The sequence below is a fragment of the Bacillus sp. 1A genome (genome assembly GCF_052682215.1).
Genome location: NZ_JBQYLZ010000001.1, coordinates 346,030 through 403,700, shown reverse-complemented (window position 1 = coordinate 403,700; position 57,671 = coordinate 346,030). Strand labels below are relative to the sequence as shown.

The following is a 57,671-nucleotide window of genomic DNA, read 5'->3' as shown; positions in this document are numbered from 1 at the left end:
GTTATTTCATTGTTAGTCGGAATTGCAGCAGGTACATTTGCAGCCCTATATCATGGGAAAGTAATTGATTATAGTGTGAGCTTACTTGCGATTCTCGGTATTTCTATTCCAAGTTTTATTTTAGCACCACTATTTATACAAGTATTTGCTATACAATTTGAACTTTTACCAGTAGCGTCTTGGGGCACATTTGAACATACGGTATTACCGTCATTCGCATTAGCATTAGGGCCAATCGCGGTTATTACAAGATTTGTTCGCTCTAATATGATTGAAGTTTTGCAGAGTGATTATATTAAGCTAGCGAGAGCGAAAGGCATACCAATTAAGAAAATCATTATAAGACATGCTCTTCGAAATGCGATTGTTCCAGTACTTACATTTGTTGGACCGTTAATGGCTGGACTTTTAACAGGGACTTTCGTTATTGAAAAAATATTTTCCATTCCTGGTCTAGGAAAATATTTTGTAGATAGTATTTTTAACCGGGATTATCCGGTCATTATGGGAACAACGATTTTCTATAGTGCATTATTAATTTCTTGTATTTTCATTACAGATATTATTCACCGTATTGTTGATCCGCGTATTCGTTCTATTATGTAAGGAGGGGGGCATTTAAATGGGAGCTTATGAAATCAATAAACAGTTATTAACGAATGAGGAGAAAAAAGAATTAACGATAAATAAAGATCAGCAAACGATTAGTCGAAAGAAGGAAGTGTTTCGCAAGTTTATATCAAACCCTATAGCAGTTTTAGGGGCAGTGACGTTATTACTAATTATTATTTTCTCACTGGTTGGCGAAAGTTTAACGGCATTTACTGCGAGTGAACAAGTAAAAGAAGCAACAAACTTACCACCTAGTAGTGAGCATTGGTTCGGAACAGATGATTTAGGAAGGGACATATGGGCGCGCACCTGGGCTGGAGGGAAAATTTCACTAACAGTTGGATTAGTGGCAGCGGCTCTTGATATAGGAATAGGTGTACTAATCGGGGGCTTTAGTGGATATGTGAGAGGACGCAGTCGCCTTGGAACGTTAATTGATGAGTGGATTGTACGAGGGATTGAAGTGTTATACGGTATCCCATATTTATTAATTGTTATTTTATTATTAATCGCTATGAAACCAGGGCTTTTTACAATTATTATTGCCCTTGCATTAACAGGATGGATTGGTATGGCACGTCTCGTTAGGGCACAAGTCTTATCTTTAAAGCAAAGAGAATTTGTTATTGCAGCAGAGCGATTAGGTACATCGCATATGAAGATTATATATGGGCATTTAATTCCGAACTTAACAGGTATTATTATCGTAAATTTATCATTTACAATTCCAGCAGCTATTTTCTCAGAATCATTTTTAAGCTTTATCGGACTTGGGGTACAATCACCAGCGGCAAGCTGGGGCACGATGACGAACGATGCACTTGGGACGTTACTAAGCGGAGAATGGTGGCAACTTTTCTTCCCATCGCTGATGATTGCTCTCATCATGTTCGCATTTAATGCAATTGGTGATGGTTTGCAAGATGCAATTGATCCAAAAATCGTCAAACGGAATCGAAAGGAGAAAAGACATGGGACAGCTCTTATCTTTAGAAAACGTAACATTGGCCGTTGAAAAAGAGAATAGTAAGCAAGCAATTGTGAAGCATGTTTCCTTTTCTATTAGCGAAGGTGAAATCGTTGCACTTGTAGGAGAAAGTGGTTCAGGAAAAAGTGTTACAGCACAATCTATTGTCGGATTAAATCAAGAATCTATTCACATCGATGACGGAAGCATCTCTTTCCAATCTCAAGGATTAACGAATTTACAAGAATCAGAATGGAATCAAATTCGAGGGAAAGACATTTCGTTTATCTTTCAAGACCCTCTGTCCTCTTTAAATCCGACGATGAAAGTAGGAAGGCAAATTACAGAGGTGATTTTGCAACATGAGAAAAAGTCGAAAAGAGAAGCAAAAGAAATTGCGATTAATTTATTAACGGATTTAGGGATACATGAAGCAGAGAAACGTTTTGAACAGTACCCACATCAATTAAGCGGAGGTATGAGACAACGTATTTGTTTAGCAATTGCGTTTGCTTGTCATCCAAAGCTCGTTATTGCAGATGAGCCTACAACTGCATTAGATGTAACGATTCAAAAGCAAATTATGGGGTTATTAAAAGAGCGAAAAGAAAAACAAAATACGAGTATTTTATTAATTACACACGATTTGGCACTTGTACGTGAAGTAGCAGATCGAGTAGTTGTGATGTACGGGGGACGTGTTGTTGAAAAAGGGACGATACAAGAAGTGATAGGTTCACCTAAGCACCCATATACGAAAAGTTTATTGCAAGCGATTCCGGATATGGATGATTCCGAAAAGGTACTTAGGGCTATTGAGGGAACAACACCATCAATTGAAACGCTAAATAGCTTTGGCTGTCCTTTTGTCAATCGTTGCCCGGTAGCAATCAAAGAATGTATTCATCGTTTTCCAGAGAGAACAACATATTCTGGGGAGCATAGCTCACATTGCTGGCAGCATGTTCTTGAGCATAACGAAGCAAAATCAAAAGAGAAGGTGAATGCTTCATGACGACAGATTTAATTACTGTAAAGCAAGTAACGAAAACGTATGGAAGTAAAAAGAAAGAAATCATAGCGCTAAAAGATATAACACTTTCTATTCCGAAAGGAACAACGCTTGGAATTATTGGAGAAAGTGGTTCTGGAAAGACAACACTTGGTAAGCTCATAGCTGGGATTGAGAAACCAACGTCTGGTCAAATTGATTATAACGGTCAAGTTGTTCACAAGTTGAAGTCAGCTCATAAGCGAGATTTCTTGCAGAAAGTACAATTCATTTTTCAAGATTCAACAGCTGCATTAAATCCGCGCTGGAAAGTACGCGATAGCGTAACAGAAGGATATATTTCATTCGGTTTAGGTGATAAAGAATTGAAAGATAAGGTGGCAGGTGATGCGCTAGAACGTGTTGGATTAGATAGGCGATATATTGATCGATACCCACACGAATTTAGCGGAGGACAACGTCAACGGATCGCTATTGCAAGGGCGTTATTATGTGAGCCAGAAGTATTAATCCTGGATGAACCAATTTCTGCATTAGATGTTTCACTTCAAATCCAAATTGTGCACTTGTTGCAAAAGATTCAAAAGGAACAAGGCTATACATATTTATTTATCGCACATGATTTACCGATGGTTCACTACTTATGTGAAAAAGTGGCTGTCTTATATAAAGGAGAACTTGTTGAATTTGGAAATACGGATGAAGTGTTCCGTAATCCTCAACATTCTTATACAAAAACATTATTAGCATCAACACCAAAAATTTTAGGTTAAAGGGGAATGTAAGATGAAGAAGTTTTTATTATTTGTCATTATGACCGTATTAGCAATTACTTCTGTCGCTTGTGGCAAGAAAGATACTTCAAAAGCAAGTACTAGTAAAGGAGACCGTTTTGTAACGAATCTTGGTAGTGATCCTTATACGCTAGATTCAGCAATTTCAACGGATAATAACTCTAATTATGTAATTGAGCACTTATTTGCAACTTTGTACAGACAGACAACTGACGGGAAGTTTGAAAAGGATTTAGTAGAGAAAGAGGAAGCTGGAGCGGATGGAAAAGAGTATACATTCTATTTGAAAAAAGGATTAAAATGGTCTGATGGCTCCTCGTTAACAGCAAAAGATTTTGAATTTGCTTGGAAGAGAATATTAAATCCTAAAACGGGTTCTATGAATGCAACAGAACTATATTTCATTAAAGGTGGAGAAGCATTTAATACAGGGAAAGGTGCAGAAGATGCAGTAGGAATTCAAGCGGTAGATGATGTAACTTTAAAGCTACAATTTGAACATCCGGTAACATCTATTAAACGAACATTATCCCAGTCGTTATATATTCCACTTAATAAAAAATCTATTGATGAAAAAGGTAAACTAAAAGTAGATCCAAAAGAATTAATTACAAATGGTCCTTTCACATTGAAAGAATGGAAGCATAATCAAGCAATTATTTTAGAAAAAAATAAAGAGTTTCATGATAAAAAAGTAGCATCAAAAGAAATTGAATTCCGTATTATCCCTGAAGGTAAAACAGCGTATCAATTATATAAATCTGGAGAATTAGATTTACTATCTCACATACCAACAGATTTAGTTGAAAAAGAACAAAATAATAAAGAGTTTAAAAAAATGCAAGACTACTCAACTCATATTTACTCGTTTAATTCAGAGAAGCCACCGTTTACAAACGCAAAAATTCGTAAAGCTTTTGCAATAGCTGTAGATCGTAAGTTTATCGTAGAGAAAATATTAAAGAATAATGCAAAAGAAGCATATGGTTTTGTACCAGAAGGAGCAAAAACAGAAAGTGGCCGCGACTTCCGTAAAGAGAAAGGTGATTATTTTAAATATGACCCTGCAGTAGCTAAGACGTTATTAGAAGAAGGAATGAAAGAAGAAGGATGGACTACTCTTCCAGAAGTGACAGTGAAATATTCAGATAAGAAGAAAATAGCTGAAACACTTCAAGAGATGTTTAAGAAAAATCTTGGTGTAGATGTAAAAATAGAAGGTAAAGAGTGGAAAAGTTATATTGATATGTATAAACAAAGTGACTTCCAAATTGCATATATGGGATGGGGAGGATCTACATTAGATCCAGCTGCACAATTAGAAATTTATGCAGGTGATGGACCAAGTAACTATGCAAAATGGTTTAATAAAGACTTCGATAATTTAATTAATCAAGCAAAATTAGAACAAGACGAAAATAAACGCTTTGACTTATTGCATCAAGCAGAAGATATTATGTTTACAGAATATCCTTTAATCCCACTTGTATTCCCAACAGATTCTTATTTACAAAAATCATCTGTATCTGGATTAGAATACTACGTAGGATCTCAACCGAGCTTACGATATGCTAAAAAATAAAATAAAGAAGTAGGCAACCGCCTACTTCTTTATTTTATTTCTCTTTTATATTCTTTTTTCGTTCCATCAGAGAAGACAACTTCTAAATCGAATTTTTGGTAGTCTTTATCAAGTTTGAACACGTTCACTACTTGATCGATTACTTCTTGATCAGGAGTATCTTTATTGAATTTTAATTCTTGTAGAAGTGGGCTTAATTTTGTAATAGCCTCGTCACCTGTAAACTTTGCATTTGATTTATGGTCTTCAAGTTTTGCTTCCATTTTCTTATCAGCTGCTACATTCTTATAATCAGCCTCGTAGTCTTTCTTCGTATCTTGATAGTCTGCATCTAAACTAAATTCATTGAAGTTAAGTTTTAAATCAGCAGGAGCTTCATTTTTTGCTTCTTCAGTAGTTTTCTTATTAGAAGTTGTATCTTCTTTTGCAGGAGCTTTACATCCTGTTAATACAGGTACTAGCATAAGAGCTAATAAAACTGATAGTAAAATTCTCATTATAATTTCCTCCTTATGTAAATTCGTTCTATACAAGTTTTTCCCAAAATCATGTAATTATGTATGTGCTGAAAATAAATTATTAACTTGTAGCCACAAAGTTTAATCCGCAATTTAAATCAAAAATGATTTGTATGTATATGGTAAATTAAGGTTGTGAGGAGGTACTAAAATGCATGAAGAATATAAAGAGATGATAAAAAAAGCAATTGAATATATAGAGGAGCATTTACATGAGGAGCTTACAACAGAAAGAGTGGCGTCTCACAGTGCAGTATCGATGTACCATTTTCATCGCATCTTTCAAAGATATGTTGGGATGAGTGTAACGGATTATATTCGAAAGAGAAGGTTAACTCATGCTGCGCAAGCCTTAGTGTCAACGGAGAGGGCTGTTATTGATATTGCAGTACAATACGGCTTTTCCTCACAAGAGGCATTTACGAGAGCTTTTAAAAGAATGTTTCAATTGCCACCGAAGAAATATCGAAAGTACTTCCAGTCATTTTATATAGAAAGAGAGGGTGTTTCAATGCAAAAAGGTATACCGAAAGGATGGATCTTAAGTGGAAGTCATCCTGCTGAATATGAGATGGGTTTAGACTATGAAGTTGCCCATCAAGGAAAAGTATCTGCATACATAAAGGCAAAAGAGAATGTTACACATGGAGGATTTTCAACATTAATGCAAATGTTCCGAGCGGATAAATATGTAGGTAAAAGATTACGTTTAACAGCATTTGTTAAGAGTGAGAACGTAAGAGATTGGGCGGGATTGTGGATGAGAGTAGACGGAAAAGATACAGAACCACTCGCTATGGATAACATGCAAAATCGCCCAATTAAAAATACGAATAACTGGCAATCGTACTCGGTTGTATTAGATATAAAAGAAGAAGCGCTTGGTATTGCATTTGGTGTTTTATTATCAGGAGAAGGTTGTGTGTGGCTAGATAGTATTCGATTTGATGAAGTGGATGAAAAAATTCCTTCAACAGATTTGGCTGAAAACTTTTATGAAACACTCCTAGAAGAGCCGGTAAATCTGCAATTTGAAGAGATAGAAAAGTAAGGAGAAAAGATATGTTCAAATATGCAAAACTAATAAGTATTAGTTTAGTAGTATCGTCTTGTATTATGGGAATTAACTATTTCATTAGCTATCTGTGGTCAGGGCATATACCTTCTTTGACGTGGAGAACATATTTGATGTTTATGTTTATATTTATGATGAGTTTTAGTTCGATGCAAAAAGAAGGGGATTATTGACAATTATAAAAAAAGTTATATAATCTAAATGTAAGTGATCACTTGCATAGGGAAGAGAGGGTTTTATGGCGCGCTCAAAGACAGCGGAAAAAATCATTGAAGCAGCAATTGAATTGGTGAAAGAAAAGGGATATACAGCAGCAACAACGAAAGAAATTGCAATGCGTGCTGGTGTTAATGAAGTAACGATATTCCGCAATTTTAAAAGTAAAAAGGGTGTTATTGAAGCCGCGGTTGCTGAATTTTCATATGTACCGCATTTAAAACGGTTTTTACAGGCAGAAATTGTGTGGGAATTAGAAACGGATTTAAAGAACTTAGCAAGGCATTATCATAATTTTTTAGATGGGGTAAAAGATATTATTGCTATTGGTATACGTGAGGCTGGAGAATTTCCTGAATTAGACGGGGAAATTGCTAAAATACCACAAGGACTAAAAGAAGAATTAAGTATCTATTTTGCAAAAATGCAGGAAAAAGGAAACATTATTGATACGAATATTGAAGCGCAAGTAATGAACTTTATCTGGATCAATTTTGGATATTTCTTATCTAAATTACGTTTTGCAGATCGCCTGACAGAAGTTGATGATGAGAAATTTATTGAAAATAATATTGTTTTATATGCTAGGGCATTAAGACCCTAGTATTTATTTAAAATAAAATGCAAGTATGTACTTGCTTGCTAAATGGGAGAGCGGGAAGATGGATACATTAAAACAGTTTTAAAAAAAACCAGGTACGTATGTAGGAATGGTCGTAGCGCTATCATTCCAACTTATTTTCTTTTGCGTGTGGTTAACGGCATATGATGGAGTGAATGAAAGAGCAGATCAAATGCGTATCGCTATTGTGAATGAAGATGGAAATATAGGTAGTAAAATAGCAGAAGGCTTACAGAGAAATTTACCATTTCAAGTGAAAGCAGAACGTTCTGTGGAAAAAGCAAACAAAGAAATGAATGACCATGTGTACGATATGATTATTAAAATTCCTGCTTCTTTTTCAAAAGATATAAATGAAACAGGAAAATCAAATTTAAACTTCCACATTAATCAAGCGAATGCCATGATGGCAAAGCAAATGATGGAAGGAGCTGCAAAACAAATTCGAGATAATGTAAATAAAGAGATAGCAAGTTATAAGAAACAAGCGATTGTCGGAAAGCTACAAGCTGTAGGACCTGAGAATGTAGAAGTGATAAAAGGGTTAACCGAAGATTCAATTGGTTTTACAGTTCATAAAGTAAATGATGCAAAAGGATTTTCAGTTAATATGGTACCGCTAATGATCGTATTAGCTTCATTTGTAGGAGCAATGATAATGAGTATGGAACTATCAAAAGTTGCAAAAGAAGTAAAGGGCGGTTGGAGTAATTTCTTATCAAGACAAATCATAAACGGTACAGTATCAATTTTACTTGCATGTATTACAATTGGTTTGATGAAAGGCTTCCAAATTGAGATGCACGAAACAGTAGGGAGTATATGGGTGTTTCAAGCAATAGTCTTCTTCGCATTTCTTTCATTAACACAAATGTTTCTAACTGTGTTTGGAAATGCAGGTATGATCTTTAATATAATTTCACTATCGCTACAACTTGTAAGTTCGGGTGTAATTGTACCGCATGAGATGCTTTCTAAAACATATGAAACAATCGGCGAATTATTTCCCGCAACATATGCAGCGAATGGCTATTATACAATAATATTTGGGGGAGTAAGTTTAGAGAAAAATATTATTTCATTATTAGTCATTATATTAGTTACACAATTGGTAGCAGTAATTACTGTATCTATAAAAGGAATAGTAAAGAGAAGAAGCTATGTAGTTAAAGAAGTATAAAATAAAAAAGGTATCCTGCGATTGGATACCTTTTTTATTTTATTATTTTGCAACTTCTGTCCACTTGTAGTTAAATTCACCGCCGAAGTCAGTTGTTACAAGTCCTTTAATGAAAGAGCGTTGTAAGTAAGAACGACCTTGTTGGTATAAAGGAGCGACAGCACCGTCTTGTAATAGAATTTTTTCAGCTTGCTTCATTGCTTCAAAGCGAGCCTTTTCATCGCCAGCTAAATCTGTTTTCACTTTATGAATGAGCGCATCATACTCTTTGTTAGAGTATTTATCGAAGTTATAAGCACTTTCTGTTGTAAATAAATCTAAGAATGTAATTGGGTCAGCGAAGTCAGGGCCCCAGCCATCAATACCGATTTCATAGTCACCACTTAATAGTAGTTTCAGCTGTTGTTTACGTGGTTGTGGTTTTAATGTCACTGTTAATCCATCTAGGTTCTTTTCTAGTTCACCTTTTAAATATTCACCAGTTTTTTTAGCTAAAGCATTATCACTTGTTAATAGTTCGATTGTTACTTTGTCAGTACCAAGTTCTTGTTTCGCTTTTTTCCAGTTTTCTTTCGCTGTTTTCACATCATCTTTGACTAGGTTTCCGTTTTCTTTACGGAAGTCGTTACCTTCTGGGCTCTTTGCGAATTTCGCAGGAACCATTCCTTCAGCTGGAATAGCACCGTTATTTAAAATTGTTTCTACGTATGCTTTTTTATTCATTGCTCCGTTAATAGCAAGGCGTGCATGTTGATTTTTTAATGTTTCATTTTTTTGATTGAGTCGTAAGAATTGAATGCCAACTTCAGCGCGGTCTTTGAAGTTTGGATCGCTCTTATATTTATCAACAAACTCCGCAGTTAAAGCAACGCGATCAATTTGTCCTGAATCGTATAAGTTAACTTCTGTAGATTTATCTTTAACGACATTGAAGTTGATTTCTTCTAATTTTACAGTTTTAGCATCCCAATAGTTAGGATTCTTCTTCAATTGGAAGCTTTGCTCATGTTTCCAGTTATCTAATGTGAAAGCACCGTTGTAAATTAAATGATTTGTTTCTAAACCGTATTTATCGCCTTGAGACTTTAAGTAATCTTCATTAATTGGTAAGAATGTTGAGAATGTCGTTAAGCTTAAGAAGTAGGGAACAGGACGGTCTAGTTGTACTTCTAAAGTTTTGTCATCAACAGCTTTAATACCTAATTGATCAACCGGTAATTGTTTTTGGTTTATTTGTTTCGCATTCTTTATATCGAAGAATAAGAATGCATATTCAGCTGCTGTATCAGGATTTACGGTACGTTGCCAAGCGAAGACGAAGTCCTTTGCTGTAACAGGAGTACCGTTTGACCATTTCGAATCACGCAGGTGGAATGTATATTTTGTTTTATCGGGACTAACGTCAACCGACTCAGCAACACCAGGAATTGGTTTATTATCTTCTCCCATTGCATATAATCCTTCAAAAACATTGCGCATTACGTTCATGGATTCCCCATCCGTTGCTTTTGCAACATCCATTGTTGGAATTTCTGAAGCGAATGATAAGTTAATTGCCTGTTTATCATTTGCTTTCGCTCCGTTTGCATGATCTTTATTTCCCCCGCAAGCAGTTAGTAATAGACTTGCCCCTAAAACAGATGCAACAACAGGTACAACTTTTTTATTCATTGTTCGTTCCTCCCTAAATGTGTTGTTCGTAACGTCATAATGTCCACGTTTTGAAGTGTATCTATAGAAGAAGAGAAAACCTATTATAAATATGTGCATGTAGGTAATCAGGTGTTCTATATGTATATACATGTTGAACTATAATCTATCGTTATATGTTTCAACGTAGTAGACGTTATATTTTGATGGTGAAATATTTCGTTTCTTTGATTATTTAGAATATTAACACTGGAAAGAACTATATGTCAATAATAAAATCGGAGTATTATTTTTTAAAAATAATATATTAAAAAAGCGGATTTTCTCCTATTGAGAAATCCGCTTTTAATACATTTTTCCAATAAAACAATTGGTATGGATAGGAACACTTCAATTCAGGTTGCCTTTTATTTTTTAATTTGTGCCCATTTGAAGTTTAATTGACCTGCAAAGTCTACTTGCACAATTCCTTTCACATAAGAACGTTCTAAATAAGATTCGCCTTTTTGGTAAAGAGGAGCGATAACAGAGTCTTTAAATAATATTTTCTCGGATGCTAGTAATGCTTCCCAGCGAGCCTTTTCATCACCGGCTAAAGTTGTTTTCACTTTTGTTATTGTTTCATCGAACTCCTTATTAGAGTAATGATCTAAGTTGTAAGGGTTATTCGTTGTAAATAGCTCAAGGAATGTAATTGGATCAGCAAAGTCAGGGCTCCAGCCGTCAATTCCAATTTCGTAGTCACCTTTTAATAAAAGTGAAACTTGTTGTTTACGTGGTTGCGGCTTTATATTTACTGTTAATCCATCTAAATTCTTTTCTAGTTGTCCTTTTAAGAACTCACCAGTTTTCTTATCAAGGTCAGCATCACTTGTTAATAATTCTAATGTTATCTTTTCAGAACCAAGCTCTTGTTTAGCTTTTTTCCATAATTCTTGAGCAGATTTTGTATCAACCTTTGTTAAATCGCCGTTTGCAGCACGGAAGTCTGTTCCGTCAGGTCCTTTTGCAAAGTTTTTCGGCACGAGACTAGAGGTTGGTGTAGAGCCGTCATTTAATAACGTATTTACAAAGGATTTTCGATCAATTGTTTGATCGATTGCTTGGCGTGCAGAAACGTTTTGAAGTACTTTGTTTTGTTGATTCATACGTAGAAACTGTACCCCTACGTTTGGCCGTTCTTTAAAGTTAGCATCCTTTTTATATTTATCAACGAAGTCAGATGTTAGTTTGATACGATCTAATTGTTTTGACTCGAATAAATTTACTTCTGTAGATTTTTCTTTTACGACGTTAAAATTGATTTCTTCCAGTTTGACAGTATCTTTATCCCAATAGGTAGGGTTTTTCTTAAATTTAAAGCTTTGCTCATGCTTCCAATCGCTTAGTGTAAAAGCTCCGTTGTACAAAATTGTATTGTCTTCTAACGCATACTTATCACCTTGTGCTTTAAAGAATTCCTCGTTAATTGGTAGAAATGTTGGGAAAGCTGTTAAGCTTATAAAGTACGGAACAGGACGTTCTAATTCCACCTCAAACGTATGGTCATCAATTGCTTTTACACCAAGTTGATCGGCTGGAAGTTCTTTGTTGTTAATTTTTGTTGCATTTTTAATATCAAAGAATAGAAATGCATATTCAGAGGCTGTTGCTGGATCAACAGCTCTTTGCCAAGCGAAGACAAAGTCTTTCGCTGTAACAGGAGTGCCGTTTGACCATTTTGAATCTCGTAAATGGAATGTGTATTTCGTTTTATCGCCACTTACTTCATGAGATTTTGCAACACCAGGGACAGGTTTGTTACCTTCACCAAGATTATACAAACCTTCAAATACGTTTCTCATTACTTGACCAGAATCAGTATCTGTAGCACGAGCTGTATCCATTGTTCGTATTTCAGTAGGTGAAGATAAGTTTAAAATCTGTTTACTAGGCGCCTCGTCTTTTGCATTTGCTCCGCTCGCTTCGTTTTTATAACTACCGCAACCAGTTAATAAAATACTTACTCCTACAACTGATGCAATACCGGGTACAAACTTCTTTTTCATTTGATTTTCCTCCTAAATAATTAAGTTTGGATGATGATGAGGGAAATGAAAAATAAAAAATCCCTCTTTTCGTATTGAGAAAGAGGGATTTTTACGTACAAGTTATGCACCCGTATATAAACGAAGTCCCTCATTCTATCTTTCAAGCACAAAGCTTGCAGGAAGTGGCACAGTATTCAAAATGAACCTGTTGCCGAGGTTTCAAAGGGCCAGTCCCTCCACCTCTCTTGATACAATGAGTAAACGAATAAACTTTATTAATTTTTGTGTTTCTTTGATAATTCAAAATCTTACACCTTGGATAATGAAGTGTCAACCAAATGAAATATAGTTTAAATTTTCAGTTTTCTTTAACAGGAAAAACCACTGCATATGGCAGTGGTTTTTCTATTAGAAGTTAAAGTTATCTGGATCTGGACCAACGCGACGATCTTCATTTAGAGCTTGAATTGCTTTCATGTCATCAGCACTTAATTCAAAATCGAATATATTTGCATTTTCAATAATGCGATGTTCTTTAATAGATTTAGGGATCGTTACAACTTCGTTTTGTAGATCCCAACGTAAAATAATTTGCGCAGTTGATTTATTATATTTTGTTGCAATGTCTTGTAATGTTGGGTTGTCTAGCAGTTGGCCTTGCATTAATGGTGACCAAGCTTCAAGTTGGATATTATGGTCTTTACAGAAAGCGTGTAATTCTTCTTGTGCTAAACGTGGATGGTATTCCACTTGGTTGACCATTGGCTTAATTTCAGCAATTTCAAATACGTCTTGTAAGTGGTGAATATGGAAATTACTCACACCGATAGCGCGAACACGGCCATCTTTATAAAGCTTTTCTAACGCTTTCCATGATTCAGTATATTTCCCTTTTACAGGCCAATGTACTAAATATAAATCTAAATATTCTAGACCTAATTTCTCTAATGTAGTCTCAAATGCTCGAAGTGTCGTTTCATACCCTTGATCGCTATTCCATACTTTTGATGTAATGAATAATTCTTCACGTGAAACACCTGATTCACGGATCGCTTGTCCAACGCCTTCTTCGTTTTGGTAAATTGCGGCAGTATCAATGCTGCGGTAGCCATTTTTAATTGCTGCTTTTACAGATTCAATTACTTCTGAACCATCTTCTACTTTAAAAACACCTAAACCGAACCAAGGCATTTTTACACCGTTATGTAATGTTGTATAGTCTTTTAAACTTGTTAAATTCATATTATTTCCCCCTAGCTTTTTTGTTTGTTGCTTCTACTGCTTTTTGAATTGCCTCTGAAAAATTATATTCATATAAAGCTTTGAGACCCTCAGCTGTGGAACCACCTGGTGTTGTTACTTGTTCGCGGAGGTTAGCTGGATCTTGCGTTTGTTCAAGCATAGAAGCAGAGCCAGAAATCATTTGAATGACAAGGTGTTTGGCAGTTGCTTCATCGACTCCATAACTTTTTGTTGCTTCAATTAAGCTTTCAGCAAAGTAATAAAGGAAAGCTGGTGCACTTCCAGTAACTGCAGTTAGCTGATGAACTTCCTCTTCAGTGCAAAGTTGCGAAGTACCAATGCCTCTTAAAAGCAGTTGCAGGGTTTCTTGATGCATCTCGTTTACTGATCGTCCCGTTGTATATAAGGAGATAGACTTGCCAATTTCAGCAGCTGTGTTTGGCATAATCCAAGCAACAGGTGTTCCCCCGGGAAGTCTTTCTTCTAAATAAGATGGGCCAATGCCAGCGGCTACCGTTACGACAAGTTGATTCGATAGTAACGGAGATAATTCTGCTAATAATTCTTCATGTGCAGAAGGTGGCATTGCTAAAACAATCGTATCAACAGATGTAACATGCTGCTTCCAATCTGTTGCAGTAGACACATTATATCGTGCTTGTAATTGTTCTAGCTTTTCTACGTTGCTTCGGTTAGAAACGATAATTTCTTCGATGTATTCTTTGCTTGTTTTAAGTAATCCGGAAAATATAGCTTCTGCCATACGACCAGCACCAATAAATAGAATTCGATGTTTAGTTAGCATATCCTTTATTCCTTTCTAGTGGAGATATGTTATAAAAAACGATACCATTTTTAAGAGAATTTTGTAAAAAGAAAAGACTTATCGTGAAAAGAATGGAATGGGAGGGAGGAGAGGTGATACAAATAAGGCTATAAAGATTATTATATTTAAAAAATAGTTGTAATAAAAAATCCCTGAAGCATAATTGCTTCAGGGATTAATAGATTATAAGTTTATGCTTTTGTCATACCTAACAATACAGCGCCGCCGATAATTAAAACACTACCTAGTGCAATAAAGATCAATTGACGTTTTGTTTTCTTTTCGCCTAAGAAGACAATCGCACCGAATGTTGAGATAACGATTCCAGTTTGAGATAATGGGAAGCTTGTTGCTACTCCGACACGTGGTAATGAAAGAAGTAAGAATAAGTTTCCAGTTCCCCATAGTAAACCAGATAAAGCATTACGGATTGCATATTTATTAAATGGCTTATGTTTAGATGTCAGTACAACCGCACCAACAAACATACCAACTGCTTGTGGTAAAATAGCAGACCAACCATCGATATTATACCAACGAATAATAATTACATATACAAGGTAGCCGAAAGTAGAAACAATTAAAGTAAGAAGTCCTTTTTTCAATTGTCCTGGTGGCTGTGCATTTTCTTTGTCATCTAGTGATGTGAATACAACACCAACTACAATTAATAGGATTGCAATCGTTCCCAGAACAATCGTCGTTGTAGTAGTCCACTCACGGAAAGCGATAACCCCAAAGATAGAAGTTGCAACAAGTTGCATACCAGTAGAAATCGTTACAGTAGTTGAAACACCTAGTTTTTCAACTGTTTTTAATTGGTTTACTTGTCCTAATGCCCAGAATAAACCTGAAATAAAACCAACAATCAAGACTGTCATTGTTAAAGCTGGTTGAGTAAATACATACATAATTGTTGCGAAGAATAGAGCACCGATTGTCATACCTACCGTTTGGCTATATGCACCACCGCCCATTTTTACGCTTACTAATAAGATGTTTCCCCATGCAATTGCAGGAAGAAGCGCTAATAAAATGTCCATTACAAGACTCCCTTCGGTTTTCTATACCAATATAATTACATATCGTTCTAACGATCGGTAATGCCCCACTAATAGAGTAGAAGATTACCGATTGCTAAAACAGGATGAAGAATTCACGATATAAATGCGTTTTCATTTCTTCATTTTTTGAAACACCTCCATATAATAACAGGAAATTGCCTATTTTAGAAAGTGAATTCAAATAAAATGTATATTTTAATAAAAGGTAAAATTCAGTTATTTCCCGCTAGTATATTTTATTTCCTAAGAAATAAAGAAGCAGCTTCGGCAGAAGCTGCTTTAAGAGTTAGTGATTCTTTTATTAATAAGCTGAATACATAGCAGAAATAGGAGTGACATACTAATAGTGATAACTACTAGTGTCCAAGCGAGTTGCATATTACTTGCATCAATCGCCATATAAATTGCAGTTGGGATTGTCTGTGTTTTACCAGGAATATTTCCGGCAAACATGAGCGTAGCACCAAATTCCCCTAGTGCACGAACAAAGCTTAAAATCATTCCGCTTAGTAAGGCGGGAAATGCAAGCGGAAGTGTGACGTGTAGAAAAACTTGATATTCACTTGCACCAAGATCACGAGCGCTTTCTTCAATTTGTACATTTGCGATAGAAAATCCTGTTTTTGCTGATTGGTACATAAGCGGAAATGCAACAACTGTAGAAGCGATGATCGCAGCAGTAGATGTGAACATAATAGACTGCTGAAACAATGATTCTATCCACATTCCAATGGGACTATTATTTCCGAAAATGATAATGAGAAAAAAACCAATTACAGTTGGTGGAAGTACCATTGGTAATAAGAAAATTGTTTCTAATATAACTTTATATCGCCATGAAGAGCGTGCTAAAGCCCGTCCGATTATCGTTCCTAAAATTGTAACGATGATGGTGGCGCATGCAGCTACTCGTAAAGATAGAAAGATTGGTGACAAAATAGCATCAAAGCTCATGGCAATTATGATAGGACTGTAAATCCATATTTCTTAAAGATAGATTGTGCATCTTTTGACTGCAAATACTCATAAAATGAAGTCGCCTCTTTCTTGTGCTTAGATTCTTTTATAACACCTAAAGGATAGTGAACTGGCTCATGAGAAGTCGCTGCTGCTGTCTCTCCAATCTTTACTTTGTTTGAAATAAGAGCATCTGTTTTGTATACAATGCCAGCATCGACATTACCTGTTTCTACATATGTTAACACTTGGCGAACATCTTTTGTAAATACGATTTTATTTTGAATATCATTCCATAGATTTTCATGTGTGAGAGAAGCCTTTGCATATTTTCCAGCAGGTACTGATTCAGGTGTACCAAGTGCGATTTTCTTAATTTTTTCATCTTTTAAATCTTGAATTTTTGTAAGAGAACTATCTTTTGGGACAACTAGAACGAGTTCATTTCCAAGAAGATTTTTCCCTTCTTTTTCATTAATGAATCCTTTTTTAACAAGAGCTTGGAATTTATCTTCGGCTGCTGAGAAGAATAAATCAGCAGGTGCACCTTGTTCAATTTGTTGTTGAAGTGCACCAGAAGCACCGAAGTTAAAAGAAAGCTTAATATTAGGTTCTGTTTCTTTATATTTTGTTTCAATTTCTTTTAGTGCATCTTGTAAGCTTGCAGCAGCTGATATAGTAAGTTCAACTGTTTTTCCTTCTTTAGCAGTTGATTTCTCTTTCTTATCTCCGCTTGTACATGCAACGCTAAATAAAAGAAGAAAAGAAAGTATAAGTGCTCCGATGGATCGTAATGTAAACTTGTTCATAAAAAAATCCCCTTTCGTTTTGATATATTCAATTATAACTAATTATAACTAATTATAACTAGTTATAATTGAATATAATTTGAACGATGTAGTTGTTTTTAAAATATAGGAGAAAAATTCTTTTCTTTGTTACAATGAAGGAAGAAAGTGAGGAATCGTCTATGGATCATCATTCCTACACAACGGAAGAAGTAGCGAAGCGATTAAAAGTATCAAAATTAACTGTATACGATCTAATTAAAAAAGGAGAACTGCCTTCTTATAGAATCGGTAGACAGATGCGCATTGATGCAACGGATTTAGAACAATATATAAAGCAAATGAAAACAGGGAGAATACAAGGTACGCCTGTAAAGAGCGAAGATAGTAGAGGCTTGGATACATGTATTATTAGCGGACAAGAACTAACGTTAGATATGTTGGCAAAACGTATAGAAAATCGCCTGATAGGTTCAAATATATTAAGGGCATATCAAGGTAGTTTAACGAGTTTAATAAAAATGTATCAAGGAGAAGGAAGTATCGTTAGTCTTCATTTGTTTGATGGAGAAACGGGTACATATAATGTTCCTTACGTAAAACGTATTTTAGTTGGACAACCGTGTACTATGATTAATTTATTAGCAAGGAACGTTGGGTTTTATGTGCAAAAGGAAAATCCGAAAAATATAAAAACATGGGATGATTTATCTCAATCATCTATACGATTTGTAAATCGAGAAAAAGGTTCAGGTATTAGGGTATTAGTGGATGAACAATTGCGAATTCAAAAGTTAAATAAAGAACGTATTAGTGGATATGAATGGGAAGAATCAAATCACCTTGGTGTTGCCACGCAAGTCGCAAATGGAAAAGCTGATGTAGGAGTAGGTTCAGAAAAGGTTTCACAGATTGTAAATGTAGACTTTATTCCAATCATGAAGGAACAGTATGATTTAGTGATTTTGAAGAATAAAGAAAATGAAGAGCTGATTGATGTCGTGAAAGATATTTTGCAATCGGAAGAATTTCATAATGAATTAAAAGCGATTGGCGGATACGATATGACGAAAACAGGTCAAATTATATATGAAACAAACTAAAAAGCTGCTTGTCTATAAGACAAGCAGCTTTTTCTATATATAAAGGGGTTTGGGGAAACAAAGTATTAAACAAGACTTTGAGCAAGTGTATAAATGAAGGCCGTAAGAAGAGTAGCTCCACTTGCAAGTCCGATAAAGTCTGATTTGTTGAAAGTAATGTTGTTCATTATAATCTCTCCTTATTTGTTTAATGTAGTTGCAACAGCTTTTGCATCGACAAGTGCGGATAGCACCATGCCCATTGTATTTAAAAATTTGTTTGATTTCATTTTGTTCATCATGCGTATCCGCTCCTTTTCGAATTGTTGTTGCCCTGCTTTATGTCTTAATTATAGGAAATATGATCGCCTGCAACTATCGAATTAGCTTACGGAAGGCTTACACTTTTGTAAGAAAAAAAGACATTCGCGTAAGAATGTCTTTTAAAGCATATTGATATGATGATGCTCTTCAATTGTTTTTAAAAAGCTACGCATTGAATTCGTCATATAGCTATCTTTACGGCGTATGAAAACCGTTGAAATACTACCATATTTTTCAGGGATTGCATGACAATGTACTTTACCAGCTTTAGAAAGATGGTGGACAGCAGACTGTGGTACGAGTGTAATTCCAAGGCCGAGTGCAACACTGTTTAATATTGTCTCTAATATATTAAATTCCATAATTCTTTTTGGGAGCAAACCTTCATCTTTAAGCCATCGTTCTAGTTTCGAACGGTATCCACATCCTTGATTAAAAACGAGTAGGGGCGTTGTTGTAAATTCTTCTATATAAAAAGCTTTATTTTGTGTTACAAGCATTAATTTCTCTTTACTAACATCGTATTGTTCGATTAGTGGATGTTTAATAGGACCTGATATAAAGGCACCATCTAATTGATGATTAAGTACTTCCCTAATCAATTCTTCTGTTAGACCTGCTTGTAATGATAAATCGACATTCGGATAGCTTTTATAGTAAGAAGATAAAATAGTAGGTAATGTACTTACTGTTTCGACTGTACCGATTTTTAATATACCGGAGGGTGTTTCACTATCTAAAAATACTTGTTTTAGCTCATCAACATCTTGCAAAATTTTATTAACATAAACGAGCATTTTTCTTCCTTCAGCTGTTAAAGTCATGCCTCGTTTATGACGATAAAAGAGCGGTGTTTTCAGTTCATTTTCTAGTTGTTTAATACGCGCGGTGACATTTGATTGTACATAGTTTAATTCCTTTGCTGCGCTACTTACACTGCCTTGTTCGGCAACGCTTTGGAAGATTTGTAAGTCTCTTAATTCCATTTTATGCTCCTCCTTGATGTTAACTATCATTATAAGTGATAGTTAACATCATTTTGAATCATTTTACGTGATATATTTTTTCTTTTACAATTCTCTTTGTGCAAATAGAAAGAAGTGGGGGATTGTGGTGAAAAAAGGTCAAATGATAATAGGGGCTTTAGCGTGTTTAATTGCAAGTATGTCGTGGGGAGCAATGTTTCCGGTTGCTGATCATGCGCTAGAATACATAGATCCATTTTATTTTTCGCTTATTCGCTATGGAGCGGTGGCAATCGTACTGATTGTATTGTTGTTAGCGAAAGAAGGAAAGCAGGCATTTCGTTTAGAGGGAAGAGGAAAGTTACTCGTCTTTTTCGGAACGATGGCGTTTACTGTATATAATGTACTTATATTTTTAGGTCAAATGTTAATGGGAAAATCAGGCGTGATGGTAGCCTCCATTATGGAAGCACTTATGCCGATGATTTCTATTTGTATTCTATGGGGCTATAAGCATGTAAAACCGAAAAAGTATATGATAACGAGTATGATTATCGCTTTTGTAGGAGCTATATTCGTTATTACGAAAGGTGATATGAGTTTCTTTTTAACATTGAAAGATAACGTGTTTTCGCTGGCCTTTATATTTGTTGGGGTTGTAGGATGGGTGATTTATACGATGGGTGGTCAAACGTGTAGCGATTGGTCAACATTACGTTATTCTACGTTGACTTGTGTATTCGGTACGACTGTCACAGGGATTATAACTGTAATCATTACATCGTTTGGATACGTATCGGTTCCGAGTATGGGAACGATTTCTATCGTGAAATATGATTTATTGTTTATGATGACATTACCAGGTATCGTAGCGTTACTTGCTTGGAACTATGGTGTGAAAATTTTATCGTCCATTAATGGGATTTTATTTATTAATTTTGTACCGATTACGACTTTAGTTATTATGATGATGCAAGGATATCGAATAACGATTTTTGATATTATAGGGACTTTACTTGTTATTGCAGCACTTATTCGCAATAACGTTTGTCAGAGAAAAGAAGAAAATATAAACAAGCGAATTTTACAAGAAGAGCAATTACGTCAAGCTGTTTAATAGGCAATTGGAGGATTTCACATGTTAGAAAGTTTATTGTTTTTCTTCGCCGTCGGAGTTGCTTGTGAGCTTGCAGCAATTAACCGAAATGGTCGTAAGAAGATAAAACAACAAGCTGAAATGATACAGCTTTTAAAAGAGTTAAAAGAAAGAAAAATGTAAAAAGACGACCGGGCATAGTGAAGTGACCCCTGTCAAGTAGACAGTCTTTAAAAAGCACAATTAAGCAACCTGAGTTCTATATTTATATGGACTCAGGTTATTTAATTTCTTTTGAAATCTTTGATAATTATAAAAGTACATATATTTGCGCACGGCAACTTTCACCTCATCAGCCTTACGGAAAGAGTATAAATGGAAACACTCTGACTTGAAATGACTAAAGAAGTTTTCTATACAAGCATTGTCCCAACAATTTCCCTTTCGTGACATGCTTGCCTTCATTTGATATTTTTTTAGTAATTGGTTATATTGTCGAGATGTATATTGAAACCCTTGATCACTGTGTAAAAGAATTCCTTTTGCATTTCGTTTTTTTCTTGCCTTTTTCAGGGTATCTAACACAAGCTTCAAGTCGTTTCTACGGCTGATTTCATAGGCGACAATTTCATGATTGTATAGATCTTTAATCGCGGATAAATATAGTCTCTGTCCATTGAAAATTAAGTAAGTAATGTCTGTTACCCATTTCTCATTCGGTTTGGAAGCTTGAAAATCTCTGTTTAGATGGTTATCTGAAATCACATAGGCTTCTTTCTTTCCGTAATAAGGACGTTTTCTCCTAATAACGGATCTGATACCTAATTCCTTCATAAGTCTCTGTACTCGTTTATGATTAATATGAAGATTATAGGTGATTTTCAACCAAACTTGTATTCTTCTGTAGCCATAAATTCCTTTCAGTTTTTTATAGCACGTTACAATCTTTTTCTTGATTTCAGCATCCTCCAATTGTTTTTCAGAAGGTGCTGAATACCGCTTTACCCATTTGTAATATCCACCTCTGGTTACACCAGCAATCTCGCATAACATGATAACCGTGTGCCCTGTGTTTATCATCTCATGGATAATTTCAAATTTTTTCGTTTTGGATACAGCTTCCATTCCTCCTTTTACATCTTTAAGAGCTTTTTTAGCATTTCATTTTCCGCTTCTAATCGTTTTATCTTTGCTTCTGGATCTTCTGGCTTCGTTCTTGGTCTGCCTAAACCGGATCCTTTCGCTTTACCACGTTTTTCTTCTAGCCCTTTGATTCCTTCGGCTTCAAAGTATTTCACCCAACGCCTTACGACCGAGTGATCAATTCCTAATTCCTTGGCAACAGTTTTATAGCCCATTCCTTCTTTTATATATAAATCTACTGCTTTCTTCTTGAATTCCATATCATAAGTTACTCGAATTTTACCCATAGAAAAATCCCCTCCATAGTAAACAGATTAATGTGCTTTCTTTTTTCTGTCTACTATAAGGGGATCATATCATAGACGGTCGTCTTTTTCTATATAAAGGGGAAAGGGGACACAAAGTTATACAAGCGTAGCAGCGTAAATAAAAGCAGTAAGAAGAAGAGAGCTGCTAGCTAATCCTAAAAAATCTAATTTGTTAAAAGTGATGTTATTCATCATGAATTCTCCTTACTTGTTTAATGTAGAAGCAACAGCTTTTGCGTCGATTAGAGCGGAAAATACCATGCCCATTGTGTTTAAGAAATTGTTTGATTTCATTTTGTTCATCATATGAATCCGCTCCTTTTCGAATAGTTGTTGTTTCTTTCTGACTTAATTGTATGAAATATTTGGGGAAGTAACTATCGAATTAGCTTACAAGAAAATTACACTTTTGTAAGAATTGAAATTTAACAATTAATACTTATTTTTATTACCAACTCCTAAAACTTAGTGTTATAATCATTGTAAGAGAATGACTATAATTCGGATGTTCAGAAAGGAACGAAACAAATGTATAAACCAATTACATTTTTGTTAAAATATATATTTAAAACAGCTGGGAAAGTAGAAGTGCAAGGAAGAGAAAAGTTACCAGAAGGCGGCCCATATGTTGTTGCGTGTACACATACAAGTTTTATGGATGTATTAATGTTAGCTACAGGGATGTACCCGACCCAAATTCATTACATGGCAAAAAAAGAGTTATTTGAAGGGAAGTTCAAAAATTGGTTCTTTAAAAATGTGAATGCATTCCCTGTAGATCGTGCGAATCCAGGACCGAGTACACTCAAAATTCCGTCACGCCTATTAAAAGAAGGGAAAGTAGTAGGGATTTTTCCGAGTGGGACACGATCAACAGAAGACGTTTCATTAAAAGCTGGGGCTGTTACGATTGCATTGCGTTCTAATGTCCCGTTAGTACCGGCAGCTTATGTTGGTCCATCAAGTGTAAAAGAATTAATAAAAGGGAAAAAGGCACAATTAATTTTTGGAGATCCAATTCAAATTGATGCGGAAGAACAAATAGATCGAAAGACAGCTATGAAAATGATGACAGATCAATTAAATGAGAAGTTTGATGAGCTAAAGGAAACTTTGCAATCAAATCAAAAGTAAGAAAAGACGACCGGGCATAGACGGTCGTCTTTTCTATTACTATTTATAATAAAGGGGAAAGGGGACACAAAAGTTATACAAGCGTAGCGGCGTAAATAAAAGCAGTAAGAAGAAGAGAGCCACTAGCTAGTCCTAAAAAATCTAATTTGTTAAAAGTGATGTTATTCATCATACATTCTCCTTACTTGTTTAATGTAGAAGCAACAGCTTTAGCATTGATTAGAGCGGAAAATACCATGCCCATTGTATTTAAAAAATTGTTTGATTTCATTTTGTTCATCATATGAATCCGCTCCTTTTCGAATAATTGTTGCCCTGTTTCTGACTTAATTGTATGAAAAAAAGCAGAGAGTAACTATCGAATTAGCTTACAGGAAAATTACACTTTTGTAAGAAAAACGAATGAAGGCGTAATGATGAGAAAGTTTGACATATGTTCATGGAATTCATTAAGTTAAAAGTAGAGGTGAGTGTATGGCTAATATTAAAGATATTGCAAAGATGGCGGGAGTTTCAGTTACGACTGTTTCGAGAGTATTGAATGATCATCCATATGTAAGTGAAGAAAAAAGGAAAGCGGTTATGGAGATAGTTGAGAAGTTGAATTACTCACAAAACGCAAATGCCGTTCATTTATCAAAAGGGAAAACGAATATTGTTGGTGTGATTTTACCGTATATTAATCATCCATGTTTTGATGCGATGGTGGGCGGGATGATGGAGGTGGCGTTAGCTCATAATTACAGAGTGCTACTTTGCCAAACGAATTATAATAAAAAAGAAGAAATGAAAAGTTTACATATGTTAAAAACAAAACAATTGGATGGCCTTATTATTTGTTCTCGTGCGAATGATTGGGAAACGATAGAGCCGTATGCTTCCTATGGGACAATCGTTGCTTGTGAAGATAATGATATTTCAAATATCTCAAGTGTATATACGAACCATTCGGCAGCTTTTCAATTAGGAATGGATTATTTGATTGAGAAAAGTTATAAAAAAATTGGTTATTGTACGGGAAGGAAATTAGGTCCGAGTAGTCAAAAACGTTTTGATGTTTATAAACAGCAATTGCAATCTATAGATGAAGAAGTGAATGAAGAATGGATTTTTACAGAATGTTTTACATTAGAAGATGGTGTGAAAGTGGCTCATAAATTAAAGGGGATGCAGCATCTTCCCGAAGCATTAATAGTAGCAGGAGATGAAGTTGCGATTGGGGTTATGACAGAAGCTGAAAAATTAGGTATTCAAGTTCCTGAGGATTTAGCGATTATTGGCTTTGATAATCAACCTATTTCGCAAGTGTTACAACTTACAACCATTGATCAAAATTTAAAGGAAATAGGTAAAAAGGCCTTTGAAATGTTTTACAGGCAAATACGTGATGAAAGTTCTAAACAAGAAAAGGTGGAAATTCCATATGAACTTGTGGAACGCTCTACCGTTTAGTTTTAATCCGTTATGTGTAAGTTGCATAACGGATTATTTTTTTGAAATATCTTTGACAGGAAACGCGTTTCATACTTTATAAAGGAGTTACACCGGTCTGTAATAATCCATGGATTCTTTTCAAGAATAGTATTTGGAGGGTAACTAACTGTTACGATTTATTTAACCAATTATAACGAAAGTTAATTAAATATATCAGTAAGCCCTGCTAGTCAAGTGATTGGCTAGTAGTGAGGGTTAACTGCGGGCAATCCCTAAAGCTGATTGAACTACAACGTGTCTAGAAATGGTGAGCGTGAATGTTGCGAAAGCAGAAAAAATCAATCAGATGGTGCATGGTTAAATCCTAAACACTAGAGCAATGGGTCTTCCGCCTCGAATCATCTAAGTCAAAATGGATAAGATGAACGTTCAACGACTATCTCGTATAACTGACGAGAGTACACCACAAGCCTATGGTGGTGGAAAAATCCTCTATCTCTAAAGAGATAAACATATAGTCTGCGCTCATGTGAAAACATGAGAAGTTCATAAGAGAACTGGCTAAGGAATTGCGCCCTTAGTTGAACAAGATACATTTAATTAAATCTATCAAACTTCATTGAAAATACCGAACGTACGTGCTATCTTTGGTTCAATGGGGTGAGAATAATAATGAAATTTTCACGAGTTAGTCAAGTATCAGAATTAACAGGTTTGCATCCGAGTAGTCTCAGGAGAATGCTGGTGGAACACGCTACGATTCAGAAGAACAAATCTTTCATTAAAGGAGTTACATTCTGATGATATTAGCGAAGAAAGTCAGACTGATTCCAACGCCTGAACAAGAACAAGTGCTTAGAAACCATGCCGGTGCTGCAAGATTCGCTTATAACTATTGTAAAAGAATGAGTGATAGATATTATAAGCTATTTGGAAAATCTGTTTCACAGTTAGCTTTACAGAAACGATTTACAAAGATCAAGAAGCGAAAGAAATATGAGTGGTTAAAAGACATCAACGCACAAGTTCCCAAACAGGCTTCAAAAGATTTTGATACGGCGAGGAAACATTCGTTCAAAAAGTACAAAAATGGTTATCACACTTCTTATAAATCCAAAAAAGATTTAATCCAAGGATTTTATGCCAATTATGAAAGACTGATTATAGGAAAGAAAGTAGTTCATATTCAGTCCATTGGAGAAGTGAAAACAAGCCAACAACTACCAAGAAACAAAAAAACCATCCAATCCAAGAGTTACATTTGATGGTCGTCACTGGTGGATGAGTGTAGGGTTCCAAGAAGACTTTGAATCACAAGAACTAACCGATGAGTCGATTGGTGTGGATGTTGGTTTAAAAGAGCTGTTTGTAGCTTCTAATGGTATGAAAGAACGAAATATAAACAAAGATGCTAAGGTTAAAAAACTTTTGAAAAGGAAAAAGTCAGCGCAAAGAGATATGTCTAGGAGATTAAAAAAGGTGTAAAAATTCAATCTGCCGGATATGAAAAAGCTAAAACTGAGCACCTGCGGTTATCTAGGAAAATTACGAATATCCGAAATAACCATATCCATCAAGCAACAGCTAAATTGGTGAAAACCAAACCAATGAGGATTGTTGTGGAAGACTTATCTATCTCAAACCTGTTAAAAAACAAAAAACTATCGAAAGCATTTTCATTTCAAAAATTAAACTTCTTCTTTCAATGTTTATCATACAAGTGTGAGAAGTACGGCATTGCGTATGTAAAAGCTGATAAATGGTTCGCCTCAAGTAAGATTTGCTCATGTTGCGGAGTTAAATACGACCATTCAGTTCAATCAGAAGGACAGTGGAGTTTAAAAATACGTGAGTGGCGTTGTGTTGCATGCAATAGCCATCATGATAGGGATGTAAATGCGTCGATAAATTTATCAAGATGGGTAAAATAAATGCTTGATAATAGGAGGTAACGATACTGCCTCGTGTGGAGTGTTATACCCCTCGTCCCTTCGGGGTTGCGAGAACACTTTGAAGCACTAACTTGTGTAAATTTGATTGAATTATATAGATTTAGTTAAGTTTATCGTATCGGATATGCATGAATGAGCTTTTATTGAGCGTAAAAAAGTATATAGAAGATGATGAAAAGATTTTGGCTTTTGTCGTAGGGATATTTGAGAAGGATAATTTTACGCTATCGTATCAACAAGGGATTTTTGCTGCTACTACTAGACGTCTTCTCTTTTATGGGAAATTTCCATACTATCCTGCAACATTTAAAGATTATTCATATTTGCATATAGATAGCATAGATTTTCGTCCGCATTTCGAATGTACTTGTAATCATGAAACCATTCGAGCTAAGTATATTCAGAAGGGGAATGTGGAGCGATTTGTCCGTACAGTTAGAGCGAATATGAATAATTAATCACCCCTTTGTTTAAACATAATATCCCGATCTTTAAGAGTAAAAATGCGCAATAAAAACAACTTCTAAACCTCTAGGAGATAGTGATACAATGTCAAATGGGGGGAGGTATGAACTATGGTTAATCAACGTATAAAGGAAATAACACTAATTACAATTGGTTCATTATTATTCGCAATTGGTATTAATTACTTTGCAATTCCAAACCGTTTATCAGAGGGTGGAATTATTGGTTTAACGGTTGTTACGTACTATTTATTTGATTGGTCGCCGGGGATTGTAAACTTTGCTATAAATGCAATTTTACTAGCTATTGGTTATAAATTTTTTGATAAGAAAACGATGGTTTATACAATTTTAGGGATTGTAGAAACATCCTTGTTTTTATATGTTACGGAACATATTGAGTATCATGTAAATAGTGATACGTTATTAGCGGCTCTATTCGCTGGCTTATTTGTCGGTGTCGGATTAGGCTGTATGTTCAAAGCTGGAGGTACATCAGGAGGATCGGCAATTTTAGCTCGGTTAGCCAATCAATATTTAGGGTGGAGCGTTGGTAAAGGCGTACTTATTATTGATATTGTGGTAATTGCTGGTTCTGTATTTATAATAGGGCAAGAAAAAGCAATGTACACACTTGTTGCAGTATTCATCGGAGCAAAAGTGATTGATTTCATTGTAGAAGGAATGGATACAAAAACAGCTGTTACAATCATTTCAAATCAACCGGATTTAATCCGTGAAACTATTACGAAAAACATGACACGCGGTGTCACTGTATTAGAAGGACGCGGCGGATATACTGGTAAAAATAAAGAAGTGTTATATGTTGTTATAAATAAACAAGAGCTTGTTAAGTTAAAGCAGGTTATTAGTCGAGTAGATGAAGATGCTTTCGTTGTTATTCATGATGTACGTGATGTACTTGGCGGTGGCTTTAAAGCGAGCTAAAAGGTGAACGAGTAAATTCGTTCACCTTTTTTAATTCTTACAAAAATGTAAGTGTAATGTAATGAGATTCAATAGTAGATTTTATTCCTTCTTTTTAAAATGGATGTATATATATCATGCAGAGGAGGAAGATTGATTATGAAGAAAAAAATGATCGCTACTATAATAGCGATGATAGTGATAGTAGTAATGTTACTTCCTACGAAACTTGGACCAGTTATCGATAAATATAATCCACTTTATAAGACGAAAGAATACTATACGGTCGTGAATACAATTGGTCAGCATATTGGTGATGAGTGGTATGAATATGAATTTATTGCATTTGACGAACGTGGAAGAGAACAAAAAATAAAGAAGACTGTTAAGCATATGTTAAAGAGAGATGAAGCGTTAAAGGTGTATGCAAAAGGACGCTACGGAGAGGCGATTGAAGAAATTGAAGCTGTAAATATTCCTATTAATGCGAAGAGTAAACTTTTAACGATGAGATAGCAGATTATACCCCCACCTATTTTTTGTCGAAAATAAAAATACTAGGTAGGGGTATTTTAAGGTTCATAAAAGAACCTTAGTCTATATGGACTAAGGCTCTTTTTATTATATAAAGGGGAAGGGGGGTACATAGTAGTAGCATGAGTGAAAGGTATAAGAAGAGTAGCTACTAGCAATGTAATTTGGTTATGTGAGTGTTCTTCTTATTTGGCTTGCTTTCTAACTTTATTGTACGAGATGTAGGTAAGAGAAACTATCGAATTACATTACACATAGCTTACAAACATGTAAGTCTTCTGTAATGTAATTCGATGGTTAAAAGATAGTTAATTTCATATAGTGTAATTAGAAAGTCTCACTGTATTACTTTCTGTTTGTAATATTAATGAAGAATGAAAAACCAACTACTTTTTAATAGCCCTCATCTGTATTTAGATGAGGCTCTTTTTATAAACCTTACAACATTGTAAGGTTTACGTAAGTTAATTCGATAGTAAATTTGTCATATTTTTTGCATAATAGATACAAATAGATAAAATAATTAGGGATATAGTAAGAAGGGAGAAAACTGGGATGCGTAAAGAAGAAGTAGTGAAGTTTCCAATTAAAGATTTCTGTAGCTACTTTACTGTTGCCGTAGTATGTATTGGATTATTTGATATCATAACAAACTTAATTGTTAAATAATATAGATGATAAAACAAGAAGGGAGATCCTTTCTTGTTTTTTTTATGGGGGAATAAAGATGAAATGGATTGATAGTCATATACATGTTGACCAATATAAGGATGAAGAAAAAAGTAGATTACTTAAAGATGTGGAACATAGTAAAGAGATACAGGGGCTTATCGCGGTATCTATGAATTATCAATCATGTAAAGAAACTTTATCTTTAGCAAAGCGATATCCTTTTGTACATCCAGCGATAGGTTTTCATCCGGAGCAACCGATTCATAAAGAAGAATGTGAGCAAATTTATAAATTAATTGAAGAGCATGTAGAAGACATAGTTGCGATTGGTGAAGTAGGCTTACCGTATTATTTAAGAAAAGAAGATAAGCGTATTACTATCAATTCATATATATCAGTGTTACAACGATTTGTTGAACTAGCTAGTAAATATGATTTACCCATTATATTGCATGCAGTGTATGAAGATGCTGATATTGTATGTGATTTACTAGAGAAATATAAAGTTTCACGTGCACACTTTCATTGGTTTAAAGGAAGTGAAACAACAATGAAACGGATGATGAGGAACGGTTATTATATTTCTATCACACCAGATGTTTTACATAAGGACAAAATTAGAAAAATTGTTTCGTATTATCCACTTGAATATATGATGGTAGAAACAGATGGACCGTGGGAATTTCATGAGGATGTTATGACGCATCCGAGAATGATTCGAGAGGTATTAAAGGAAATTAGTGTTATAAAAAACGTATCTGTTGATAAGGTTGCGAAAACGATATATGAAAATACGATTCAATTTTACCCCGCATTAACGAGCAGTAAGACTCCCACCTCAAAATTCGACTAATGCGGAGGAGTTAGGTGGGAGATCAACTGCCCGTAAAAGCCCGATTGGTTCAACTAATAATCAGTGGGGGATGGACAAAACCCCCACTGATTAAAGTTTCACTTTATTTGAAAGGATAGGAGAGTTACTCTTATCCTTTTTATTATGGATATTTTTTCTAATATTTTCTATAATTTATGATGTGTTTAATTTGATGAAGGAAGTAGGGGAGAAAATGGGGAAAGCATATAAAAAAATAGCTATTACAATTATGGTTGGTGCACTTTCACTTGCAGCGTTTGGTTGTGAAACAGAAAAAAAGACTATAAATTCAAACGCAACACAAGAAAATAAAGAAGTACAAATTGATCCAGTAGTTGAAAAACAGATGAAAGAAAATGAGAAAGACGGGAATTTGGTTGGAAACATCTCTAACCAAGGGAAGATGGCAGAGAGTAAAGGTTGGATTTACTATTCTGTAGATGGTGATAAAAATACAGGAGGCATTTATCGTACGAAAGATCAATTTCAGACTTCGGAACGTGTAGTGGAAGGTGTAAATGCTTCTTACATAAATATAAAAAACAAAGCTTTATATTTTATTCATACGGATGAAGATAAGAATGCGGGATTATCTTCTTTAATGAAGTATGATATATCTAATAAAAAGTTAGATACGTTAAAAGCAGATACAAATTATGTTTATATAAAAGATCAAACTTTATTTTATCCGAAAAAATATTCTGAGCATGGTGGTTTTGATATTGTAGGGATTGTAAAAATGGATTTAAAAACGGGACAGGAAGAAGAAGCGGCATTTAAAAATTCTGGTTGGTCTCGAACGATAGATGATAGTATTCTACATTGGAATAAAAATCGTGGAACACAAGTGACAAAAGATAATAAAACTTGGTCAAAAGAAAATTATGCAACAATATCTAGTGCTACGTATAATAATGAAGAATTATATGCTGTTGTCGACTTTTCGTTACCTTTTGAAACAAATGAAGCTGAGCATGGCATATATGAAATAGACGTTCAACAAAATAATGAAAAGTTATTGGTAAAGGATGCCTTGCAGATGAATGTGAAAGGGGATACTTTTTATTATATAAAAAAGGATGGAGTATATAAGAAGAAAATGAATGGTGGAAATGAAAAGTTAATTTATAATAAAGCGGTTGAACCAACTAAATCTTATTTATATTTTGTAGCAGGAGATATGTATCTTTATACGGTTAATGGAACAATTTTAAATCTAGATACAAAGAAATCAAATGAAGAAAAAGATAAGAAATTAGCAGATGATGTTATGTTACAGAAAGTATGGAATGCACAGAAGGAACTTACTAATGTTCAAATGGCTGCACTAACAGGAAACCCGAAACGAGTAGGGGATTTTTCATACGGGGAATTAGTGAACCCTATTTATAATAAGAAAGATAATTTAGAGACTACGCTATCTACGTACTTCTCAAAATCATTTATAGCAGAGTATATGAAGAGTAAGTATATTAAAGAGTTAAATGGAAAAATGCACTATGCTATTGGAGACCCAGGATCAAAAGCAGCAACTAAATTCACAAAAATTATTTCTGCCGAGTTAAAGGATGGGAAAATAAAAGCGCAGGTAGAAACGTATAATGATTATGATAATATAACGGAAAAAGTAGAAGTTGAATTGATTTATGAGAATAATCAATGGGTTATTAATAACATGCCACGTTTTGGTTTAAGCTAAAAAAACCACCAAGCATTTTGCTTGGTGGTTTTGTATTAGGATTCTAATTTTTTCGCACGTCTTAATAATAAGAGAAAGACAATGACGAAGAAACCAAGTATAAGGAAGAATCCATATTGTTTTACATAATCCATTACGTCACTTGCGCTTTTTGGCTTTTCAACGTGAATGCCATCTTTATTAGTAGTGATATGAATATCTTTCATTTTCACTTCATTTGTTTCTTTTTGTAAATCAATCCATTCTATATTTGGGATGCTTTCTAGATCCTTTAGTACTTCTTTTAATGGTTTCACACCTAAGTAAGGATGATAGAAGGCACCAATAACTCCATCGGATAATTTAGCAACAGATACAGCACGTTCTTTCATCTTTGCAATAGCATGTGGCTTATCTTCTTCAATAAAGCCAACTGTTTCAGGCATTAATTTCATCCCGTGTAAAAATGATGGGGTACTTGTATAGAATGGTGAGTGCATGGATTTCCAAGTTGTATCACTTAACTGCAGTTGTCCTACATAAGTTGAAAAGTACCTTGATAATATTTCATATCCTTTTTGAGACATCGTGTAATGAGGTGCTTCAAATGCGACAGGATATAGTTTGGCATCTACAAGTTCTTGAATACCTTTTTCAATATGATCAGTCGTATACTTTTCTTCAAACTCTTCCCCTTTTTTTACATATGCATTATATGCTTCGATATTAGGGAAATCATCTTTTGTTTTTGGTTTTTCATGCTTCGGTTGACGAATTGGTTGATCTGTTTTTACGTCCCAAAATTCAAAACCTTCCCCAGTTTCACTATCATAAAATTGATGCGTATAACCATGCATAATAATTGCTGCACCATCATCTTGCATAGAGCGTAAAAGATCGACTAGTTCGGGTTTATCTTTTAAATGCAGTGTTTTACCTGTATCAGGATCTTTATATACAGGAATAACAGTGATCATGTAAGGAATCTTTTTCTCTTTTAGTAATTCAGCAATTTCTTTTAATTGATTTATATCTGCGGCCGGATGAACGTCCTCAAGACGCAAATAAGTCTCTACTTTATTTGTCGTTGGCTTTTGTCCAAAGTAAGAAAATAACATTTCACCAACGTAATGAGACATCCAGTCAAAGAGGTGTGGCGTTGCGACGTAATAAGATGTTTCATGCTGAACGATTAGTGGGTTCTTGCTATTTGAACTTACAGTGTTAGCAAGAACAGTGCCATTTGTATCAAAAGATTGAATCAATCGTTCCTCTTCTAAAGTGTTTTTAAGCTTATGGCTTGGATATTCGATTTTATTAACTCGTATATCATCAGCCTTTAGGGTAATGAAAGAAAAGCGATTAGATAATTGTTCAACATTTTGTCCTAAAACTAATACTGGACCTGAGAAATTTTCTAGAAGTTGCTTCGTTTCAATAGGAAACTCTTCTTTTTGTTCACCGATATAAACAATATGTGTATAAGAAGATGAATTAGTAATTTCATTAGCCTTTTTTAAACTTTTCGTAGTTATATCGTTTGTAAAATGTCCTAATTGAGTATTAAGGATTTGAATATTATTTGTAATTTTATCGTCTTTTGTACTGTATAAAACAAGTACTTTTGGTTTTGGTGATGTTTGTGCAGAGGTGTGGATAGGAATAAGTAGTAAAATGCTGAACAAGAGTATTATGCACTTTTTCATTTGGTCTGCTCCTATTCTATATGTAGAGTTCAATTTACAATTATATACAAGAAATACGTTGTAGTCTATGAAAGTTACATTTTTGCACGTATTTACCAGCTGTTTTTTCACAAAATCGGTCTAAAGCATGATGATAATATATATAGTTATTTGCTATGATAAAAGGGTAAGAGAATGATAGAATGTGGGTAATTGTAAAGGGAAGAAGGCTGAAAGGGGACAAATTTCAGCGGAGAAAGAGGTAGTGGTAGTGAAGAAATTCTTTGTAGGATTTTTAGTTGTTCTTGGGGTGTACTTATATTTCCAAGGAAAGTCTGAAGGAATGGGCAAATTAGTGAATGAGACAAGCTATGTTGACTCAGAAGAAGCAAAACAAATGAAACAAATTATTATAGAGGAAGCAAAGAAAGTCAATCTTCCAGAATGGATACCTCTTACAATTGCTGAACATGAAAGCCGGTTAAATCCAAGAAGTGTTGGAGATAACGGAACTTCATTCGGATTGTTTCAATTGCACCGTGGCGGTGGCCTTGCACCAGAGCATTTAACTGATGAAGAGTTGAAAGATCCGCGCACAAATGCGCAAATTGCAATGCCGCATTTAATGAAAGGATATAAGCGCGGGGTGCAAAAAGGTTTGACGGATTTTGCATTACTAAAATATGTAGCAAATACATCTGGATGGCCAGGTAATCTGGGTCCAGAGTGGACGGATAATAACATGAAGTATAACATCGGATTAGAAGATGTGTACTATCGAAATAAAGGTGTAATCAAAGAGTAGGTTTTCTATACCTACTCTGTTTTTTTATGAATAATTGCATCTTTTTCGCTCGTGAAGTACTGCGCGAGTTGTATTTTCACGTCTTCTAGTTTTGTGGAAACTTGTGGTATTTTATATCCTACATACAATGGTGAAACGACGAACCTAGGAACAACTTTACAAATGATTTTTCCGTTTAAGTAATAGAAGAATAAGTTATAACTACTACATCCTTTATGGAAATCTGTCAGTATGTAACGTACAGTTTGCTGAATATAATTTGCTAGTTCATCTATGCATCCAATATCTGCAATGATGATATTAAATTCAGTAAAACCGATAATAGGACGATCTGAAATATTGAGTTCAATGCGTTCGTTTTTTTGTACAATGACTCCTCGGAAGTTGTCCTGTTCTACGTTACCGAGATAGTCTACATATTTCATTCCGATAATCTGCATGTGTGCATGATGCAAACTCCCGCCTGAGAATGGACCGTGATTTTTGTATAAAATCACAGATGTGAATTCTTCATTCTTCTGTAAGTCTAACCAATGTTTAATGGAGAAACGAATTAGCAATCTCATATGTTCTTCTGTATATGTCGCAATATGGTCTTCACAATTATCTGTTTCGATTAGCACCGTTTGAAATGTATCTTTTAATGTAGGGAATTTGTTTTTTAGCCAAATAATTGAGCCCTCATTTGCTAAAATATCCGTTAAATTTTCTCTGTCACAAAAAGGACATGCAGCGCTTCTATTCCGAATGCTTTCTGGTTTTTGTTTGCCGATATCGTTTAAAAAGTATAGTTGTTGTGTATCCATTTGTATATATGCCCCTTTAAAATATGTGTAAAAATCCCGCTTAATACATTCGGGAAAAGGAGAAGGAAATCCTTTAAAAGGAATAGGAAAAATAAAAGACAAGATATCCTCATTACAACAGGGTACCTTGTCTTTTATTTTTTCTTTAATAATGTGTATGGATAATATAAATCATTTTTATTATGTTTCTTTTTTCTATTTTTTATTGTGTATAAGGCAATTGCTGTACTTGCGATTACAATAATGGCTTTCTTCATATTCATTTACCCCTTTTTATTGTTGGTTTAATTCTTGGCTAACTGCTTTTGCATCAACTAGAGCGTGTAAAATCATTTTTACCATGTTCATCATATTCCTTCACTCCTTTTTATAGTTCATTTAGTTCTTTTACAACTGCTTGTCCGTTCACTAATACCTCAAAGATTGCTTTTACGATTTCTTTCATCATGATCGTTTCCTCCTTTTGTTTGTCTCTCTTGTTTACATCTTTATTGTATAGGGAGGCAGCTTTTCGTACTATCGCTTTCTATTACGTGAACATAACAGTTTTGTAAGATTTGATGTCACTTATTGAAATGTTTAGTCTATCTTCATTATTTTCAGAAAAATGACTATTCAAACATGAAATGGGAAAGTATAATAAAGAAGTAAGTATTAAATTCCGTACGAAAGAGGTGAATGAGATGAAACGTTCTTTAGCTGCACGTGCCAAATTTTTAGATTATATCTATTTTTGTCGTGCGATTTTTCATGATGTAGTTGTTAACGGGATACGTCTGTCCTTTTTTAACAATTGCATAGTAGCTATTGAACAATAGAAATCTCTTCACCCATTTTTAATAAACGTGTGAAAAGGGAGCTATTTGGCTTCCTTTTTCTATGCCGAAAACCATGGGGAATGTTTCTTTCCTATGGTTTTTTATATTGAAAGGAGTACGGAAAATGACAATTTGTAGTGTAAATAATGTAACGAAATCTTTTGGTGGAAACATCATATTTGAAAATATATCGCTTGAAATAAAGAATGGTGAACGTGTTGGATTAGTTGGTCGTAACGGTAGTGGGAAGACAACAATCTTTCAGCTTCTAACTGGAATGGAAAGTTTGGATGCAGGGGCCATTCATATGAAGAAAGGTACACGTATTGGTCATGTGGCACAAATTCCGAAATTTGATGAGGGTATGACTGTATATGATGTATTGAGTTCGGCTTTTAAAGCAGAAAAGGAATTAGAAAGAGAAATGCGTACTTTAGAAAAAAATATGGCGGAAGAACGGGAACCGTCTACTTTACAAAGATTAATGGAGAGGTACGGAGTAATCCAAGAAAAGTTTGCGTTTCTTGGTGGTTATGAAATAGAAGCGAATATGATGAAGGTAGCAAATGGTCTACAGGTGACAGAACTATTTCCTCGGTCATTTCTGGAGTTAAGTGGTGGGGAACAAACAAAGGTAAGCCTTGCATACATGCTATTGCAGAAACCAGATTTACTTCTATTAGATGAACCAACTAATCATTTAGATTTATTCGCCGTAGAATGGCTAGAGCAGTTTTTAAAAGAATACAATGGTACGGTTATGGTCATTTCACATGATCGCTATTTCCTTGATGAAGTTGTAACGAAGATTTTTGATTTAGAAGATGGAGAGATTCACGTGTATCATACGAACTATTCTCAGTTTGTTGAGGAAAAGGAAGAACGGTTACTTCAGGAGTTTCAGGCTTATCAAGAACAGCAAAAGAAAATAAAGAAAATGAAAGAAGCAATTAAGCGACTACGTGAATGGGCAAATCAGGCGAATCCTCCGAATGAAGGATTGCATAAGAGAGCGAGAAGTATGGAACGTGCACTGGAACGTATAGAGAAACTAAAGAAACCTATTTTAGAACGAAAACAAATGGGACTTCAGTTTGAAGGCCAAGAGAGAAGTGGGAAAGATGTTGTTGTAATGAAAAAAGTGAGTAAAGGATTTGCTGACCATCCTTTATTTAACGAAGCGAATTTACATGTTCGTTTTCAAGAGCGTGCGGCTATCGTCGGTCGTAATGGTACAGGAAAGACAACGCTACTAAAGTTATTATTAGAAGAAATAAAACCAGACGCTGGAGAAATTCGGATTGGCAGTAGTGTGAAAATCGGTTATTTATCACAGCATGCGTACGGAAATATGAAGAGTAATGTATTAGAGGCTTTCAGGGAATATGTAGCTGTAACAGAGGGAGAAGCGAGACATATATTAGCTAAGTTTTTATTTTATGGTCCAGCGGTGTTTAAGAAAGTAACGCAACTGAGCGGTGGAGAAAAAATGAGATTAAGACTTGCGCAACTTATGTATCAAGATATCAATTTTTTAATTTTAGATGAGCCGACAAACCATCTCGACATTGAATCAAGGGAAGTTTTAGAGGAAGCTCTTGAGCAATATAATGGAACGATTTTAGCTGTTTCACATGATCGTTATTTTTTAAATAAGTTATTTGAAAAGACGTATTGGATTGATGAGCATAAATTATTTGAGTTTGTAGGGAACTATGCATGGGCTCGTCAAAAGTGGGAAGAGAAACTTGAGAAACAAGTAATAAAGCAGCAACGCCAAGGAAGAAAAAGTATGGAAACAGCTCCTGTAAAAAAGAAAGAAGCTAGGAATGTTGAGGAGATTGAAACAGAGTTAATGCATGTAGAAGAAGATATATATAAGCTTGAGTGTAAGATGGAAGAGGTAGTTGGTGTTGAAATGCTTGAACAATTGTATGAAGAAAAAACGAAGAAAGAGTTGTTACGAGCGGATTTATATAATGAGTTAGAGAATATTGTGGAGTAAAAAGTAGAAAGCGAATCCCTTCAGCTTTGCTGAAGGGATTCGCTTTTTTATACTGATATTTTACTTTAAGAGAAAAATAAAAATTGTGTTTCACGTGAAACAGTAAATTTGATACATCTTTGTTCCGTAATTTGCATAGATTGTAAAACATAAATGATATTAGTTTTTTTTGATCGGTTACTTATTTCCCGAGACATAAGTATGTGTAACAGCGAATCAGGATTGAAAATAAAAAAACAGAGTTACAGCTTTACACGCTGAACTCTGTTTTCTTTTTGTGTCGTATCTTCCCTTGTTGAAATGATAATAGCGATCCCGAGCATAATAAAAAAAGCTAAAAAGAGGACGAACTTTGGGAAGAATGGGAATAGTAATAGAGCCCCGACTATCATGATTGTTAATAATACGTAGTGCAGGACGTATTGGAATAGGTTGTCCATGTTTTCGCCCCCTTTTTGGTAATTGGTTATTAGTAGTCTATGTTTCATATGGAACGAATAGAAGTGAATTTTTAATTTTTTAATAAGAAATAAAAGAGAGTGATTGACATGTTTAAAGGAAAGGAATAATCTTGAAATTAATTCATACTATTTTTATAGGAAAAATAAAGATAATTACAGGGAGGAGGCCTATGTTCCTGCATCGATAAAAATTAGGAAGGTAAAGGTGAGAGGGCAATGAAAAATACTTTTAAAGGAGCACTTGCTGTATTTCTTAGTGTATCGGTATTACTAGCCGGATGTGGTCAAGAGGAAGCAAGTACAAATGAAGCCGGGAACGTACCAAAAGTAAAAGATGAATTTATTAAAGCAAGCGACAAAGCAAAAAGTCCTACAAAAGTAAAAGAAAGAAAAGATACTTTTGTAGTTGGAATGCCGAGTCCTGGAGGGATATTCCTGCCGCACTTTATGGAGAATGGATGGGATGGTAATATAACGCAAGCTATCTTCGCGCCCCTTGTTGGACTCGATAAGGAAGGAAAGCCAATTCCAATATTAGCGAAAAAGTGGGAGATTTCGGAGGATCAGCTTACATATACATTCCATTTGAAAGATGATTTAAAGTTTAGTGATGGTTCACCGTTAACTGTAGATGATGTAGCATTTACATTAACGTTATTACATGATCCAACTTATAGTGGTGCGACTGATATAAGCCAAACAGCAATAAAAGGTGGGCAAGCTTATAAAGAAGGAAAGGCAACCTCTATTGAAGGAATTCAAATCATTAATCCGAAAACAATTACGATTACGACTGAAAAGGTAAATGCTCAAACATTATCATTAATCGGTGGAGAAGTTATATCTAAAGCTTATTATGGGAGGGAGTATAAACAAGGACACTTGGAGTACTTAAAAGAGTTATATGGAAAGCCGGTGGGGGCAGGAGCTTATAAATTGGATAAATATATTCCTGGTCAAGAGGTTCGATTTGTAGCAAATGAAAATTATTTTGAAGGAAAACCGAAGATTGAGCACTTTATTTATAAAATTACAAAGGGTGATACGAAGTTACAACAATTTCAAGCAGGAGAAGTAGATTATGATGGTTTTACGACAAACGTGGAGACCATTGAGCAATTAAAAGATTTAGGTTTTGCTAATATTAATGTGTATACAGGAAGCTCTTATGGCTACATTAAAATGAATTATAAGAAGCCATACTTTAAAGATAAACGTGTCCGCCAAGCATTTATTTACGGATTAGAGCGTCAAAAGGTTATTGATACGTATTTCCAAGGATATGCGTCACTCGTTAATGTACCGATTACGCCAGTTTCATGGGCGTATACAGAAGAGGGCATTAATAAATATGAGTATAATTTAGAGAAGGCGAAGAAATTACTGGATGAAGCTGGATGGAAAGCGGGTTCGGATGGAATTCGTGAAAAAGATGGACAAAAATTGAAAGTAAGTTATTTTGCCTCATCAGCAAGTAAAATAAATGATGTAATGATTCCTGTGATGAAAGAAGATTATAAAAAGCTTGGTGTGGAGTTTAACCCAGAATATATGGACTTTAATACGATGATTTCAAAAGTGATAAAAGGTGATTATGATTTAGCGATGGTATCTACGCCAATGATTGATGATCCGAGCGGAACGATTGAAGAGTTTGTCTCAACAAGTAAACGAAATTATGATGGATATTATAATCCGAAAGTAGATGAATTAGCTAAGCAAGCATTAGAAACGTTGGATATTGAAAAGCGAAAAGGAATTTATAAAAAGTTATATCAAGAGTTAAGCGAAGACCCGCCTGTAATCTTCTTGAATAATAGCAAAGTGGTGTCTGCACATAATGCACGAATTCAAGGATTACAAGAAGATAACTATAACGGTATTTTATTAAGTTTACCTAAATTAAAGATAGAATAAAAATTTTCAAAATATTTATTTAGAAAGAATTGACAAAATATAACGGACGATATAAGCTAATAACCATAAAGTCTACCGGAAAGGTCGGAATAGGATTGTTACCCCTCAAAAACATCTATTTTTTTACGATTAAAACCGACTTTTCCGATTGGCTATAAAATGTTGCTGTGGGAGGCATACATAAGGCAAGCAGTTCATAAGGTTTAATTATTAAAAAAAGTTAGGGTGGGGACAATGAAGAAAAAGACAAAAAAATGGGCTGGTGTATTTTCAGTATTACTGAGTAGTTCGCTTGTGTTATCTGCTTGTGGGGGACAGGAAGATACGGCTTCTACAGAACCGGTTAAACAGCAAGATTTAAAAAATATAAAAGTTGAAAAAATTGCGGCTACAGATAAGACGAAAGTACCTGATAAGGCAAAAAATAGAAAAGATACGTTTATTTCTGGTATCTCAAAGCCTGGGGGAGTTTTCTTACCTTACTTTCAAGAGAACGGTTGGGATGGCAATGTGACATCGGTTATTTTTGCTTCCCTTGTTACAACAGATAAACAAGGAAAACCTATACCAGATCTTGCTGAGAAGTGGGATGTTTCTTCAGACCAATTAACATATACATTTCATTTACGCAAAGACTTGAAATTTAGTGATGGATCGCCATTAACCGCTGACGATGTAGCATTTACATTATCACTTCTACATGATAAAGCGTATGAAGGCGGAGATGATATTTCACAATATGCAATTAAAGGTGGAAAGGAATATAAAGAAGGAAAAGCGACGTCTATTGAAGGAATTCAAGTTGTGGATCCACAAACAATTAAAATTACGACCGAAAAAGTTAACTCACAAGCGCTAATTGCTTTAGGTGGTCCAGTATTATCGAAAGCTTATTATGGAAAAGAGTATAAACAAAATACTAGTTTAGATTATTTAAAAGAGTTATATGGAAAACCGATAGCTGCGGGGCCATATAAGTTTGAAAAGTATATCCCAGGACAGGAAGTTCGTTTTATAGCAAATGAAAATTATTATGCAGGTAAACCAAAAATCCAAAACTTTATTTATAAGATTACTTCACCGGATACAAAATTCCAATTATTCCAAACAGGTGAGATAGATTATACAGGAGTAGGCTACGGGGATGAAATTTTAGAACAAGTGAAGAGTTTGCAGTTTGCAAATGTTGAAATAGAGACAGCTGCTTCATTTAGTTATATAAGAATGAATAGTAAAAAACCGTATTTAAAAGATAAGAAAGTTCGTCAAGCTCTTATTTATGGATTGGATCGTAAAAAATATGTAGATACAGCTTTGAAAGGATACGGTACGGTAGCAAATGTTCCAATTCATCCAACATCTTGGGCTTATACAGAAGAGGGCATTAATAAGTACGAATATAACTTAGATAAGGCGAAGAAATTATTAGATGAAGCTGGATGGAAAGCTGGTTCAGACGGAATTCGTGAAAAAGATGGTCAAAAACTTAAATTAACGTATTATGGTGCAAGCTCAGCAAAAGAAGGTGATTTATTTATTCCGATAGCAAAAGAGAACTATAAAGAATTAGGTGTTGAGTTCAATCCTGAATTTATGGATTTTAATACGATGCTATCAAAAGTGAAAAAAGGCGATTATGATTTAGCTTCTGTTGCAACACCAATTACAACAGATCCAAGTGAAACTGTAAGTGGTTACTCCTCGGAAGGTGATGATAATACCCTAGGTTATAAAAACGAAAAAGTAGATGCATTAATTAAAAAAGGAATTGAAACTGTAGATATTGAGAAACGTAAACCGATTTATAAAGAACTGTACAAAGAACTAAGTGAGGATCCGCCAGTAATTTTATTAAATTATCGTAGAATCATCACAGCTTACAATGGAAACATTAAAGGAATTGATCCTGAGAAGTATGACAGTATTAGTTCGAACTCGCCAGTATTATCTATTGAAAAATAACGAGAAGAATGTATAAGTAGAAGACATTTTTTCATTCGGCTAGTAATATGCTGATTCGAAAAAATGTTCTTCTATTTTAAGCATAAGATTGGAGAGAAAAAGGGTGAAAACGTATATCGTTCGTAGGTTGTTACAAATGATTCCTACACTTTTGGGAACATCAGTTGTTATTTTTTTCCTGTTCGCACTTCTTCCAGGGGATTATATTGATTCGAATCCTAAGATTACACCGCAAAGGGCGGCAGAGCTTCGGGAATTGTATGGATTAAATAAGCCAATTGTTGAGCGCTATTTTCATTGGTTAGGTAATGCGTTACAAGGAGACTTTGGTTTTTCGCTTCAATATCAAGAACCTGTAACATCATTATTAAATAAATTTATTTGGAACTCTTTTAGTGTAGCAATTATTGCATTGTTTTTTATTTGGTTAATTGCACTTATTATCGGTGTATTTTCAGCGACAAAACAACATTCTTTATTCGATAAGCTTGTAACAATTGGTATCTTTGCAGCAATGTCATTTCCTTCATTTTTTATAGGTCTGTTTCTAATTAAGGTGTTCGCAGTTGATCTTAAGTTATTGCCAATAGGTGGAATGATTGATGTTGGTAGTAATTCAACCGGATTCGCTTATGTGATAGAAGTTGCAAAGCATATGGTTTTACCGGTATTTATTTTGACTCTTCTTGGTGTGGGCTCATTAACTCGTTATTTTAGAACGAGTATGTTAGAGGTTGTAAGACAAGATTACATACGAACAGCACGAGCAAAAGGGTTAAAAGAGAAGACTGTTATTTATAAGCATGCATTAAAAAATGCCATTTTACCGGCTATTACATTGCTTGCGTTTGAGTTACCTGGATTGTTTTCTGGGGCAATTATTATTGAACAAATTTTTAACTGGCCAGGGATTGGTGGTATTCAATTAGAAGCACTAAATTTCCGTGATTATACAGTATTGATGGCATTTACGATGTTTCTTTCTTGTTTAACAATCGTTTCAAATTTTTTCGCAGATATCGTATATGCAGTTGTTGATCCACGAATTCGGTTGAAGTAAGGGGGGAACGAGATGGAAACTGTTACAGCGATTACAGGGAAGAAAGAAAAAAAGAGAAGAAAAAATGAATCATCGCCATGGCGACAAGCTCTTAAACGGATAAAGAGAAATAAGATGGCACTCGTAGGATTGTATGCATTAATTTTTATGTTTTTATTTTGTTTTATCGGTCCGTTCTTTTCGCCATATGCATCAGGGAAAATACAAGTTGCGTTAATTAACAAACCACCTAGTTTTTCTCATTGGCTCGGTACAGATCAATTAGGAAGGGATATTTTAACGAGACTTATGCAAGCGGGACGAATTTCATTAACAATTGGCCTAGCTTCAATGGTTTTATCAGTAATACTAGGAGCTGTATTAGGGGCTATTGCAGGATTTTATCGTGGCATCGTTGATAATATTATTATGCGTCTTGCAGATATTTTAATGTCGATGCCAGGATTACCATTACTTATTATAATGGGGGCGATTTTATCAGAGTGGAAAGTACCGTCTGATTATCGTCTGTATGTCATTATGATTATTTTAAGTTTAGTAGGTTGGCCGGGGCTTGCACGTCTTGTAAGAGGTCAAATTTTATCGCTTAGAGAGCAAGCGTTTATGCAAGCTGCTGATGTGCTAGGAATAAAAGATTACCGAAAAATTATCTATCACTTAATTCCTAATGTTTTACCGATATTAATTGTTGTATCCACATTAGGCGTTGCAGGTTCTATTTTAGGGGAGTCCGCACTAAGTTACTTAGGTCTCGGAGTCGTCCCACCTACACCATCATGGGGGAATATGATTAGCGCAGCTAACTCGTTAATTGATTTCCAAAAGCGTCCGTGGTTATGGATTCCGCCTGGTTTTGCAATCTTTATAACAGTTGTATCAATTAACTTACTTGGTGATGCACTTCGTGATGCGTTAGATCCAAAGATGAGACGGTAGGTGAGAAGGTATGAGTAAAGCGGTAGTAGAGCTGAAAGACTTACAAACACACTTTCAGACAGAAGAAGGAACAGTAAAGGCTGTGAATCATGTTAGTTTTACAGTTCGAGAAGGTGAAACGGTTTGTGTTGTAGGCGAATCGGGTTGCGGGAAAAGTGTAACAGCTTTATCTATTATGGGACTTATTGCTGAATCAGGCAGTGTAGTAGGTGGAGATATCTTATATGAAGGAAAAAGTCTTTTAGGAATGAAAGAGAAAGAGCTTCGTAGTTTACGAGGAAATGATATTGCGATGATTTTCCAAGAACCGATGACATCGCTAAATCCTGTCTTCACTGTAGGTGAACAAATTGTAGAGACGTTAAGAGAGCATGAATTACTTAGCAAAAATGAAGCGTATAAGAAGGCAATTGAGTTAATTCGTAAAGTTGGTATAGCTCGTGCAGATGAAATCGTCCATTCTTATCCGCACGAACTGAGTGGTGGTATGTTACAACGTATTATGATTGCTGTTGCACTTAGTTGTAATCCGAAGTTATTAATTGCGGATGAACCGACAACGGCTCTTGATGTTACGATTCAAGCTCAAATATTAGACTTATTAAGACAAGTAAAAGAAGAATTTAAAACATCCATTTTATTAATTACACATGATTTAGGTGTTGTAGCTGAGATGGCTGATTACGTTGTCGTTATGTATGGCGGGAAAGTTATTGAAGAGGCACCAGTACTAGAAATATTCCAAAATCCGAAACACCCGTATACGAAAGGGTTGTTGAAATCAAAACCAGTGATGGGAAAACGAATAGATAAATTATATTCTATTCCAGGGCAGGTTCCTAATTTAGTTGGTTTGGATGAATTTTGCTACTTTAGCGGTCGTTGTGAGCATTGTATGGAAATATGTAAAGAAGAAGCACCAAATCTGAATGTACATGATGAGAATCATAAAGTAGCTTGCTGGTTATACGAGGAGCGTGCGGGACAATGAGTGAACCATTATTAGAAGTAAAAAACTTAAAAACATATTTCCCAATTAAAGGCGGCATATTTAGTAGAACAATTGGACATGTGAAAGCAGTTGATGGAGTAAGTTTTACTATTAATAAAGGCGAAGTGTTCGGTCTCGTTGGTGAATCAGGAAGCGGAAAAACGACGATAGGAAAAACAATTTTACGTCTCGTTCAAAAAACGGAGGGAGAAGTGAAGTTTAAAGGACACGATGTTCATTCTCTATCAAAAGAGGAATTGAGAAAACATCGTCCTAATATGCAGCTTGTGTTTCAAGATCCATTTAGCTCATTAAATCCGAGAATGAGAATTGGAGAAGCACTTGGCGAGCCGATGTTGGCTCACGGACTAGCGACGAAAGAAAATGTTCGTGAAAAAGTGACAGAAGTATTAGAGTTATGTGGCTTAGCCCCATATCATATTGACCGGTATCCTCATGAGTTTTCTGGTGGACAACGTCAGCGTATCGTTATCGCAAGAGCTATGGTATTAAATCCGGAATTTATTGTAGCTGACGAACCTGTGGCAGCACTAGATGTATCTATTCAAGCACAGATTATTAATTTATTTAGTGAGTTACAGGAGAAAAAGGGACTATCTTATTTGTTCATTTCACATGATTTAAGCGTAGTAGAGCACTTATGTACGAAAATTGGAATTATGTATTTAGGGACGATTGTGGAAACAGCGCCGCGTGATGAGTTATTTACGAACCCACTGCATCCGTATACAAAAGCATTGTTATCAGCTGTGCCAATACCAGATCCAACAGTGAAGCGAGAGCGGATTATACTAGAGGGTGATATTCCAAGTCCAGCAAACCCACCTTCGGGGTGTCGCTTTCATACACGTTGCCCGTTTGCAACAGATATTTGTAAGCAAACGGTACCAGAATTCCGTAATGTTGGTGAAGAGCATTTTGTTGCTTGTCATCATGTATAAAAGAAAAGGACCCTTTCAAATTGAAAGAGTCCTTTTTTTATTTACTAGATGAAGTTTGTTTCAATACAAATTTCTCGATTGCGTGAGCAACACCATGTTCATTGTTTGTTAATGTTACGACATCACATAGTTTTTTTACATCTTCTTCAGCATTTCCCATTGCAACTGATAAGCCAGCTACTTGTAACATTGGCACATCATTAAAGTTGTCCCCAATTGCAATAGTATCTTCAATTGGTATATTGAAATACGCTGCCATTTCTTGTAGGCCGTTCCCTTTATGACCGTGCTTATCCATAATTTCTACATTAGTAGGAGCTGATGCTGTAACTGAAATGTCAGTGTCTTCTTGTAACATGCTTAATAGCTGTGCACGATGCGCTGCATTAAATGTCAAAATGAAGAATTTAGATATTTCTAATTCTGGATTATTTACAACATCTTCGATTTTTTGAAAATCAGTAATTAAGTTTGATTTCTTTTGTTTTTCTGTAATTCTTTCAAGTTCTTCAAGTGTAACATCTAGTGCATGCTTGTTTTCTTCGAACGCTTGCATGACTTGATCTTGCCATGTATATGGAGAATAAACTCCTTTATTCGTATATAGCTTATAAGGAAAACCTTCAGATTCTAGTAATTTTGCAAGCTTGTATACTTTATCATTTTGTAAACAACGCGAGTTAATTACCTTTCCATCCACATAAACAATTGCCCCATTGCTCGCTCCAACTGGAAGAGATAGTTTATATTCTTCCAATAATTTCAAAGCATCCTCTTTTGCACGACCAGAACAAATCATGACTATATGACCAGCCTCTTTTGCAGTTTGGATAGCTTGTAAGTTCTCTTTGGAAATTTCAAGATTAGATGATAGTAGCGTACCATCCATATCTAATGCGATTAATTTCAAAATGACCACCTCTTTGCTTTTATTATACATAGTTATATAGAGGAAACATATAAACTTATCTTGGAAAGATTGTATTTTATCTCGCGTGAACCGTCAGTAAAAATTTGATAGGCGCCATCTTATTACTTTGAATATGCACTTTAATTTGTAACAAAAATAGAGGTATGTATGAGGGTGTTTCGTTATATGACTGTAATATTACAATAACATTACAAACGTCAGTTTAGTAAAAAGTGCATTAAAACGGGGTTTTTAAGGGTGTTTATAAAAAAACGTAAAAAAAGTGTAATAAAATTTACGTAATTATATTGCAACGTAACAATAGTTATGTTACATTAATGTTACAAACGTTACGTTAATAACTTTAATGTAACGCTAACATAAAAACTATGAAATAAACATTTCTTAGAAATTACATATAGATAACTTATTAAAAAGGAGGATACATAAAATGAAAGAGCAAGTATTACAAGTAACAAAAGGTGACTTCGTAGGATCAGCAAGTGGAGCAGTAGTATTAACAGCATTAATCGTATTTCTATCAAGCGTATTAGTATAATAGAAGTTTTGTAACAAAAAAATAGAAGGGAGAATGAAAGATATGAAAGAGCAAGTATTGCAAGTAACAAAAGGTGACTTCGTAGGATCAGCAAGTGGGGCGGTAGTATTAACAGCATTAATCGTATTTCTATCAAGCGTATTAGTATAATAGAAGTTTTGTAACAAAAAAATAGAAGGGAGAATGAAAGATATGAAAGAGCAAGTATTACAAGTAACAAAAGGTGACTTCGTAGGATCAGCAAGTGGGGCGGTAGTATTAACGGCATTAATCGTATTTCTATCAAGCGTATTAGTATAATAGAAGTTTTGTAACAAAAAAATAGAAGGGAGAATTAAAGATATGAAAGAGCAAGTATTACAAGTAACAAAAGGTGACTTCGTAGGATCAGCAAGTGGAGCAGTAGTATTAACGGCATTAATCGTATTTCTATCAAGTGTATTAGTATAATAGAAGTTTTAAATCATACAAAATGAAAGGAGAATGAGGAATATGAACAGTGAACAAGTGTTACAAGTAACAAAAACAGATTTATTAGGATCATTAGGTGGAGCGGTAGTATTAACATCATTTATTTTATTCCTTGCAAATGTATTAGTATGAGACATATAAATACAATCATTCAAAAAAAATAAAGACTCTAGCATATTAGTAAGTAGTTAATATGTTGGGGTCTTTTTTGTTTTCCTCTCCTATATACCCTCAAGTATTAATATTCCCTCCGTCATGTAAAGAGAAAAAAGTCGAATTTTATATGTAAGAAAAAAAGAGGAATTTGACAGAAAAGATAGAAAATTTTAAAGGTCAGAATTTGTTAGCTTGCTAACTAATTTCTATTAATTGATGTTGGAAGCGTTTTCGGTTGGTTTTAAGTATGGACCATTTAATCTATTTACAGGGGGATGAGGATTTTATGAAACAAAAATCTATGGATACGCTAGCTGCACAAATGGAGGACTTTTTTCCGGTACGTGATGTAGATCATTTGGAATTTTACGTAGGAAATGCAAAGCAATCAAGTTATTATCTTGCGAGAGCATTCGGTTTCAAAATTGTGGCTTACTCTGGATTAGAAACTGGTAACCGTGAAAAGGTATCTTATGTTCTTGTGCAAAAAAATATGCGTTTTGTTGTGTCTGGAGCTTTAAGTAGCGATAATCGTATCGCAGAATTTGTAAAGACACATGGTGATGGTGTAAAAGATGTTGCTTTACTTGTTGACGATGTTGACAAAGCATACTCGGAAGCTGTGAAACGTGGTGCCGTTGCAATTGCTCCACCTGTGGAATTAACAGACGAGAACGGTACACTGAAAAAAGCAGTTATTGGTACGTATGGTGATACAATTCACACGCTTGTAGAGCGTAAAAATTATAAAGGAACATTTATGCCAGGATTCCAACAAGTGGAGTTTAATATTCCATTTGAAGAGTCAGGTTTAATTGCTGTAGACCACGTAGTTGGTAATGTTGAGAAAATGGAAGAATGGGTTAGCTATTATGAGAATGTTATGGGCTTTAAACAAATGATTCATTTTGATGATGACGATATTAGTACAGAGTATTCAGCATTAATGTCGAAAGTTATGACAAATGGAAGTCGTATTAAGTTCCCTATTAACGAGCCAGCAGATGGAAAGAGAAAGTCGCAAATTCAAGAATATCTAGAATTCTATAATGGAGCAGGTGTACAACATCTTGCTTTATTAACAAGCGATATCGTTAAAACAGTGGAAGCGCTTCGTGAAAATGGCGTGGAGTTTTTAGATACACCTGATACTTATTATGATGAGTTAAGTGCGCGAGTTGGGAAAATTGATGAAGAAATTGATAGGTTAAAAGAATTAAAGATTTTAGTAGATCGCGATGAGGAAGGATACTTACTACAAATCTTTACGAAACCAATTGTAGATCGTCCAACTTTATTTATTGAAATTATTCAACGTAAAGGTTCTCGCGGATTTGGAGAAGGGAACTTTAAAGCATTATTTGAATCAATTGAAAGAGAACAGGAACGTCGCGGAAACTTATAAGATTTGTATCCACCAGCAAAAGTTTCTTTGCTGGTGGAAATTTCATTTTTATAGGGAGGAATCATGATGAAATTTGTTACATTTCGTCTTCCTTCGAAAGAAATGCGAGCTGGATGGCTTGAAGGTGACAAAGTAATTGATATGAATCTTGCTAGTGATGGAAAATTACCTTCTTCTATGTTCGCCTTTTTAGAGAAAGCGGATGAGTATGTAGAAGTATTGCGTAATATGGAGAATCCAGAAAAGGGTATATATTCCTTAGAGGAAGTGCAACTAGCGGCGGCAATTCCTAATCCGAGTAGTATTCGGGATTTTTACGCGTTTGAACAGCATGTAAAAACGGCCCGCGGCCGGAGAGGGCTAGAGGTTGTACCTGAATGGTACGATATCCCGGTTTTTTATTTTACGAACCATCGTGCTGTAATTGGTCCGGATGATTTTGTAATTGGTCCGAAGAAATCTAAAAAGCTTGATTATGAGTTAGAGATCGCTTGCGTAATTGGGAAAGAAGGAAGAAATATTTCTCGTGAGCAAGCAGAGGAATACATTTTTGGTTATTGTATTATGAACGACTGGAGTGCAAGGGACTTACAAGCAACAGAAATGAAGGTAGGACTTGGTCCAGCAAAAGGAAAAGATTTTGCAACTTCATTAGGAGCGCACCTTGTTACGAAAGAGGAATTGGATGTTTATCGTAACGGTGACCGTTATGAGTTAGAGATGACTGCTCATGTAAATGGAAAGCTATTATCAAAGGGGAACTTCCAAGATATTTACTATACATTTGCTGAAATGATTGAACGTGCTTCGGAAGACGTTACGTTATATCCAGGCGATGTGATTGGTTCTGGGACAGTAGGAACAGGTTGTGTTTTAGAACTGGGTACGGAAGAGTGGCTGCAAGATGGGGATGTTGTAGAACTTACGATTACTGGTTTAGGTACGTTACGTAATACGGTCAAAAAAGAAATGGAAGCAGGTGATGGGCATGTTTTATCGTCACATGGGGGAGCTACCTCATAAACGACATGTACAATTCCGTAAAAAAGATGGGTCGCTTTATCGCGAACAGGTAATGGGAACAAAAGGTTTTTCTGGTACGCAATCTATTTTGTACCATCATTATATGCCAACGGAAGTAGGTCATGCGGCATTATCTCATTCTTGTCAGTTGCAGTATGAAGAAGATGTAGCTCTTGCTCATCGTCATTTTCGCACGAAAGAAAATAAAAAAACTGGCGATGTAGTAAGCGGAAGGAATTTTATGCTTGGGAATGAGGATTTATTAATTGGAGTAGTGGCTCCGACAGAAAAAATGGACTATTTCTACCGTAATGGTGATGGTGATGAAATGTTATTTGTTCATTACGGAACAGGGAAAATTGAAACGATGTTTGGAACGATTCACTATCGAAAAGGTGATTATGTAACAATCCCAATTGGAACGATTTATCGTGTTATTCCAGATGAAGGAGAGACTAAGTTTCTTGTTGTAGAGGCAAATAGTCAAATCACAACGCCGCGTCGCTATCGGAATGAATATGGACAATTGTTAGAGCATAGTCCGTTTTGTGAGAGAGATATTCGTGGTCCTGAAAAATTAGAGACGTATGATGAAAAAGGTGAGTTTGTCGTAATGACAAAGTCGCGAGGGTATATGCATAAACATGTTTTAGGGCACCATCCGTTAGATGTTGTTGGTTGGGATGGCTATTTATATCCGTGGGTCTTTAATGTAGAGGACTTTGAACCAATCACAGGTCGTATTCATCAGCCACCTCCAGTACATCAAACGTTCGAAGGTCACAATTTCGTTATTTGTTCTTTCGTACCACGTTTATACGACTATCATCCAGAATCTATTCCGGCACCATATTATCATAGTAACGTGAATAGTGATGAAGTACTGTACTATGTAGAAGGAAACTTTATGAGCCGGAAAGGTGTGGAAGAAGGTTCTATTACACTTCATCCGAGCGGAATTCCTCATGGACCGCATCCTGGGAAAACAGAGGGAAGTATAGGGAAGAAAGAAACACTTGAACTAGCTGTTATGATAGACACGTTCCGTCCGCTTCGTATTGTAAAGCAAGCACATGAAACAGAAGATGAAAAATATATGTATAGCTGGATTGAAGAAGGTTCACATACTGTGAAATAGGTAAAAAGAGGCATGCTCAATAAGTGAGCATGCCTCTTTTGTGGAATCGACATGTATAATAATACCAAAAAAAATTACGGAAAGATATATAGAAACAACGATAAGGATATTGTATGTTCCGAAAGATTTCTACTTATTTCGACAAAAGTATTGACTGGGGAAAGTGCAATGAGTAAAATAAAAAAGCAAATTAAAAATTTTCAGAAAATTTAAAACTTGGAGGAGCATGCTATGAAGCAAATTTTTCAAAAGAAGCCTATTGCAAAGCTAATGCAAGAGAGTAAGCAAAAGACGTTAGCAAGAACATTGGGTGCATTGGATTTAACTATGCTTGGCATCGGGGCAATTGTTGGAACAGGTATTTTTGTTCTAACGGGCGTGGTAGCAGCAAAACATTCTGGACCAGCTATTATATTATCATTTGCGATAGCCGCGTTAGCTTGTGCCTTTGCTGCATTTTGTTATGCTGAATTCGCTTCTTCAGTTCCTGTCTCAGGCAGTGTGTATACGTACACATATGCGACGATGGGAGAGGTATTCGCATTTTTAATTGGATGGGACTTAATGCTTGAGTATTTACTCGCTACATCTGCTGTAGCAAACGGTTGGTCCGCTTATTTTCAATCTTTATTAAAGGGATTTGGGATCCATATTCCTACCATTCTCTCCTCGGCCCCTGGTACAGGAAAGGGTGGAATAATTGATTTGCCTGCGGTTCTAATTATTTTAGTAATGACAGTTCTTTTATCTAGAGGTGTTCGTGAAAGTGCACGAATAAATAACATTATGGTGTTTATTAAATTAGCGGTTGTTCTCATATTTATCTTTGCTGGTTTTAATTATGTAAAACCTGAAAATTGGACACCTTTTATGCCGTTTGGCTTAGATGGTGTAATGGCTGGAGCTGCTACAGTGTTTTTTGCATTCATAGGGTTTGATGCAGTTTCAACGGCAGCAGAAGAAGTGAAACGTCCACAACGTGATTTACCAATTGGCATTATTGCATCTTTATTAATTTGTACGGTTCTTTATATTGTTGTTTCACTTATTTTGACAGGAATTGTTCCATACGGACAGTTAAATATATCAGATCCAGTTGCTTTTGCACTTCAATTTATTGGACAAGATAGTTTAGCGGGAGTAATTTCAGTAGGAGCAATTACAGGAATCACAACAGTAATGTTAGTTATGATGTATGGGCAAGTACGTGTTTCGTATGCAATGAGTAGAGATGGATTATTGCCGAAGCGCCTTGCTAAAGTCCATCCGAAATTTAAAACACCATTTTTAAATACATGGACAACAGGAATTATTGCAGCACTTATTTCAGGATTAATAGATTTAAATGTGTTAGCGCATCTTGTAAATATGGGGACTTTATCAGCCTTTGCACTTGTAGCTGTTGCTGTTATTGTAATGAGAAGAACTCATCCTGATTTACCAAGAGCATTTAAGGCACCGCTTGTACCATTTTTACCAGCATTAACGGTGATTTTTTGTTTATATTTAATGCTTCAGTTATCCGGAACTGCTTGGATTAGTTTTGGGGTATGGATGGTTATCGGTATTGCGGTTTACTTCTTATATAGCCGAAAACATAGTGCTTTAAATAATAGTGAAGACGAAGAAGATGCAGCAAATTTATAAGTTAAAAAATCCATTCTAATTCTGTTAGGATGGATTTTTTGTTCTGAAAATTTACATTTTTCTGATTGTGTATATAATATAATTGTTGGGGAACTGAGGGGGGAATGTATGAAAAATACGTGGCGTGAGTTAAGGGAGATGGACCGAAACATATGGATTCGGTTTATTGGCGAAACGTTAAATGGAATTGCAATGATGATGTTGATGCCTTTTTTTGCCCTATATTTAAAAGATAAGGTGGATTCGTTATTGGAGGTAGGGGTTATTATGGCACTTTCTCCGATTGCCGCAAGTTTCGGTTCTCTTCTTGGTGGGAGGATTGCTGATATATATGGAAGAAAGCCAATAATGATTTTTTCAATGGTGAGTAATGCTTTGTTCATGCTAGGTTTTTTATTTATAGAAGGATTTATTCCTTATGCTATTTTATCTATTTTTTTAGGGCTCAGTAATTCATTATTTCATCCCGCTGCATCAGCAATGGTTGCGGATGTAACAGCACCTGAAAAAAGAACCGAGGCATACGGTTTATTGCGGATGGGGCACAATATAGGTGCTGCAATTGGCCCGATAATGGGTGCTTCAGTAGTTATGTTGTCGAAGAACCTTGTGTTTATTATTGCCTCGTCTACGATGTTATTTTATGCATTACTTGTATTCATTCTTATTCAAGAGACAATGCCAAAGAGCGCGAATAAAGAAGAAAATAAAGAAAAGGAATCAGGGGCGGTTTGGAAAATTGTAATGAGAGATAAGGCACTAATGATTTATTTGTTAGCAGGTATCATTATTTCGATGGGATTTTCTCAAACAGAGGGCATGTTGCCGCTGCACTTTGATAATGAAATGAAAGGCATTTTTGGAACTAACAATCCATATCCATATTTAATGGCTTTAAATGGACTATTAGTTGTGTTGTTCCAATTTCAAATTTCAAAATGGGCCACAGATAAACCTGTCGGAAAGACGATGTTATATGGTGCATGTTTGTTCGGAGTTGGTTTGTTCTTTATAGGATGGTTACCGAAGTGGTTTGGAGAATTTGATGCAAATGCTACGATTATTTTAATAACGTTGCTGTTCGTTTATGCTATATATACGTTAGGTGAGATGATTATGTCGCCTGTACAGATGACGTTTGTAGCGAATTTGGCCCCTGAGCACTTGAGAGGGACTTATATGGGAGCTGCCAGTTTGCAGTGGATTACAGGAGGCGCATTCGGTCCACTTCTGGGCGGTTTTTTATTGGATCGATTACTTGGCCACTTTCTATTTACAATTTTAGCTGTAGGATGTGTAGTTGCAGGTATTGTATATGTTTCTTTAGATCGTCTCGTTGAGCAAAGGCAAAAAGGCACACTGACAAAACAATCTTCTTAATGAGTAGATGACATACACAAAAAGGGGATTTCTACATATTTTAGGTACATAACTAGATTGGATTACAATTTTATCCCGCTATTTGTGGGCAGTAAGACTTCCACCTCAAAATTCGGCGGGAGATAACTGTCCGATTGGTGCGGGCTGATAATTAGTGGGGATGGCCCCTCGTTAATTAAATTTTCCCTGTATTTTAGAATTTAATTTTGTATATTTATGAAGAAAGCTAAGTAGAAAAAGTATAGAAAACCAATATGTGGTGTCATTTAATTATTTGTGGAAGTTACATTTTATTTCAAATAGGAACTACCTATTTTTATAAAAAGTGCTAAAATAGAAAAATGAAAACAATTGGTTAGGGTGATTTCAGTGACAAAAATTAAATTAGGTTTATTATATGGTGGAAAATCAGCTGAGCATCAAGTTTCGCTACAAACGGCTCTTGCTGCTATTAAAGCATTAAATCAAGATAAATTCGAGATTCATCCAATTTATATTACAGAACAAGGTCAATGGGTGCGCGGTGAGCGTATTGAAGGTGAAGTAACAGATGTTGAAGTTCTAAAAATGAGCGGCGCAGAAAATGCGATTTCTCCGTTATCATTAAGCACAGAAATCATTCCATCTGCAGCTTCTGAGGAAAATGCTATCGACGTTATTTTCCCATTATTACATGGACCAAATGGTGAAGATGGAACGGTTCAAGGATTATTAGAATTAATGAACATTCCTTATGTAGGAAATGGTGTTCTAGCATCTGCTGCTGGTATGGATAAAGTTGTTATGAAAAACATCTTCGCAGAAGCTGGATTGAAACAAGCGAAGTATGCATCGTTTATTCGTAGTGCATGGGAAAAAGATTATGAAACAGCATATGAAAAAGTAGAAGAAGTTTTAGGATATCCTTGCTTCGTAAAACCAGCAAACCTTGGTTCAAGTGTTGGTATTAATAAGTGTAAAAATCGTGAAGAGCTTGAGAATGCATTTGAAGAGGCATTCCAATTTGACCGCAAAATTATTGTAGAAGAAAATATCGTTGGACGTGAAGTAGAAGTTGGTGTATTAGGTAATGATGAACCGAAATGTTCAGTTGTAGGTGAAATCGTACCGAAAAAGGACTTCTATGATTATAAGTCGAAATATATCGATGGCGATACAGCATTAATTATTCCGGCTGAAATGACAGAAGAAGAGTCTAATGTCATTAAGCGAGATGCAATTATTGCATTCCAATCGTTAGATAGTGCTGGCTTAACAAGAGCTGATTTCTTCTTAACGAAAGATGGAGAAGTATATATTAACGAAGTGAACACGATGCCAGGGTTTACGCCGTTTAGTATGTTCCCTCTACTATGGCAACATACTGGATTACCGTATCCGGAATTAATTGAAGAGCTAATTCGTTTAGCGATTGAGCGTCACGAAGAAAAACAAAAAATTAAATATACAATCTAACAAAAAAGGAGAAAGCACTATTCGCAGGAATAGTGCTTCCTCTATGTAAGGAGTGTTTTCATGATAAATCGAACGTTAAAACAAGTAGAACAGATGGTAAATGGTACGGGATTAGCAGAGCAATATGAGGGAATTACTATACAGGGAGTGTCTATTGATACGAGAAAAATTGAAAATGGAAACTTATATGTTCCGATTCAAGGTGAGCGTTTCGATGGACATGCTTTTGTAGATAAAGCCGTTGAAAATGGAGCTGTGGCGACATTATGGATGAAAGATGTAGCAAATCCACCTGAGAATCTTCCTGTTATTTTTGTGGAAGACACGTTATCAGCATTACAAATGTTAGCGAAAAACTATCGCAATCAATTGGATGTGAAAGTTATTGGTGTGACAGGGAGTAACGGTAAAACATCTACAAAAGATATTGTAACAAGTCTTCTTGCGACTAAATTCAAAGTTCAAAAAACAGAAGGAAACTTTAATAACCATATTGGGTTACCTCTTACTATTTTAAACTTAGAGGAAAATACAGAAGTAGCTGTATTAGAGATGGGTATGTCAAGCCGAGGGGAAATTGAATTCTTATCTAAGTTAGCACGTCCAAATGCAGCTATCATTACGAACATCGGTGAGGCACATTTAATGGACTTAGGCTCTCGTGAAGCAATTGCTGAAGCGAAATTAGAAATTGTGACAGGATTACAAGAAGGTGGAGTATTCGTATATAACGGAGATGAGCCATTATTAACAAATCGTGTTCCTGAAATGAATTTAATAGCTGAAACAGTTACGTTTGGTGATGCTAGAGCAAATGATTATTATCCAACGACTGTAGCATTACAGGCGACTGGGACACATTTTAAAATGAATAGAGATGAAAATATTTCATTCTACTTACCAGTATTGGGGAAACATAATGTGTATAATACGCTTGCTTCAATGGCAATTGCAAAACACTTTGGTGTAACATGGGAAGAAATGAAACAAGGTTTAGTAACACTTCAAATGACGGGCATGCGTATGGAAATTGTAAAAACGGATAGTGGGTTAACAATTATCAATGATGCTTATAATGCAAGTCCGACAGCTATGGAAGCAGCATTCCACTTAATGAACGGTTTAGATGGATTTGCTAAGAAAATCGTTGTACTCGGTGATATGTTAGAGCTTGGAAATCAAGAAGTACAGTTTCATTATGAAGTCGGTAAATTAATCGATCCAGCAAAAATTGCATATGTGTTCACATATGGTAAATTAGGGGCTCAAATTGCTGAAGGAGCGAAAATTAATTTCCCTATTGAGCGTGTAAAAGCGTATGATAATAAAGAAGAGCTAGTAAAAGAGTTACAAGCAGTAGTTGATGTGAAAGATGTTGTATTAATAAAAGCATCTCG

The 57,671-nt window shown here is 35.2% G+C and carries 60 protein-coding genes, 1 pseudogene and 1 riboswitch (2 of these 62 only partly in view); of the genes and pseudogenes, 42 read left to right on the top strand and 19 right to left on the bottom strand.

Going from position 1 to position 57,671, the window contains the following annotated elements:
• The 5 genes in view from ACUN0F_RS02130 to ACUN0F_RS02110 are tightly spaced (at most 16 nt apart) and all read left to right on the top strand, a layout consistent with a single transcriptional unit that may run on beyond the window.
• On the top strand, positions 1-606 hold the 3' portion of the coding sequence (locus tag ACUN0F_RS02130; protein WP_046956633.1) for an ABC transporter permease. Its footprint begins 312 nt before the window's first position; only the last 606 of its 918 coding nucleotides appear in the window; its start codon lies beyond the left edge, outside the window; its stop codon occupies positions 604-606.
• A gap of 16 nt (positions 607-622) precedes the next feature.
• A complete protein-coding gene (locus ACUN0F_RS02125; RefSeq protein WP_445539092.1) occupies positions 623-1,627 on the top strand; it encodes an ABC transporter permease in 1,005 nt (334 codons plus the stop codon).
• Positions 1,584-2,594 carry an ABC transporter ATP-binding protein gene (locus ACUN0F_RS02120; protein ID WP_445539091.1) on the top strand — a complete coding sequence of 337 codons (1,011 nt, stop codon included), beginning with the start codon at positions 1,584-1,586 and terminating at the stop codon, positions 2,592-2,594. Before ACUN0F_RS02125 ends, ACUN0F_RS02120 begins: the two co-directional genes overlap by 44 nt.
• Positions 2,591-3,364, top strand: coding sequence for an ABC transporter ATP-binding protein (locus ACUN0F_RS02115; protein WP_264462624.1), 774 nt, complete (start codon positions 2,591-2,593; stop codon positions 3,362-3,364). Before ACUN0F_RS02120 ends, ACUN0F_RS02115 begins: the two co-directional genes overlap by 4 nt.
• 13 nt (positions 3,365-3,377) lie before the next feature.
• Positions 3,378-4,967, top strand: coding sequence for a peptide ABC transporter substrate-binding protein (locus tag ACUN0F_RS02110; protein WP_445539090.1), 1,590 nt, complete (start codon positions 3,378-3,380; stop codon positions 4,965-4,967).
• A 29-nt stretch (positions 4,968-4,996) separates the two neighbouring features.
• Here ACUN0F_RS02110 and ACUN0F_RS02105 read toward each other — a convergent pair whose 3' ends face one another.
• Positions 4,997-5,464, bottom strand: a complete 468-nt coding sequence (locus tag ACUN0F_RS02105; protein WP_445539089.1) for a YusW family protein — start codon at positions 5,462-5,464, stop codon at positions 4,997-4,999.
• Between the two features lie 172 nt (positions 5,465-5,636).
• On the opposite strand from ACUN0F_RS02105, the gene ACUN0F_RS02100 reads away from it, so the two are divergent.
• From ACUN0F_RS02100 to ACUN0F_RS02085, 4 genes are all read left to right on the top strand, one after another.
• Positions 5,637-6,536 carry an AraC family transcriptional regulator gene (locus ACUN0F_RS02100; protein ID WP_327974746.1) on the top strand — a complete coding sequence of 300 codons (900 nt, stop codon included), beginning with the start codon at positions 5,637-5,639 and terminating at the stop codon, positions 6,534-6,536.
• An 11-nt stretch (positions 6,537-6,547) separates the two neighbouring features.
• A complete protein-coding gene (locus ACUN0F_RS02095; protein WP_445539088.1) occupies positions 6,548-6,733 on the top strand; it encodes a hypothetical protein in 186 nt (61 codons plus the stop codon).
• A gap of 65 nt (positions 6,734-6,798) precedes the next feature.
• Positions 6,799-7,380 (top strand): TetR/AcrR family transcriptional regulator, encoded by a 582-nt coding sequence (locus tag ACUN0F_RS02090; protein ID WP_098201237.1) that lies wholly within the window; start codon positions 6,799-6,801, stop codon positions 7,378-7,380.
• Between the two features lie 106 nt (positions 7,381-7,486).
• Positions 7,487-8,578, top strand: a complete 1,092-nt coding sequence (locus ACUN0F_RS02085; RefSeq protein WP_445539087.1) for a YhgE/Pip domain-containing protein — start codon at positions 7,487-7,489, stop codon at positions 8,576-8,578.
• 42 nt (positions 8,579-8,620) lie between these two features.
• Here ACUN0F_RS02085 and ACUN0F_RS02080 read toward each other — a convergent pair whose 3' ends face one another.
• From ACUN0F_RS02080 to modA, 7 genes are all read right to left on the bottom strand, one after another.
• Positions 8,621-10,249: a peptide ABC transporter substrate-binding protein gene (locus ACUN0F_RS02080; RefSeq protein WP_445539086.1), complete on the bottom strand. Its 1,629-nt coding sequence runs from the start codon at positions 10,247-10,249 to the stop codon at positions 8,621-8,623.
• A 386-nt stretch (positions 10,250-10,635) separates the two neighbouring features.
• Positions 10,636-12,276, bottom strand: a complete 1,641-nt coding sequence (locus ACUN0F_RS02075) for a peptide ABC transporter substrate-binding protein (RefSeq protein WP_445539085.1) — start codon at positions 12,274-12,276, stop codon at positions 10,636-10,638.
• A gap of 132 nt (positions 12,277-12,408) precedes the next feature.
• Positions 12,409-12,513: riboswitch (SAM riboswitch) on the bottom strand.
• 153 nt (positions 12,514-12,666) lie between these two features.
• Positions 12,667-13,500, bottom strand: a complete 834-nt coding sequence (locus ACUN0F_RS02070) for an aldo/keto reductase (RefSeq protein WP_001054820.1) — start codon at positions 13,498-13,500, stop codon at positions 12,667-12,669.
• Between the two features lies 1 nt (position 13,501).
• Positions 13,502-14,305 carry a pyrroline-5-carboxylate reductase gene (gene proC, locus ACUN0F_RS02065; protein WP_445539084.1) on the bottom strand — a complete coding sequence of 268 codons (804 nt, stop codon included), beginning with the start codon at positions 14,303-14,305 and terminating at the stop codon, positions 13,502-13,504.
• A 212-nt stretch (positions 14,306-14,517) separates the two neighbouring features.
• Positions 14,518-15,369, bottom strand: coding sequence for a GRP family sugar transporter (locus ACUN0F_RS02060; RefSeq protein ID WP_000353549.1), 852 nt, complete (start codon positions 15,367-15,369; stop codon positions 14,518-14,520).
• A gap of 300 nt (positions 15,370-15,669) precedes the next feature.
• Complete coding sequence (gene modB, locus ACUN0F_RS02055) at positions 15,670-16,344, bottom strand: molybdate ABC transporter permease subunit (RefSeq protein WP_002070208.1); 675 nt, start codon at positions 16,342-16,344, stop codon at positions 15,670-15,672.
• Positions 16,345-16,349: 5 nt separating this feature from the next.
• Positions 16,350-17,156 carry a molybdate ABC transporter substrate-binding protein gene (gene modA / locus ACUN0F_RS02050; protein ID WP_445539083.1) on the bottom strand — a complete coding sequence of 269 codons (807 nt, stop codon included), beginning with the start codon at positions 17,154-17,156 and terminating at the stop codon, positions 16,350-16,352.
• Between the two features lie 134 nt (positions 17,157-17,290).
• Here modA and ACUN0F_RS02045 point away from each other — a divergent pair, with 134 nt between their 5' ends.
• Complete coding sequence (locus ACUN0F_RS02045; RefSeq protein WP_445540794.1) at positions 17,291-18,238, top strand: substrate-binding domain-containing protein; 948 nt, start codon at positions 17,291-17,293, stop codon at positions 18,236-18,238.
• A 65-nt stretch (positions 18,239-18,303) separates the two neighbouring features.
• On the opposite strand, the gene ACUN0F_RS02040 is transcribed toward ACUN0F_RS02045, so the two are convergent.
• Positions 18,304-18,405 carry a DUF3948 family protein gene (locus tag ACUN0F_RS02040; protein WP_001060020.1) on the bottom strand — a complete coding sequence of 34 codons (102 nt, stop codon included), beginning with the start codon at positions 18,403-18,405 and terminating at the stop codon, positions 18,304-18,306.
• A gap of 255 nt (positions 18,406-18,660) precedes the next feature.
• Positions 18,661-19,527 carry a LysR family transcriptional regulator gene (locus tag ACUN0F_RS02035; protein ID WP_445539082.1) on the bottom strand — a complete coding sequence of 289 codons (867 nt, stop codon included), beginning with the start codon at positions 19,525-19,527 and terminating at the stop codon, positions 18,661-18,663.
• 127 nt (positions 19,528-19,654) lie between these two features.
• On the opposite strand from ACUN0F_RS02035, the gene ACUN0F_RS02030 reads away from it, so the two are divergent.
• Both ACUN0F_RS02030 and ACUN0F_RS02025 read left to right on the top strand, forming a co-directional pair.
• Entirely contained in the window at positions 19,655-20,623 is a 969-nt protein-coding gene (locus ACUN0F_RS02030) for a DMT family transporter (protein ID WP_046956649.1), read from the top strand.
• A gap of 21 nt (positions 20,624-20,644) precedes the next feature.
• The gene (locus tag ACUN0F_RS02025) at positions 20,645-20,785 is read left to right on the top strand and encodes a YrzO family protein (protein WP_000894068.1); all 141 of its coding nucleotides are present in this window, start codon (positions 20,645-20,647) and stop codon (positions 20,783-20,785) included.
• 60 nt (positions 20,786-20,845) lie between these two features.
• Here the strand turns inward: ACUN0F_RS02025 and ACUN0F_RS02020 are convergent, their stop codons facing one another.
• The 3 genes from ACUN0F_RS02020 to ACUN0F_RS02010 all read right to left on the bottom strand — a co-directional run bounded on the left by ACUN0F_RS02020 (position 20,846) and on the right by ACUN0F_RS02010 (position 22,245).
• Positions 20,846-21,727: an IS3 family transposase gene (locus ACUN0F_RS02020; protein WP_445539081.1), complete on the bottom strand. Its 882-nt coding sequence runs from the start codon at positions 21,725-21,727 to the stop codon at positions 20,846-20,848.
• An 8-nt stretch (positions 21,728-21,735) separates the two neighbouring features.
• Entirely contained in the window at positions 21,736-22,032 is a 297-nt protein-coding gene (locus ACUN0F_RS02015; protein WP_445539080.1) for a transposase, read from the bottom strand.
• A gap of 117 nt (positions 22,033-22,149) precedes the next feature.
• Positions 22,150-22,245 carry a DUF3948 family protein gene (locus ACUN0F_RS02010; RefSeq protein WP_001060011.1) on the bottom strand — a complete coding sequence of 32 codons (96 nt, stop codon included), beginning with the start codon at positions 22,243-22,245 and terminating at the stop codon, positions 22,150-22,152.
• Between the two features lie 336 nt (positions 22,246-22,581).
• On the opposite strand from ACUN0F_RS02010, the gene ACUN0F_RS02005 reads away from it, so the two are divergent.
• Positions 22,582-23,187, top strand: coding sequence for a lysophospholipid acyltransferase family protein (locus ACUN0F_RS02005; protein ID WP_000277788.1), 606 nt, complete (start codon positions 22,582-22,584; stop codon positions 23,185-23,187).
• Between the two features lie 73 nt (positions 23,188-23,260).
• Here ACUN0F_RS02005 and ACUN0F_RS02000 read toward each other — a convergent pair whose 3' ends face one another.
• A complete protein-coding gene (locus ACUN0F_RS02000) occupies positions 23,261-23,356 on the bottom strand; it encodes a DUF3948 family protein (protein ID WP_001060007.1) in 96 nt (31 codons plus the stop codon).
• 305 nt (positions 23,357-23,661) lie between these two features.
• On the opposite strand from ACUN0F_RS02000, the gene ACUN0F_RS01995 reads away from it, so the two are divergent.
• The 8 genes and pseudogenes from ACUN0F_RS01995 to ACUN0F_RS01960 all read left to right on the top strand — a co-directional run bounded on the left by ACUN0F_RS01995 (position 23,662) and on the right by ACUN0F_RS01960 (position 31,743).
• Positions 23,662-24,639, top strand: a complete 978-nt coding sequence (locus ACUN0F_RS01995; protein ID WP_001273921.1) for a LacI family DNA-binding transcriptional regulator — start codon at positions 23,662-23,664, stop codon at positions 24,637-24,639.
• Between the two features lie 654 nt (positions 24,640-25,293).
• On the top strand, positions 25,294-25,422 hold the full coding sequence (locus ACUN0F_RS01990; RefSeq protein ID WP_000672785.1) for a hypothetical protein: 129 nt from the start codon (positions 25,294-25,296) through the stop codon (positions 25,420-25,422).
• Positions 25,422-26,552, top strand: a pseudogene (locus ACUN0F_RS01985) (RNA-guided endonuclease InsQ/TnpB family protein). Before ACUN0F_RS01990 ends, ACUN0F_RS01985 begins: the two are co-directional and overlap by 1 nt.
• 149 nt (positions 26,553-26,701) lie before the next feature.
• Positions 26,702-27,031: a PH domain-containing protein gene (locus tag ACUN0F_RS01980; RefSeq protein WP_445539079.1), complete on the top strand. Its 330-nt coding sequence runs from the start codon at positions 26,702-26,704 to the stop codon at positions 27,029-27,031.
• 117 nt (positions 27,032-27,148) lie between these two features.
• Entirely contained in the window at positions 27,149-27,985 is an 837-nt protein-coding gene (locus tag ACUN0F_RS01975; RefSeq protein ID WP_000248044.1) for a YitT family protein, read from the top strand.
• A 138-nt stretch (positions 27,986-28,123) separates the two neighbouring features.
• Positions 28,124-28,480, top strand: a complete 357-nt coding sequence (locus ACUN0F_RS01970; RefSeq protein ID WP_000728373.1) for a YxeA family protein — start codon at positions 28,124-28,126, stop codon at positions 28,478-28,480.
• 745 nt (positions 28,481-29,225) lie between these two features.
• Positions 29,226-30,023 carry a TatD family hydrolase gene (locus ACUN0F_RS01965; RefSeq protein WP_445539078.1) on the top strand — a complete coding sequence of 266 codons (798 nt, stop codon included), beginning with the start codon at positions 29,226-29,228 and terminating at the stop codon, positions 30,021-30,023.
• A gap of 214 nt (positions 30,024-30,237) precedes the next feature.
• On the top strand, positions 30,238-31,743 hold the full coding sequence (locus ACUN0F_RS01960) for a DL-endopeptidase inhibitor IseA family protein (RefSeq protein WP_445539077.1): 1,506 nt from the start codon (positions 30,238-30,240) through the stop codon (positions 31,741-31,743).
• Between the two features lie 35 nt (positions 31,744-31,778).
• Here ACUN0F_RS01960 and ACUN0F_RS01955 read toward each other — a convergent pair whose 3' ends face one another.
• On the bottom strand, positions 31,779-33,428 hold the full coding sequence (locus tag ACUN0F_RS01955; protein ID WP_445539076.1) for a DUF2334 domain-containing protein: 1,650 nt from the start codon (positions 33,426-33,428) through the stop codon (positions 31,779-31,781).
• Between the two features lie 250 nt (positions 33,429-33,678).
• On the opposite strand from ACUN0F_RS01955, the gene ACUN0F_RS01950 reads away from it, so the two are divergent.
• Positions 33,679-34,212 (top strand): transglycosylase SLT domain-containing protein, encoded by a 534-nt coding sequence (locus ACUN0F_RS01950; RefSeq protein ID WP_033662621.1) that lies wholly within the window; start codon positions 33,679-33,681, stop codon positions 34,210-34,212.
• An 11-nt stretch (positions 34,213-34,223) separates the two neighbouring features.
• Here ACUN0F_RS01950 and ACUN0F_RS01945 read toward each other — a convergent pair whose 3' ends face one another.
• On the bottom strand, positions 34,224-35,018 hold the full coding sequence (locus ACUN0F_RS01945; RefSeq protein WP_445539075.1) for a DUF4931 domain-containing protein: 795 nt from the start codon (positions 35,016-35,018) through the stop codon (positions 34,224-34,226).
• 134 nt (positions 35,019-35,152) lie between these two features.
• A complete protein-coding gene (locus ACUN0F_RS01940; RefSeq protein WP_002006681.1) occupies positions 35,153-35,281 on the bottom strand; it encodes a hypothetical protein in 129 nt (42 codons plus the stop codon).
• A 420-nt stretch (positions 35,282-35,701) separates the two neighbouring features.
• Between ACUN0F_RS01940 and ACUN0F_RS01935 the strand changes: the two genes are divergently transcribed.
• On the top strand, positions 35,702-35,836 hold the full coding sequence (locus tag ACUN0F_RS01935; RefSeq protein WP_327974760.1) for an RAxF-45 family protein: 135 nt from the start codon (positions 35,702-35,704) through the stop codon (positions 35,834-35,836).
• Positions 35,837-35,960: 124 nt separating this feature from the next.
• A complete protein-coding gene (gene abc-f / locus ACUN0F_RS01930) occupies positions 35,961-37,841 on the top strand; it encodes a ribosomal protection-like ABC-F family protein (protein ID WP_445539074.1) in 1,881 nt (626 codons plus the stop codon).
• Between the two features lie 242 nt (positions 37,842-38,083).
• Here abc-f and ACUN0F_RS01925 read toward each other — a convergent pair whose 3' ends face one another.
• A complete protein-coding gene (locus ACUN0F_RS01925; protein ID WP_000369258.1) occupies positions 38,084-38,281 on the bottom strand; it encodes a hypothetical protein in 198 nt (65 codons plus the stop codon).
• Between the two features lie 237 nt (positions 38,282-38,518).
• Here ACUN0F_RS01925 and ACUN0F_RS01920 point away from each other — a divergent pair, with 237 nt between their 5' ends.
• The 6 genes from ACUN0F_RS01920 (at position 38,519) to ACUN0F_RS01895 (ending at position 46,130) form a co-directional block, all read left to right on the top strand.
• The gene (locus ACUN0F_RS01920) at positions 38,519-40,219 is read left to right on the top strand and encodes an ABC transporter substrate-binding protein (protein WP_445539073.1); all 1,701 of its coding nucleotides are present in this window, start codon (positions 38,519-38,521) and stop codon (positions 40,217-40,219) included.
• A 234-nt stretch (positions 40,220-40,453) separates the two neighbouring features.
• The gene (locus ACUN0F_RS01915; protein WP_048563008.1) at positions 40,454-42,181 is read left to right on the top strand and encodes an ABC transporter substrate-binding protein; all 1,728 of its coding nucleotides are present in this window, start codon (positions 40,454-40,456) and stop codon (positions 42,179-42,181) included.
• A gap of 103 nt (positions 42,182-42,284) precedes the next feature.
• Entirely contained in the window at positions 42,285-43,241 is a 957-nt protein-coding gene (locus tag ACUN0F_RS01910; protein WP_046960200.1) for an ABC transporter permease, read from the top strand.
• 12 nt (positions 43,242-43,253) lie between these two features.
• Positions 43,254-44,177: an oligopeptide ABC transporter permease gene (gene opp4C, locus ACUN0F_RS01905; protein WP_046960199.1), complete on the top strand. Its 924-nt coding sequence runs from the start codon at positions 43,254-43,256 to the stop codon at positions 44,175-44,177.
• A gap of 10 nt (positions 44,178-44,187) precedes the next feature.
• A complete protein-coding gene (locus ACUN0F_RS01900; RefSeq protein ID WP_000030797.1) occupies positions 44,188-45,168 on the top strand; it encodes an ABC transporter ATP-binding protein in 981 nt (326 codons plus the stop codon).
• Positions 45,165-46,130, top strand: coding sequence for an ABC transporter ATP-binding protein (locus tag ACUN0F_RS01895; RefSeq protein WP_001294493.1), 966 nt, complete (start codon positions 45,165-45,167; stop codon positions 46,128-46,130). The genes ACUN0F_RS01900 and ACUN0F_RS01895 overlap by 4 nt, the downstream gene beginning before the upstream one ends.
• 37 nt (positions 46,131-46,167) lie before the next feature.
• Here ACUN0F_RS01895 and ACUN0F_RS01890 read toward each other — a convergent pair whose 3' ends face one another.
• Positions 46,168-47,040, bottom strand: coding sequence for a Cof-type HAD-IIB family hydrolase (locus ACUN0F_RS01890; protein ID WP_000766409.1), 873 nt, complete (start codon positions 47,038-47,040; stop codon positions 46,168-46,170).
• Between the two features lie 451 nt (positions 47,041-47,491).
• Here ACUN0F_RS01890 and ACUN0F_RS01885 point away from each other — a divergent pair, with 451 nt between their 5' ends.
• From ACUN0F_RS01885 to murF, 12 genes are all read left to right on the top strand, one after another.
• Positions 47,492-47,599 (top strand): DUF3948 family protein, encoded by a 108-nt coding sequence (locus ACUN0F_RS01885; RefSeq protein WP_000664237.1) that lies wholly within the window; start codon positions 47,492-47,494, stop codon positions 47,597-47,599.
• A gap of 33 nt (positions 47,600-47,632) precedes the next feature.
• Positions 47,633-47,749 (top strand): DUF3948 family protein, encoded by a 117-nt coding sequence (locus tag ACUN0F_RS01880; protein WP_000654250.1) that lies wholly within the window; start codon positions 47,633-47,635, stop codon positions 47,747-47,749.
• A 33-nt stretch (positions 47,750-47,782) separates the two neighbouring features.
• Positions 47,783-47,899 (top strand): DUF3948 family protein, encoded by a 117-nt coding sequence (locus ACUN0F_RS01875; RefSeq protein ID WP_000654250.1) that lies wholly within the window; start codon positions 47,783-47,785, stop codon positions 47,897-47,899.
• Between the two features lie 42 nt (positions 47,900-47,941).
• Positions 47,942-48,049 carry a DUF3948 family protein gene (locus tag ACUN0F_RS01870; protein WP_000664237.1) on the top strand — a complete coding sequence of 36 codons (108 nt, stop codon included), beginning with the start codon at positions 47,942-47,944 and terminating at the stop codon, positions 48,047-48,049.
• Between the two features lie 42 nt (positions 48,050-48,091).
• Entirely contained in the window at positions 48,092-48,202 is a 111-nt protein-coding gene (locus ACUN0F_RS01865) for a DUF3948 family protein (RefSeq protein ID WP_001083700.1), read from the top strand.
• 310 nt (positions 48,203-48,512) lie between these two features.
• Positions 48,513-49,631 (top strand): 4-hydroxyphenylpyruvate dioxygenase, encoded by a 1,119-nt coding sequence (hppD, locus tag ACUN0F_RS01860; protein ID WP_000810916.1) that lies wholly within the window; start codon positions 48,513-48,515, stop codon positions 49,629-49,631.
• A 66-nt stretch (positions 49,632-49,697) separates the two neighbouring features.
• Entirely contained in the window at positions 49,698-50,654 is a 957-nt protein-coding gene (locus tag ACUN0F_RS01855) for a fumarylacetoacetate hydrolase family protein (protein WP_000674024.1), read from the top strand.
• Positions 50,620-51,792 (top strand): homogentisate 1,2-dioxygenase, encoded by a 1,173-nt coding sequence (locus tag ACUN0F_RS01850; RefSeq protein ID WP_445539072.1) that lies wholly within the window; start codon positions 50,620-50,622, stop codon positions 51,790-51,792. The genes ACUN0F_RS01855 and ACUN0F_RS01850 overlap by 35 nt, the downstream gene beginning before the upstream one ends.
• A 231-nt stretch (positions 51,793-52,023) precedes the next feature.
• Positions 52,024-53,439, top strand: a complete 1,416-nt coding sequence (locus ACUN0F_RS01845) for an amino acid permease (protein WP_000809354.1) — start codon at positions 52,024-52,026, stop codon at positions 53,437-53,439.
• A 108-nt stretch (positions 53,440-53,547) separates the two neighbouring features.
• Positions 53,548-54,819: an MDR family MFS transporter gene (locus tag ACUN0F_RS01840; RefSeq protein WP_046956658.1), complete on the top strand. Its 1,272-nt coding sequence runs from the start codon at positions 53,548-53,550 to the stop codon at positions 54,817-54,819.
• Positions 54,820-55,188: 369 nt separating this feature from the next.
• A complete protein-coding gene (locus tag ACUN0F_RS01835; protein ID WP_000161439.1) occupies positions 55,189-56,274 on the top strand; it encodes a D-alanine--D-alanine ligase in 1,086 nt (361 codons plus the stop codon).
• Positions 56,275-56,334: 60 nt separating this feature from the next.
• A protein-coding gene (gene murF, locus ACUN0F_RS01830) for a UDP-N-acetylmuramoyl-tripeptide--D-alanyl-D-alanine ligase (protein ID WP_000610687.1) crosses the window boundary here: on the top strand, positions 56,335-57,671 show its 5' portion. It continues 40 nt past the right edge of the window; the window shows 1,337 of its 1,377 coding nt (coding positions 1-1,337); its start codon is at positions 56,335-56,337; the stop codon falls past the right edge of the window.

Coding starts and splice junctions, on each gene's coding strand:
- ACUN0F_RS02120 (WP_445539091.1), top strand. CDS start 1,584: ATGGGACAGCTCTTATCTTTAGAAAACGTAACATTGGCCGTTGAAAAA.
- ACUN0F_RS02080 (WP_445539086.1), bottom strand. CDS start 10,249: ATGAATAAAAAAGTTGTACCTGTTGTTGCATCTGTTTTAGGGGCAAGT.
- ACUN0F_RS02035 (WP_445539082.1), bottom strand. CDS start 19,527: ATGGAATTAAGAGACTTACAAATCTTCCAAAGCGTTGCCGAACAAGGC.
- ACUN0F_RS01850 (WP_445539072.1), top strand. CDS start 50,620: ATGTTTTATCGTCACATGGGGGAGCTACCTCATAAACGACATGTACAA.
- ACUN0F_RS02005 (WP_000277788.1), top strand. CDS start 22,582: ATGTATAAACCAATTACATTTTTGTTAAAATATATATTTAAAACAGCT.
- ACUN0F_RS01920 (WP_445539073.1), top strand. CDS start 38,519: ATGAAAAATACTTTTAAAGGAGCACTTGCTGTATTTCTTAGTGTATCG.
- ACUN0F_RS01940 (WP_002006681.1), bottom strand. CDS start 35,281: ATGAATATGAAGAAAGCCATTATTGTAATCGCAAGTACAGCAATTGCC.
- ACUN0F_RS01990 (WP_000672785.1), top strand. CDS start 25,294: ATGAAATTTTCACGAGTTAGTCAAGTATCAGAATTAACAGGTTTGCAT.
- ACUN0F_RS01980 (WP_445539079.1), top strand. CDS start 26,702: ATGAATGAGCTTTTATTGAGCGTAAAAAAGTATATAGAAGATGATGAA.
- ACUN0F_RS01855 (WP_000674024.1), top strand. CDS start 49,698: ATGAAATTTGTTACATTTCGTCTTCCTTCGAAAGAAATGCGAGCTGGA.
- ACUN0F_RS01965 (WP_445539078.1), top strand. CDS start 29,226: ATGAAATGGATTGATAGTCATATACATGTTGACCAATATAAGGATGAA.
- ACUN0F_RS01935 (WP_327974760.1), top strand. CDS start 35,702: ATGAAACGTTCTTTAGCTGCACGTGCCAAATTTTTAGATTATATCTAT.
- ACUN0F_RS01995 (WP_001273921.1), top strand. CDS start 23,662: ATGGCTAATATTAAAGATATTGCAAAGATGGCGGGAGTTTCAGTTACG.
- modA (WP_445539083.1), bottom strand. CDS start 17,156: ATGAACAAGTTTACATTACGATCCATCGGAGCACTTATACTTTCTTTT.
- ACUN0F_RS01960 (WP_445539077.1), top strand. CDS start 30,238: ATGGGGAAAGCATATAAAAAAATAGCTATTACAATTATGGTTGGTGCA.
- hppD (WP_000810916.1), top strand. CDS start 48,513: ATGAAACAAAAATCTATGGATACGCTAGCTGCACAAATGGAGGACTTT.
- ACUN0F_RS02025 (WP_000894068.1), top strand. CDS start 20,645: ATGTTAGAAAGTTTATTGTTTTTCTTCGCCGTCGGAGTTGCTTGTGAG.
- ACUN0F_RS01955 (WP_445539076.1), bottom strand. CDS start 33,428: ATGAAAAAGTGCATAATACTCTTGTTCAGCATTTTACTACTTATTCCT.
- ACUN0F_RS02090 (WP_098201237.1), top strand. CDS start 6,799: ATGGCGCGCTCAAAGACAGCGGAAAAAATCATTGAAGCAGCAATTGAA.
- ACUN0F_RS01945 (WP_445539075.1), bottom strand. CDS start 35,018: ATGGATACACAACAACTATACTTTTTAAACGATATCGGCAAACAAAAA.
- ACUN0F_RS01880 (WP_000654250.1), top strand. CDS start 47,633: ATGAAAGATATGAAAGAGCAAGTATTGCAAGTAACAAAAGGTGACTTC.
- ACUN0F_RS02075 (WP_445539085.1), bottom strand. CDS start 12,276: ATGAAAAAGAAGTTTGTACCCGGTATTGCATCAGTTGTAGGAGTAAGT.
- ACUN0F_RS02070 (WP_001054820.1), bottom strand. CDS start 13,500: ATGAATTTAACAAGTTTAAAAGACTATACAACATTACATAACGGTGTA.
- ACUN0F_RS02040 (WP_001060020.1), bottom strand. CDS start 18,405: ATGAACAACATTACTTTCAACAAATCAGACTTTATCGGACTTGCAAGT.
- ACUN0F_RS01900 (WP_000030797.1), top strand. CDS start 44,188: ATGAGTAAAGCGGTAGTAGAGCTGAAAGACTTACAAACACACTTTCAG.
- ACUN0F_RS01865 (WP_001083700.1), top strand. CDS start 48,092: ATGAACAGTGAACAAGTGTTACAAGTAACAAAAACAGATTTATTAGGA.
- ACUN0F_RS02110 (WP_445539090.1), top strand. CDS start 3,378: ATGAAGAAGTTTTTATTATTTGTCATTATGACCGTATTAGCAATTACT.
- ACUN0F_RS02115 (WP_264462624.1), top strand. CDS start 2,591: ATGACGACAGATTTAATTACTGTAAAGCAAGTAACGAAAACGTATGGA.
- ACUN0F_RS01875 (WP_000654250.1), top strand. CDS start 47,783: ATGAAAGATATGAAAGAGCAAGTATTACAAGTAACAAAAGGTGACTTC.
- ACUN0F_RS02015 (WP_445539080.1), bottom strand. CDS start 22,032: ATGGGTAAAATTCGAGTAACTTATGATATGGAATTCAAGAAGAAAGCA.
- opp4C (WP_046960199.1), top strand. CDS start 43,254: ATGGAAACTGTTACAGCGATTACAGGGAAGAAAGAAAAAAAGAGAAGA.
- proC (WP_445539084.1), bottom strand. CDS start 14,305: ATGCTAACTAAACATCGAATTCTATTTATTGGTGCTGGTCGTATGGCA.
- ACUN0F_RS01870 (WP_000664237.1), top strand. CDS start 47,942: ATGAAAGAGCAAGTATTACAAGTAACAAAAGGTGACTTCGTAGGATCA.
- ACUN0F_RS02100 (WP_327974746.1), top strand. CDS start 5,637: ATGCATGAAGAATATAAAGAGATGATAAAAAAAGCAATTGAATATATA.
- ACUN0F_RS01925 (WP_000369258.1), bottom strand. CDS start 38,281: ATGGACAACCTATTCCAATACGTCCTGCACTACGTATTATTAACAATC.
- ACUN0F_RS01840 (WP_046956658.1), top strand. CDS start 53,548: ATGAAAAATACGTGGCGTGAGTTAAGGGAGATGGACCGAAACATATGG.
- ACUN0F_RS01845 (WP_000809354.1), top strand. CDS start 52,024: ATGAAGCAAATTTTTCAAAAGAAGCCTATTGCAAAGCTAATGCAAGAG.
- ACUN0F_RS01895 (WP_001294493.1), top strand. CDS start 45,165: ATGAGTGAACCATTATTAGAAGTAAAAAACTTAAAAACATATTTCCCA.
- ACUN0F_RS02095 (WP_445539088.1), top strand. CDS start 6,548: ATGTTCAAATATGCAAAACTAATAAGTATTAGTTTAGTAGTATCGTCT.
- ACUN0F_RS02045 (WP_445540794.1), top strand. CDS start 17,291: ATGAAGGAAGAAAGTGAGGAATCGTCTATGGATCATCATTCCTACACA.
- ACUN0F_RS01915 (WP_048563008.1), top strand. CDS start 40,454: ATGAAGAAAAAGACAAAAAAATGGGCTGGTGTATTTTCAGTATTACTG.
- ACUN0F_RS01885 (WP_000664237.1), top strand. CDS start 47,492: ATGAAAGAGCAAGTATTACAAGTAACAAAAGGTGACTTCGTAGGATCA.
- ACUN0F_RS02105 (WP_445539089.1), bottom strand. CDS start 5,464: ATGAGAATTTTACTATCAGTTTTATTAGCTCTTATGCTAGTACCTGTA.
- ACUN0F_RS01975 (WP_000248044.1), top strand. CDS start 27,149: ATGGTTAATCAACGTATAAAGGAAATAACACTAATTACAATTGGTTCA.
- ACUN0F_RS02020 (WP_445539081.1), bottom strand. CDS start 21,727: ATGGAAGCTGTATCCAAAACGAAAAAATTTGAAATTATCCATGAGATG.
- ACUN0F_RS02125 (WP_445539092.1), top strand. CDS start 623: ATGGGAGCTTATGAAATCAATAAACAGTTATTAACGAATGAGGAGAAA.
- ACUN0F_RS01970 (WP_000728373.1), top strand. CDS start 28,124: ATGAAGAAAAAAATGATCGCTACTATAATAGCGATGATAGTGATAGTA.
- modB (WP_002070208.1), bottom strand. CDS start 16,344: ATGAGCTTTGATGCTATTTTGTCACCAATCTTTCTATCTTTACGAGTA.
- abc-f (WP_445539074.1), top strand. CDS start 35,961: ATGACAATTTGTAGTGTAAATAATGTAACGAAATCTTTTGGTGGAAAC.
- ACUN0F_RS02085 (WP_445539087.1), top strand. CDS start 7,487: ATGGTCGTAGCGCTATCATTCCAACTTATTTTCTTTTGCGTGTGGTTA.
- ACUN0F_RS02010 (WP_001060011.1), bottom strand. CDS start 22,245: ATGAATAACATCACTTTTAACAAATTAGATTTTTTAGGATTAGCTAGC.
- ACUN0F_RS02060 (WP_000353549.1), bottom strand. CDS start 15,369: ATGGACATTTTATTAGCGCTTCTTCCTGCAATTGCATGGGGAAACATC.
- ACUN0F_RS02000 (WP_001060007.1), bottom strand. CDS start 23,356: ATGAATAACATCACTTTTAACAAATTAGATTTTTTAGGACTAGCTAGT.